Origin of the sequence: Aquirufa avitistagni (assembly GCF_042715545.1) — a bacterium.
In the GTDB taxonomy this organism is placed as follows: Bacteria; Bacteroidota; Bacteroidia; order Cytophagales; family Spirosomataceae; genus Aquirufa; species Aquirufa avitistagni.
On sequence record NZ_JBBKXZ010000003.1, the window covers coordinates 288,358 to 346,028 of the forward strand.

The window sequence follows — 57,671 nt, forward strand, 5'->3', positions numbered from 1 at the left end:
CAATTTCATGAAGCCGCTGGCTATCTGGCAATTGATTTATTTCTTTTTCCAATATTCCAATAAAAAAATGGAAATGGAACGCGAGCAGGACCGCTTAGAACGCACCATTCAAGACACAGAAGGCAAGGTATTACGGGCCCAAATGAACCCCCATTTTGTGTTCAATGCCTTGAACAGTGTGCGCGCATTGATCACAGAAGACCCACAAAAGGCCAAAAAAGGAATCAATCAGTTATCTAAACTACTCCGAAGTTCCTTGTTGACAGAACGCCAAAAAACAATCACTCTTTCGGAGGAGCTAGACACAGTTGCTGATTATTTAGCATTAGAAAAAATCCGTTACGAGGACCGTTTGACTTGGAAAATAGATATAAATCCAGCCTGTGCAAAGGCTCAAATACCGCCGATGATGCTGCAGACATTGGTCGAAAATGCCATTAAACATGGTATTTCACATGCTGTCAAAGGGGGATTGATTACAATCTCCGCACAAATTATCGACAAGCACATTCAGATTTCAGTGATTAATCCAGGGCAAATGAAGTCAGAATCTACACAATCCATCGGTGTCGGGGTAGAGAATTCGAGGAGTCGGCTGAATTTATTGTTTGGAGAAACCGCTCAATTAAGTATTCGTCCATTAGACAAAAATCACGTGGAGGCAATGATGATTTTGCCTTACCTTGAAACCAAATAACTCTAGCCATGAAAGCAATTATAGTAGATGACGAGCGTTTAGCCCGCAATGAACTCAAACGTTTATTGGAAAACTTCCCACATATTGAGGTGATCGGTGAAGCGGCCAATACAGATGAAGTCTCTGAAATGCTTGAAACGCATCAGCCCGATGTGCTATTTTTAGATATTCAAATGCCGGGTAAAACGGGATTTGAATGGCTGGAGACCTGGGAAGGTTTTTTACCCGAAGTGATCTTTACAACCGCTTTTGATGCGTATGCCTTAAAAGCTTTTGAAGTGAATGCGCTAGATTATTTGTTGAAACCCATCGACTTATCCCGCCTAAGTGAAAGCATTCAAAAATTAGAGAAACAGGTACAGGCGCAAACGCGCGCGATCGAAAGCCCAAGTCATAAATTGGGCGCCCAAGACCAAATCTTTGTCAAAGATGGAGAGAAATGTTGGTTCGTTCGCTTAGACCGGGTTCGACTTTGCGAATCGATGGGAAATTACGTGCGATTGTTTTTTGATGACCAAAAGCCATTGGTCTTGAAGTCCCTAAATGCCATGGAAGATCGCTTGGATCCGAAGGTATTTTTTCGGGCGAATCGTAAGCACATCATCAACCTGAATTACATTGACAAAATCGAACCTTGGTTTTCGGGAGGTTTGCAGGTTACGTTAATGGGGAAAGGCGAGAAGATCGAAATTTCACGCCGTCAGTCCATTCGGTTTAAGGAATTACTCTCGCTTTGATCGTTTAGGCGCTTCGCCTAACAAGAATCCATACGCCTCGAGTGCTGGGACATGATCAAAAATAACTTTGAGGATGGCCGTTAATGGCAATGCCAAAATCAAACCGGGTATTCCCCAGATTAATTCCCCTACTAATAAGGCCAACATAGCTATCATGGGATTGATGCTCACCTTAGAGCCAATGACCAACGGGGTGATAAAATTTGCCTCAATAAATTGCACGACTGCGACCCAAGCGACTACGGCCATGGCATACCCTGGACCTAGTGTGACTAATGTTAACAGGATAGGCAAGGCCGCCCCTACCCAAATCCCTACGTAAGGTATAAGTAATAAAATACCCGTCAGGGATCCAAAAAATAGGTAATAATCAACGCCCAGCCACCAAAAGCCGATGCAATTTGAAATGGCCACAATCAACATGACCGCGAGCAGGCCGACTAAATAACTCTGTACCACACCACCTGTCTTGTGCATAATTCCTTGTAACACGGAACGTTCGGTCGTGGGAAAAACCTTGCTTAAAAACTCCGAAAAAAACTGCCGATAATACAAGAAGAAAAACACGAATATGGGCACTAAAATCAACGTGGTGATGGAGTGAACGAGCGTAGTGAATGTAGTAGATAAAATCGATCCTGAATTCTTTAACAGATTCATGGTTTGATTTGTCACCTCACCCATTTGCTTTTTACGTGAGATGTTTAAGTTCTTTGATAAGAAACTTTGCAGGCTGTTTAACCAAGATTCCGCCTTTTTGATAAAGATGGGCCAGTCGCTTACAAATTCGGCCGCTTGCCCGATAAGTAATAAAAGTAATCCACCTAGCACTAAAATAAGTAGCAATAAGCAGATACTAATTGAAATGGCTCGAGGTAAGCCTCGGCGCTCTAGCCAGGCGCAAATGGGTAGCAACAACATGGCTAAAATCATCCCAAAGGATAATAGAATAAGTAAGTCTTGTAGTAAATATAACCCCAAAATAACCAATGCAATGGAAATAAGCACAGCAGCTAGGCGAATAGGATAAGCGGTTTTTTCAGGCATTGAAGAGGAATTATAAAATCAAAGTAAAGAAAAAGTTAACAATTTCGTAATATAGCGCTACCTAACTTTGCACAACTTCACGTGAACTAATTGTCCATATCGAATATGAGCACACAGCTTAATCAATCTAAAATATTATTGGTCGATGACGATCCAGATATTTTAGACCTATTGGAATACAATTTAGCAAAAGAAAATTATGTTTTGGCAAAAGCCTTTGATGGACAAGAGGCCCTAGAGATTGTCAAATCCTTCAAGCCTGCCTTAATTATCATGGATGTGATGATGCCCGTGATGGATGGAATTGAGACAGCACGTAAGATTAAATCCATTCCAGAGTTAAAAAATACACTAATATTATTCCTAACCGCGCGAGGAGAAGAGTTTACTGAAGTTGCTGCTTTTGATGCTGGAGCGCATGATTACATCATCAAACCCATCAAACCACGTGCGCTCGTGAGTCGCATTAATGCTATCCTGAACAGAGATACGGTTGAAGAAAGTCAAGACATCATTGAAATTGGCGGACTGATTATCAATCGAACAAAGTATGCGGCAACTTTTGAAGGAAGAACTCTCGTACTTCCGAAAAAAGAATTTGAACTACTTTCCTATCTGGCAAAAAACCCGAATAAAGTCTTCAATCGGGATGAGTTATTAGAAAAAGTGTGGGGTGCAGATGTGTATGTCGTTGAACGCACGGTGGACGTACACATTCGTAAACTACGTGAAAAAATTCCTGAATATTACATCAAAACTCTAAAAGGAGTCGGTTATTTATTTTCGATCGAAAAGGCCTAATTCGAGCCAATTTTGGTAAATTGCGGCTTCGATGATGAAGCAACTTTTATTATTTCTACTTTTTATTTCTGGTGGCCTGCTGGCACAGCATCCAAAACGCGAGTTGCGAGGCGTTTGGGTAGCGACGGTGCAAAACATTGATTGGCCAAGCCCGCGCAATTACAATGCCATAACCCAGCAAAAAGAATTCACTGAATTATTGGATTCCCATCAAAAAACCGGAATCAATGCCCTTTTCGTCCAAGTGCGGACAGCAGCGGATGCGATGTACGCCAAAAGCGCTGAGCCTTGGTCGGCTTATTTGTCTGGTCTTCAAGGACAAGCGCCCAAGCCATATTATGATCCACTCGCCTTTATGATTTCGGAAAGTCATGCGCGCGGCATGGAATTCCATGCCTGGTTAAATATGAATCGGGCCAGCATGTCCACTAAATCCTTGCTCAGTTCAGAGAGTGTTGTTCGGAAACATCCGGAGTGGATTGTGACCTATAATCATCAGCACCTGTTCAATTTTGGGATTCCTGCTGTGCGGCATTACATCACGAATGTGGTCAAAAACATCGTGCAAAATTACGATGTGGATGGCATCCACTTTGATGATTATTTCTACCCGTATCCAATTAAAAATGAAGTTTTTCAGGATGGGGAAGCGTATCAAACCTATAAATTGCCGAATGAAAGTTTGGCCGACTGGCGACGCAGAAATGTCAATAATCTCATTCAAGAAATAGCTCAAGCTATAAAAGAAATCAATCCGCGTGTAAAGTTTGGCATTAGTCCATTTGGTATCTGGCGACATAAAAGCTCAGATCCTGAATATGGTTCGCCGACACGGAATGGATTGCAATCCTATGACGACCTTTTTGCCGATACAGAGAAGTGGGCAAAAGCCGGTTGGCTTGATTATCTAGCCCCTCAATTGTATTGGGGATCTGCCCATAAAGTGGCACCCTTTGGGCCACTTTCCGCCTGGTGGAATGAGCATGGCTATGGCCGACCGATCTACGTGGGGCATGCGGCGTATCATTTAGCGGATCAGTGGAATGCCAGTGAATTAGCCAAACAATTAAAACATGCACGTAGCCTTGATCAGGTAAAAGGGTCCATTTATTTCAGCTCAAGCCAACTCGCAAAAAATTTAAAGGGTTTTCAAGACACCTTACGCAAATCGTATTTTACGCATGTGGCCTTAGTTCCCACGATGCCTTGGTTGGACAGTATTCCGCCCACAGCTCCTCACCAAGTGAGTTTAAACAAAAAGGGAGGCGCGTGGGTTTTGACTTGGAAACCGGGTGAAATAGGTGTGGATAAAGATCCAGCAGCCTACTATTTGGTGTACAAAATCCACCGCAAGGAGGGGATGAAGGCATTGGAACATGCGGAGAATATTATTTTTAAAGGAAGCAAAACAGAATTGAACATCGAGGCTAGCTCGGTAGAGTCGGGACATGGATTTGTCGTGACAGCCGTAGACCGCTTACATAATGAATCACCTGCCGGCACGGTACAATGGATCGTGCCTAACCCCAATTAATATGAGTTTACGTTTTTTACATTTGACAGTTAAGGACATTACGGAGGAGACCTCGGACACCAAAACCATACATTTTTGGCATCCAATCCATGAGACCTTGTCTTATATTTCGGGTCAATTTTTAACGCTGATTCCGAATATATCCGGGGATAAACCTCGCCGTAGTTATTCGCTTTCTTCTTCGCCAAAAACTGATATGTCGCCGGCGATTACCGTGAAGCGTATTTCTGGGGGACTTGTATCCAACTATTTATGTGACCATATCCAAGTGGGCGATGCGATTGAAGTCATCGCACCCATGGGAAATTTCGTGTTAGAGGCTGATGCGAATCACGCTAAAACCTATGTGTTTATTGGCGCTGGTTCCGGCATCACGCCGCTCATGTCCATGATAAAAACCGTTTTGTATGGAGAACCTAAATCGAAAATTCATGTGATCTATGGCTCGCGCTTTGAAGACCAAATCATCTTCAAAAAGCAGTTGGACGCACTAGAGGCGTCATTCCCAGATCGGATACAGGTGTTGCACGTGATCAGTAAGCCTTCTGCTTCCTGGCCGGGCTTGAAAGGTCGGATCAATCAGGCATCTACGGTATATTATTTGAAACAGGAATTTGGCCTAGACATTGCCAAAGCGCATTATTTTCTATGTGGACCCGTGGGGATGATGGATGATGTGCAGGCGGCATTGGGAATTTTCGATGTCCCTGCTGACCAAATTCATAAGGAATTATTTAACGCAGCTCCTTCGGCAGATACGTCGATCGAGGATAACTCGGTAGCCCGTGAGATTACCTTAATTTATGAGGGTAAATCACATGCCGTGACGGTACAACCACATGAGACTATTTTGGAGGCGGCACTTGAGGCCGACTTAGATATTCCATATTCATGTCAGGCAGGCATGTGCACAGCATGTATGGGCTTGTGCAAGTCTGGATCTGTGGTGATGGATGAGGAAGATGGGTTGACGGCAGGCGAAATTCAGAAGGGATACATTCTTACGTGCGTGGCACATCCAACCAGCGATGGGGTGGTGATTGATCTAGATTAATATCAGTTTTTCGGGCTTAAAAATCCCTTTTTCCACTTACCTTTGGCAATCCTCCAAGGTTTGCCAAAGGTAGGGGGGAATTAGAAATCTCGGGGATCCCAAGCCACCCGCGTATTGTCATACAAAGCAGCTAATCGAGTCAGGTCATCTGCATCCAACGCAAAATCAAACACCGTCGCATTTTCAATCATGCGATCCCGATGAATGGATTTTGGAATCGTCACCGCGCCCATCTCGATATTCCAACGAATCAAAATCTGATAGGTAGTCTTGGACCATTTACGTGCAATTTCGACTAGAACGGGATGCTCTTTTTTCAAACCGCGCACGACCGGCGCATAACCTTCGACTTGAATACCCTGCGCTTGGCAGAACGTTAATTCATCAGGTAAGTAACAAAACGGACTTAACTCAATTTGATTCACTGCCGGACAAATATGCGCATAGTTCAAAAGCTCCGATAAGTTTTTTTGGTAATAATTCGAGACGCCGATGGACTTGCTGACACCTTGTTCATGTAAAGATTCCAACGCCTTCCACGTTTCCTTGCGCTTATCTTCCTTAGGCCAATGAATCAGATACAAATCGATATATTCCAAAGACAAATCTTTCAACGACTTTTCAAACGCGCGCATAGTCGAATCATACCCCATGTCATCCATCCACACCTTACTTGTTATAAATAATTCTTCGCGCGCAACGGAAGTGGACGATATTGCTTGGCCAACTTCCAATTCATTTCCATAAATCGAAGCTGCATCAATTAAGCGAATCCCCAGGTCAAGCGCTTCTCGTACCGATTGCCCAACTTCGTCTTGTTGGCCTGGCGCATACACCCCCAAACCCAGCTGAGGCATTAAATGACCTGAATTCAATCGAACATTTGGAATTTGTAACATGAGATCTAGTTTAATTTCGACTTTAAAGCTAGCTAAAATTGATGTATTTTTACAAAAAAAACAGCCGATGACCCGAGTAGTAAGCCCACAAAAAATCGCACGTAAATTCTTAGCTGCCGACTTCACATTAAGTTCGTGGGAAAGTGTTTTACCTTATTTTGAAAAACTCAGCGAAACGAAAATCAACTCCTTAGAAGACTTAATTGAGTTTTGCCAAAACCGTTCTGAATTGGAAAGCTACCTTTCCGAAAACTTCGCTTGGCGGTATATTAAGATGTCGTGCGATAATCAAAATGAGGCGCACCAACAAAGCTATCAGCAGTTTGTCAATGAAATTATGCCAAACGCCTCGGTCTTCGAGGACGCTTGGAACAATAAAGTGATGCAAAGTCCATTTGCCGCGGAACTCCCACAAGCAGGTTATTCGATTATGTTACGGGGCTTGAAAAAGTCAATCGAAATATTCCGCGAAGAAAACATCCCGCTCTTCACTGAATTACAAAATTTACAAACCCAATATGGGGCGGCCACAGGTGGCTTAATGGTGGAGATTGATGGGGTGGAAAAAACGCTCCAACAAGCAAACGCCTATTTGGAATCGAATGACCGCGAAAAACGAAAAGAGGTTTACGAAAAAGTATCTGGAGCACGATTAGCTATTCAAGAAAAACTCGATGATTTGTTTGATCAATTAGTTGGCAAACGCCATCAAGTTGCCTTAAACGCAGGCTTCGCAAATTACCGCGATTATGCATTTGCGAGCCTAGGGCGCTTTGACTATACCCCAGCAGACTGCTTCGAATTTCATTCCGCAGTTGCCAAAACGGTGGTTCCCATGATTAATCGTCAAGCGGAAAAACGCAAAAATGGACTTGGCGTTACGGCATTGAAACCTTGGGACAAGGCCGTAGATGTTCTCGGACGGGAACCCTTAAAGCCATTTGAAACGGGCGAGGAATTGCTAACTAAAACGATTGATGTATTCGACCAAATGGCCCCATTTTTGGGTAATTGTTTGAAAGAAATGGTCAAATTAGACCGCTTTGATTTAGATTCACGCAAAGGGAAAAACCCGGGTGGATATAATTACCCTTTGGAAGAAAGTGGATTCCCATTCATTTTCATGAATGCAGCCGGCCAAGTACGCGATATGGTTACGCTCCTACACGAAGGCGGGCACGCTGTTCATTCGATTTTAACGAAAGATTTAGCCTTAAACGCCTTCCGAAATTTCCCGTCGGAGGTTGCCGAACTAGCCTCCATGAGCATGGAATTAATCACTATGGATTATTGGGACAACTATTTTACAGATCCTCAAGCAGCTAAAAGAGCAAAAATCAAACATTTGGAGGACATTTTAGACACCTTGCCTTGGGTGGCGACGATTGATGCATTCCAACATTGGATCTATGAAAATCCGAGTCATTCCCCAGCGGAACGTGCGCAAGCTTGGAACCGAATTTATGGACAATTCTCAGATCGAATAACAGATTGGAGTGCGCATGAAGATGTCAAAACCAACCTTTGGCAAAAACAATTGCACCTATTTGAAGTACCATTTTACTACATTGAATATGCCATTGCACAATTAGGAGCGCTAGCCGTTTGGCGTAATTATTGCCAAAATCCAACGCAGGCATTAGATCAATATTTGAATGCATTGAGTTTGGGTTATACCAAACCGATCAAGGAAATTTACGCCACAGCCGGAATTGAGTTCAATTTCAGCCAAGCCTACATTCAGGAATTAATGGATTTCTTGGCGCAAAAAATTCAACAATTAGAAGAAAGCTAATTTTTTTAAACCAATTTTTGGCCTTACTTTTGCATTGTAATTTTGTCAATAAGAACAATGAAATTAAAAAATTTACTTCCGATTTTTGCCCTTGCTGTAACGGCTATCGCATGTGATTATCAAAAAAATAATACAATCAAACAAAAAGACGTTCGCAAAGATGACGAGCACGTGTATGGAGTTCATCCGGATAGCGCGGCTGCACAATCGAAATTAACGTACACTGCGAAACCTGAATTGGAAGTACGTGCCAATGCCATTCGCGAGAAATTATTCCAAGGAAAAGAAATTTCAAAAGGAAATTAATTACCAATATAGCTTAAGAACGAAGCCGGTCGATGACCGGCTTTTTTTATGCCCTAATGAATCAGTAGATCTCGGATAAATGTCAACTGATAAAACAAAACTGTAAAAATCACCGACCAAAATATTCCTGAAATAGCCATAAAAAACAACACACGTGGCGTAGGAACTTTAAAAGATAAGGCGAGCAAACTTCCGCCGATCGGGGTAAACAATAAAGGCGTCATCACTGCAATACCTTTGATTCCGAATCGCTGCCAAATACTTACTGCATAACGCACGCGACCTGAAAATAATTTTGATTTTTGAACACGAATCCGAGCAATTTGTTGGACTAGAAAACGACCAATCGTCAACATGACCGTCACCGTAAACATCATCCCCACCCAGGTGCAAACAATGGTCTCGAGCATGGATAAACCCAACCCAAAACCAGTTAAAGGACCGGCAACAAATTTAATCGACGAAGCGGCCATAACCGCAAAATAGGCTCCCCACTGCATTATTTCGCAGCATTATAAACCGACACCCCTTGATCCAGAAAAGAAACAAAATGGGCAATATTGGCATCAAATGCCACCGGCTTCACCATCGGTGCGGCATCATTTCGCGGATCTAATAACACATAGTGCGGTTGCGCATTTGAGTCAAACCGCTCAATCTGAAAATCAAGATTTTGATCCCCCAAGGTCTTCTTCTCCTGGCCATCAACCTTCGATGTGTACCACTGATCCGAAGGTAATTCTGTTTTATCATCGCAATACAAAGCCACCACGACATACTTTTCTTGCAGGCGTTTTAATACTTGTGGGTCCGACCACACATTCTCCTCCATTTTCCGACAATTCACACAACCATGTCCAGTGAAATCGATAAACAACGGCTTATTCACTTTTAACGCGTAGGCTTTTGCCTCTTCAAAATCAAAGAAACCTTGGAGTCCTAAAGGTAATGTGAGGAAATCAGCATATTTCTTTTGGCCTTGATCCGTTTTTACGGGAGCAGAAACAGTGGCTTCTGATCCTTTAAAGTCCTGCGAACTCAACGGCGGCAACCAGCCCGATAAGCCTTTTAATGGGGCGCCGAACATACCTGGGATCAAATAGATCACAAAAGCTAGTACAGCTGTAGCGAATAAGGTGCGTGGCACCGACAAATTTTTCGCAGGCCCATCATGTGGCAATGAAATTTTGCCAAATAAATACAAGGTCAAGGCTCCGAAAATCGCAATCCAAATCGCCAAGAAAATCTCCCGATCCAATAAATGCCAATGGTACACCTGATCCGCCACACTTAAAAACTTGAACGCCAATGCGATTTCCAAGAAACCTAAAACCACTTTTACCTCATTCATCCAATTACCCGATTTTGGTAGCGATTTCATAAAACCTGGGAAGATCGCAAACATCGTAAACGGAATCGCAAACGCTAAGGAGAAACCCAACATACCAATAATTGGCTTTAAGAAAACACCTTGTGACGCTGCAATCAAAATCGATCCCGCGAGGGGGCCCGTACATGAAAATGATACCAAAACGAGTGTAAAGGCCATAAAAAACACGCCCATCAAACCTCCTTTATCAGATTTGGCATCAACTGAATTGACCAACCCCGAAGGCAAGACAATTTCGAAAGCACCTAAAAAGGAGATTCCAAAGAAGATGAAAATGACAAAAAAGAGCAGATTAGGAATCCAGTGCGTACTCAAAAAGTTCGCAAAACTGGCCCCCGCAAAGAAGGCGAGTATCGTCCCAAAAAACACATAAATCAAAACGATGAATAAACCGTACAAGAATGCAAGACGCTTTCCTCCTTGTTTCTTGGTGAAGAAACTCACGGTCATCGGAATCAGTGGATACACGCAAGGCGTCAAAAGGGCTAGTAATCCTGCACCCAACGCCACGAAAAAGAACTCAATCAAACCACCTCCGGCTACATCAGAGGCTTTTTTTTTTGAGTCCTCCGTAGCCGAAATCTTGAAATTACCTTTGATAGGCACACACAAGCCACTCTCATTCGAGCAGGTTTGCGAATCGTAGACCCCATCAATTACCCAATTTTCCGACGTGATTTTAACTTTCTGACGAAACTCGCCCAGCTCAGTGAAGTACGTATACGTTCCTCCCCAAATTTCTTTATCCTCTTTACTATGTGGATTTATTGCTTTCAAAGGTCCGATCGCCTCAACGCCCAACCCTGGTTTTAACGTAACCGTCGTCACAACTGGACCTAAATCCTTATCAAAATCAGACGAATACAAATACCATCCTTTATCTATGGTCACCTTGAAAATTAACTCTGCCTCCTGCCCTACCGTTGGCTGAGCCGGAGATAAGGTCCATGACCATTTCGCTGGTGTGATTTTTTGACCGAAAAGCTGAACCGAAAAGAATAGGAACAGCGCTAGAAATTTTAATTTCATTTGTTGAAAAATTAATGCGTGCAAAATTACGCTTTTTTGTCGGGATACAAACGTGATATTTGTCCAGATAGTTAGTCCACTTTCGTTTTTCTATTCAGATAAAAAAACGTAATTTTACGCCCTTAAAATACGTAATCAAGAACATCGTTTTTTCATGGCTGCTAGCACATTTCCGACCCAAAGAGACACCGAAATTTTTAAACTTATTGATCAAGAGGCTCACCGACAAGAATTTGGTATTGAGTTAATTGCATCTGAAAACTTTACATCCCCACAGGTGATGGAAGCACAAGGAAGCGTTTTGACCAATAAATATGCCGAAGGACTTCCAGGGAAACGTTATTATGGCGGTTGCGAAGTAGTCGACGAGGTCGAAACCTTAGCTATCGAGCGTGCGAAAAAATTGTTCGGAGCGACATGGGCAAACGTGCAACCACACTCGGGTGCACAAGCCAACGCAGCTGTTTTTCTTTCGTTTTTAAATCCAGGTGATAAAATTTTAGGGTTTGACTTATCACACGGCGGTCACTTGTCTCACGGTTCGCCGGTGAATTTCTCTGGAAAATATTTCCAAGCCTTCTTCTACGGAGTGGAAAAAGAAACAGGGTTGATCGACTGGGATAAAGTAGAAGCAACCGCTTTAAAAGAAAAACCAAGATTGATTATTTGTGGTGCGTCAGCTTATTCTCGTGATTGGGATTATGCGCGTTTACGTGCCATTTCAGATAAAATCGGCGCTATACTTTTAGCCGACATTTCACATCCTTCCGCTTTAATTGCCAAAGGATTGTTGAATAATCCGGTACAACATTGCCACATCATTACAACAACTACGCACAAAACGTTACGTGGACCGCGTGGTGGTTTGATCATGATGGGGAACGATTTTGAAAACCCATTCGGTTTCAAAACATTAAAAGGTGACCTCAAATTAATGTCGGCCTGCCTAGACGGCGCCGTGTTCCCAGGAACGCAAGGTGGCCCATTAGAACACGTGATTGCAGCGAAAGCAATCGCTTTTGGCGAGGCACTAACACCCACTTTTGAAACATACGCGAAGCAAGTTCAGTCAAACGCACAAGCGATGGCGAAGGCTTTCTTAGCAAAAGGATACGATATTATTTCAGGAGGTACCGATAACCACTTGATGCTCATCGACTTACGCCCTAAAGGCTTAAGTGGTAAATTGGCCGAAAACACATTAATTCAAGCCGATATTACGATTAACAAAAACATGGTACCATTCGATGACAAGTCTCCGTTTGTCACTTCGGGTATGCGAGTAGGTACGGCGGCTATGACGACACGTGGTTTGAAAGAAGCTGACATGTCTCAAATTGTTGAGATGGTCGACAAGGCTTTGATGAACCACGACAATGAGGCCGTATTGAAAACAATTAAAGGAGAAGTAAACGAATGGGTAAAGCAATTCCCATTATATCTATAATTTATAAAAATGGCGTTAGATCAAGATTGGGACGATGAAGTAGATGAGGATAAAGACGGGACCGAAATGTCCTTTCTGGATCACCTAGAGGAGTTGCGCTGGCACATTATTCGTTCCATTGCATCGATCTTGATTTTTACCATTGCAGCTTGGATATTCCGAAATGAGATTTTTGGAATTATCATCATGGGCCCCACGAAAGTGGATTTTTGGACAAATCAGGTGCTCTGTCGTTTAGCCGAAATTTCGGGATGGACGAGTCTTTGCATGCAGCAGGCCGACTTTATTTTGCAGTCGCGCGAGGTGTCAGGTCAGTTCATGATGGCCTTAACGCAGTCCATCATCGTAGGGTTAATGTTCGCTTTCCCGTATGCTTTTTATGAGGTTTGGCGATTCATTCGCCCAGGGCTAAAATCAAAAGAAATGAAAGCGGCACGCGGTGCTGTTTTCTGGGTGTCGCTCTTATTTTTTGTGGGTGTATCCTTCGGCTATTTCATTGTGGCGCCTATGGCCATCAACTTCCTAGCTAATTTCAAGTTGGACCCATCCATTCAAAATCAATTCGACATCAACGACTATATCTCGTTATTGTCGATGTTGACATTAGCCTGCGGTCTAACATTCCAATTACCCATGATTGCATTCGTATTGTCGCAAGTAGGCATTTTAACGCCATCTTTCATGCGTGAATACCGCAAGCATGCTTTAATCGTCATCTTGTTAGTGGCTGCTATTATCACGCCATCGCCAGATGTGATTTCCCAATTGTTGGTCGCATTTCCGCTTTTCGGTTTATATGAGATCAGCATCATCGTTTCGGGCCGAGTATTGCGCAGAAAAATGCGTGAAGAGGCTGCAGAAGCAAACGACTAATACCTTATGAATTATCTATCGGCGGAGAACATTTCGCGAAATCTTGGCGAACGCTGGGTATTTAAAAACCTGTTTTTCGGCTTGCAGAAAGGCGAAAAAGTAGCGCTCATCGGAAAAAATGGAACGGGCAAAACCACCTTGATGGAATCCATCATGGGTATGCAATCCCCGGATGAAGGTAAGATTACCATTCGTAAAGGCATCCGTGTAGGATACCTTCCTCAAAACCCCATTTTCGAAGAGAACGAGCGTGTCTTGAATTACTTGTTTTCGGATGATTTACCAAGTGCCGTGGCCATAAAAGCCTATGAAAAAGCCATGCTTTCAGGCGATCCACAGGAACTTGAAGATTCATTTGCCTTAATGGAGGCACATAATGCCTGGGATTACGAGGCCAGAGCCAAACAAATTATTACGCGTTTAGGGATTCCGGATGGGGACCAACAAGTCTCCACGCTTTCAGGCGGTCAAAAGAAGCGCCTTTCTTTGGCCAAGTTATTGATTGAAAGTCCGGATATTATGATTCTGGATGAGCCAACTAACCACTTGGATATTGAGACCATTGAATGGTTAGAGGGTATTTTATCTGGTCCCAATGTGACCGTTTTAGTTGTTTCTCACGATCGATATTTCTTAGATAAGGTTTGTAATAAAATGATGGAATTGGCCCTCGGGTCGATATACACCTACGAAGGAAATTACGGTTATTTCCTGGAGAAAAAAGCCGAACGCGAAGCTTCCGAAGCGAGTACCGTTGCGAAGGCGAAAAACCTATACCGCAAGGAATTAGAATGGATGCGACGCCAACCGAAAGCGCGTGGCACCAAATCACAATCCCGCATCGACGCCTTCTCCGAAACAGAGGAAATGGCGCATCGGAAAGTGGATGACAGTAAGTTGGAATTGAATATTCAAATGTCCCGTTTGGGCAATAAAATCATTGAAATAAACCACCTGAAAAAGGCTTGGGGCGAGAAGAAAATCGTCAATGATTTCACCTATACGTTTAAGAAAAAAGACCGCATTGGTATCGTTGGCAAAAACGGAGCAGGCAAAACGACCTTCTTACAATTACTGACCGGATTAGAGCAACCTGATTCCGGAACGATTGATCCCGGTGAAACTTTGGTGATCGGGTATTACACCCAATTACCTTTCGAATTCAAACCAGAACAACGCGTCATCGATACGATTACGGAAATTGCCGAGGTGATTCCTTATGGGAAGAATGAGTCTTTATCTCCAAGTCAGTTTTTGAGCAAGTTCTTGTTTCCGACGGCCCAACAATACACGCCGGTTTCAAAATTGTCCGGTGGCGAAAAGAAGCGTTTGCAATTGATGCAAGTCTTAGTAAAGAATCCGAATTTCTTGATTCTGGATGAGCCCACAAACGATTTGGACTTAGACACACTTCAGTTATTAGAAGACTTTTTGAGTGAGTTCCAAGGCTGTTTATTGCTCGTTTCGCACGACCGTTATTTCATGGATAATTTGGTGGACCAATTAATCCTAGTGGAAGGCGAAGGAGAGGTGAACTTCTTTAATGGCAATTATACTGACTATCGGATTGCGCTTGAAAATAAGGAAAAGGAACCCGCTCCTGCACCCAAAGCTGCAGTCATTGAGAAAGAGGTACTCTCGGTTCAAAAAGGTGCCAAATTGAGCTTTAAAGAGCAAAAAGAGTTTGAGGATTTGGAAAAAGAGATGGCTAAATTAGAATCTGAAAAAGACGCCTTGATTGAAAAGTTAAATAGCGGCTCAGATGATTTCCAATTGTTGGCTGATTGGGCAAAGGAAATAGAAGTCATTAAAAACACCCTAGAAGAAAAAGAATTACGCTGGTTAGAACTATCCGAAAGAGTATAAACGATGGATCCATTAGAAGGCAAAACGCTTAAATTTATTATCGAATATTTGGTGGACAAATACGGTTGGGAAGGCCTAGCTAGTCGCATTCGAATCAATTGCTTCGCGCATGAACCCAGTGTCAATTCGAGCTTAACCTTTTTGCGAAAAACGGATTGGGCGCGAAAGAAAGTAGAGAACTTATACATCAAGGCCATCCGCATGGATGAGCATCCGCCGAAATAAAAAGAGGCCCCAAATGGGGCCTCTTTTTATTTGTATCAAATCCCTAGGCTAAAGCCTAAGGTTAATAATCATTTGTTTATAACCCCAGGTTTAAACCTGGGGTCATTTAAACGCTAGTTCTCAAAGAAGAACTCCTTCAACGCATATAATGGCTTCTCGCCAGCGCCTGGATTAACAAATACAAAGTACAAATCATTAACCCCTGTTACGGAAACTGGCAACGATACTTGACCCATTTTTTGAATATCCACGCTACTAACAAGTTTACCCGTTGGGCTACCTAAGTGCAACTCAAGTTTTCCTCCAGCTGTTTGGCCAGCCATAACAAATGCGGAAGCTTTGATATTTTTAATCCCAGTCAAGTCGATCTGATTGAAAGATGCGTACCCTTGATCACCAAGAGCCACGACAATTTCACCTACACCATCCACTTTCGTTTTCATCGTTTTCGCATTGCCATCAAATGAGCCAGCCGCAACTTTGGCATCCCGCAATGTGACTACTTTCTGACCCGTTGCTGGTGACATTTTACCATTTCCTTTATCCGTGTAAGATGCAGAGAAGATAAACGTTCCTGGCTTGCCCTTATCTGAAGTCACATACGAACCTTTAACCGGCTGCGTTGCTTTCTTCTTATCCGATAAGCCCAAAATATATATCACCATTTCACGCGCATCTGCTTTGGAAACTTGTGGGTGAGCGGCCATTACTTGCTCGCCCCAAACACCACCACCACCACTAATAATCTTCTTCGAAAGCTCATCGATATTTTGAGAACTTGCGCGGTATTTCTTCGCAATCTCTTTGTACGCTGGTCCGATAGATTTCTTCTCAACCGCGTGACACGTCTTACAATCCGACAAATCAATTAAACGTTTTCCGTTAGAGAAAGTCGTATTGCTTTTGTGACCCTGCTCGATAATTGTACGGTCATATCCCTCCAGGTAGTTGATGTTTAGGATAACATCTTCCTCCGAAATTTTATTTGCTGCCAACGTTCCATCTTCCTTATCTTCCACTGCTACTTGGTAGTTGACCGCTTTATCATTCCAATAGAAGGTTTTGTTCCCCTCAATTTGAACGTCCACTTTAGGAACATCATTCCCTACTTTCACACGTATGGAAGCTGTATTTGAATTGCCTTTATTGTCCTTTACTTTCAAGACAACATTGTAAACTCCCGCTTTGGTAAATGTATGTGTTGGATTAGCCGCTGAACTCGTTTGGCCATTACCAAAATTCCAGCTGTACATAATTGGATCCTTGTCGTAATCCATCGTTCCTTCAGAAGAGAACTTCACTTGCATCGGAGCAGCACCTTCTTTTTTACTAGCTGTCGCAACTACTTTAGGTGTACGATTTCCTGCGTTATATTCTAATTTAAATAAAACAGCTTCCTCGTTTTGCGCAAACCAGTTAGGACCATATTCCAACCCGTAAATAGCTCCTTCTTTCGAAAAGGCAAAATCCATTGGATGTATGAAGCCCATGTTAGGCAAGAACCGCTCCATACTTAAGTAATCCCCATTGGCCTTCATACTAACTGTATAAATTAAATCGCGCGACCAATCATATGCAAACAATTTACCATCGTAATAAGATGGCAATTTTACTTTTGAATCTTTTGGATAATCCCCATAGTGGTAAACGCCACCTGCCATCGCATTACGAGACCCTTTTCCCATCACTGGAAATTCCGGCGAATCGCCATATGGGTAATAGATAAATGCCTTTTGTGCTTTTGGCAAATGCGCAAAACCTGTATTATGTGGCGAATCATTTACAGGGGCATTGGGATTAAACTTTGCCCACGTTGAATCTTTATTGAAATCCCGTTGGTTATACGGACGGTTATCGGCCACAAATAAAGGCCAACCGAAATATCCAGCCTCGCGCGCTTGATTCACTTCATCATGTCCTTTTGAACCGTACTTTGGCGAATCTTCTCCAGCGTCTGGACCTACTTCACCCCAATACAAGAATCCAGTATGCTGGTCTACCGCAATCCGATAAGGATTACGATTACCCATCACATAAATTTCTGGTTTAGCATGGTAAACTCCTTTAGGAAATAAATTCCCCTCTGGAATCGTATATTTTCCATCGTCTGTCGGCTTAATCCGTAAGATCTTTCCGCGCAAATCATTTGTATTTGAAGAGGTTGCGCGTGCATCCCAACCAGAACGCTTGTCGCGATTATCGATTGGTCCGTATCCATTCGAATCAAATGGATTGGTGTCATCACCAGTTGACAAATATAAGTTACCTGATTTATCCCAAGCAATTGAACCGCCCGTGTGGCAGCAACCGTCACGCTTTACAGGAACACGCAAAAGTACTTTTTCGCTATCCATCACTAAGGTATCTTTCACATCATCGTAAACGAATCGCGAAAGGTGCTGAGCTGTGTCAGCCTGACCTGTTTGTGGTGAATAGAATAAATAAATCCAATGATTTTTGTTGTAGTTCGGGTCCACGTTTACACCCATCAAACCGTACTCAAACTTAGAAAATACGTTCAAATCAGCTACCACTTTCACTTTCCCCTTCTTAGGGTCGTACATCTTTAACTTACCTTTTCTTTCTCCGTAGAAAATTTTTCCACCATCTGTTAAAGCCAACTCCGTAGGCTCATCCAAATTTTTATCTAAAATCGTTTTCGTAAAACGGTTATCCTCAGGAAGTGGACCCGTGCGCAATGGCTTATTGAAGTTAATGGCAGGACCTGAAGCAGCCCATTGCAAACCACCCCAAATATGCTGAAGAACTAAAGGCTCATCAAATGTTTCATGCGTATGACCCCAGTTGGTGTAAAATGAACGTCCACCATCAAATTCATGGTACCAGGCCATCGGGTGATAATCGCCCATTTTGCCATCCTTATACGTCTTTTCGTCCAAGGTAATTAATACCTTAACGTCTTTGTTGAAGTTCTTGAAATCGTAGAATTCATCCGTACGATCAAACGTCGTAGGCATATGCTTCGTTGACATATGAGATTGGTCAACCGCTGTAAATGTTCCTTTTTGAACATTTGGACGACCTGGGTGCGAAGCGAACTGGCCACCCGCTAATTTATTATACCAAGGCCAATCGTATTCGGTATCTGTCGCTGCATGTACTCCAAAATAGGCACCTCCTGCTTGAATATAGCGCTCAAATGCATTTTGTTGTTGTTCATTTAATACGTTCCCGGTGGTACTCATAAAAACAACTACTCGGTAGTTTTTCAAGTTTTTCTCCGTAAACATGGCGGGGTTTTCTGTCGTATCGACTGAGAAACCTTTTTCTTTAGCCATTTTAAATAAGGCAATTTGACCCGGCTTAATCGAACTGTGTCTGAAACCTTTAGTGAGTGAGAAGACCAATACTTTTTGTCCTTTCAATGGATTTGCCTCCTGAGCGAAGGCAGTGGTGATTGATAACATGCCAACAAGCGTAGCAAGTACCACTCGGCCTAAGCCGAACAAATTCTTTTTCATAGGTTATAATTTTAACAATAGGTTGCGCAAGTTAGCCTAAATGCGAATTTTATTCATAATTTTCCTGAAATATTTCTACCATGAATAAATTATTTACGGTTTTCGCATGTCTATTCGTTAGCACATTCACCTTCGGCCAATCGTGCTGCTTTGTCACCAAAGACGAAATGCAATTAATGGCGTCCAACAAAGCCTTCATGCGTTCGCACAAATTGCCAAAACCATACCAGCATATCAGTAAAGCTGGGGGAGAGATGATTACCTTCGCGACCCCGGATGGCCAACAGGCCAATGCCTTCTTCATTAAGGCCGCAAAACCAACCAATTATACCTTATTTGTTTTTCAAGAATGGTGGGGATTAAATGACCACATCAAGCGGGAAGCGGAACATTTCTACACGGATTTAGGCAATGTCAATGTGTTAGCGATTGATATGTACGATGGAAAAGTGGCCACCACTCGCGAAGAAGCGGGTAAATATATGGGAGGCGCAAATCCCTTACGCTTAGAAAGTATCATCAAAGGCGCCATCGCCTACGCGGGACCGAAAGCAAAAATTGCCACCGTGGGCTGGTGTTTTGGCGGGGCACTCTCGTTGAAAGCATCTATCCTGGCTGGATCCCAAGCCACCGCTTGCGTCATGTATTATGGCATGCCGGTTAAGGATGTGGAGCAATTAAAAACATTGAATACGGATGTATTGGGCTTATTTGCTGGACGAGAAAAATTCATTTCACCAGCTGTCGTGAAAGAATTTGAGGACAATATGAAATTAGCGGGTAAGGGAATTCAAATTAAATCGTTTGATGCAGAACATGCATTTGCTAATCCCTCAAACCCGGCTTACGATAAGGCCGCAACTGAAGAGGCCTGGAAATTAGCGACCAATTACTTTAAAGCTCGTTTGAACTAATGAAAAAAGTGATCGTCTTGTGGGTAGGTGCACTAGTGCTCGGTTCGTTTGTCGAATCGGAAGCTGCGGTTGTCGTCTCCACGCATTATTCGATAGCGAAACCTAAAGTTTACCAAAAGAAAAAAGGCTTTTTCTCGTTTTTAAAACGCAAGAAAAAGTGCAAATGCCCGCCACTACCTAGTTAATTGATCACAGGATTTAAGGGCGAATCAGCTTTTTGGCCTGGTGCGTAACCGGATAACCAGCGCAAGCGATCTGCTTCCTGGTTGGCATTTTTAGGTTCCATCACATCCGCATCCGCATCCATAAATATAACTGTCATGACTTCGCGCATGGTTTGAGATGCGTTCCCAGGTGCGGCGTGCAAGGTCCAACCCATGTGAAAAGTCGCATCACCAGCTTGCATCGTTTTTTGAGCAGCGATTGGAAATTGCTGATCTTGAACATATTGCGCAATCATGGCTTCGGATTCATCGGAGATAGGCATCGGCGGTAATTCGGCCTTTTGGGAACCTGACGCGAAAGTCAACATCCCCATGTCTGCGTCAATATCGACCAAAGGCATCCACATGGTCACCGTTTTTGGGGTTTGCATGGGCCAGTAATATTGATCTTGATGCCAAGGCGTCAATCCTCCGCCGGGCTCTTTGAAAAGCGCTTGATCATGATATAAACGCACTTGTTTAACACCCAATAAATCGGCAGCAATTTGACCAAACCGTTTAGCCAAGACAAATTCCCGCACAGTCGCATCTTCTTCCCATAAATTCATCATTTGTAAAAAAGCCTTGCCGTAGGTATCGCGTTCAGCGATGGGTTTTTGCTTCGCTTGAAATTCGGCAGCCCAATTGCGAATGGCACTTCGATAGGGCGCAAGCGTTTCCTGGCTGAGTATATTAGGTAAATAAATGTGGCCATGCTGCTGAAATTCAGCGATTTGATTGGCATCGAGTTGGTATGTAGTTGAAAGCATACCCAAAATTTGAGAAATTTTATGGCAAAGACTACCTGAAAATTTGCCAATAATAATGCAATTTTACCTGAAGCTTATGCATTTTAGGGCGAGGCAGGTAATTTGATAAAACAATGAAGGCGAGTTTAGAGCATTTAGGAGAACCTACGGGAAGCTCCATCCAACTGAAAGAGGTTATTCAAGCACGCTTTGATGCACCCTATCACTTTCATCCTGAATTTGAATTAACCCTCATCATTGCTGGTACAGGCAAACGCTTTGTGGGGAATCAAATTACAGACTTTGGGCCTGGCGACTTAGTACTCTTGGGCGAAAACGTACCGCATTGTTGGCAAAACCACCGCAAAGACTGGTTGGCCACCGAAGAAAACCCAATGGCTGCTCAAGCACTCGTGATTCATTTTAGAAAAGAATTTTTGGGGAATGATTTCCTTTCGAAGCCGGAATGTGCGGCGCTCCGACAGCTCTTTGACAAAGCGCGGGGTGGCCTCTCCATTCAAGGACCTACTCAAGATCGCGTGGCGCGGGAGCTCATGCAATTGGGGGATTTGGCACCATTCCCAAGAATGCTCGCGTTTTTAAACATCTTACACCAGTTGAGTCAGGCAGGATCGGATGCTCAGGTGATTGAGGTCAATGACTCCAGTTATGCATTATCAGCGGTGGATCTGGCGCGAATCAATCGCGTATATGCGTATGTCATCGCCAATTATACCCAGGAGGTGCATTTGGATGAAGTTGCGCATTTAGCAAATATGACTGAAACGGCCTTTTGCCGTTATTTTAAGAAGGTGACGAAAAAGACTTTTGTGGAAATGGTGACTGAGTTTCGCATCAAACACGCCTGTGAATTATTGCGCAGTAGCCAATTAAGCATGGCTGAAATCTGCTTTGAAAGCGGTTTCGGAAATCTATCGCATTTCAATAAACAGTTTAAGCATTACATGAGCGAAACACCGCTGCAGTACCGGAAATTAGTTCAGGAATGGCAAGTGGGGTAAACCTGATTATTTTTTCGCCGGGAATAAAAGGCTCAATCCGATGCTCGCAGTTAATATTCCTAAGATTACACCCAAAGACGCGAGGGTTCCAAAACCCCATTGCTCCAAGTAATGATGACCAATCATCTTCAGTCCGACGAAACTGAGTAACACCCCCAAGCCCATCGGTAAAAAGCGAAACAAGCCCATCAAACTTGATAAGAAAAAGAAGAGGGAACGCAGCCCCATGACCGCAAACACATTGCTAAAAAATACGATGTACGGATCTTTTGAAATGGAGAAAATCGCCGGAATAGAGTCCACGGCAAACAAAATATCAGTAAACGCAATGACCACAACCACAACAAAAATTGGCGTAATAAATACTTTTCCTGTTTTCTTAAATCGAACAAAAAAGTGCCCAATCACATTCCGCTTATAGACATTGAAATACTTTGAAAGCAATTTAACTACCGGATGATCTGCCGTATCTATCTCCTCCTCATGTTCCTTCGACACCAAAATTTTGATCCCCGTGTAAACCAAAAATGCCCCAAACAAATAAATGATCCAATCAAATTTCTGTAGCAAAGCCGCTCCCAAAAAGATGAAAATCAGACGCAATATGATCGCTCCCAAAATCCCCCAAACCAATATCTTCTTGTAATACCGCTTCTGAACCCCAAACGAATTGAAAATCAAAATGAAGACAAAGACGTTATCGGCCGACAATGAATACTCGACCAAATAACCGGTGATAAATTCAAGTGATAAGTTATCTTGGAAAATGGCCAACTGGTCATAATATGACCCTGTACCCAAATCGATATGCGACGCATAGGCTTGTTGGACTGCCTGCAACCCAGCCAAATCCTTAATCCCATGTACTAAAGCGCCATTATAGCCCAGAAATATGTAAAAAATCAACGCTAATAATACCCACGCCCCCGACCAAAATCCAGCTTCGCGAAACGTAACTTCCGCTGACCCTGCCTTTTTAAAGATGCCTAAATCAATTAACATGACTAGGATCACGAGCACTGAAAAGACAAGAAAAAATAGAGATTCACTCATAAATAAGTATTTTTACGCTTTCAAAGGGACAAAGGTCGCAAATTTTGACCAATATCATATGTACGAAGGTAAAAAGGTAATCGTCGTGATGCCTGCTTACAAAGCAGCACTCACATTAGAAAAAACGTATAATGAAATTCCACACGATTGGGTGGATGAAGTTATTTTAGTTGACGACTTTAGCCCAGACAATACCGTGGAAGTGGCCCAGCAAATTGGCATCAAATACATCATCCGCCACGATAAAAATAAAGGCTACGGAGGAAATCAAAAGTCGTGCTACACGAAAGCACTTGAACTTGGCGGCGACATTGTGATTATGCTGCACCCCGACTACCAATATACCCCGATGTTGTTGAAAGCCATGATTTCGATCATTGGCAACGGATTATATCCAGTCGTTTTTGCTTCTAGAATCTTAGGCAAAGGAGCGCTCAAAGGAGGAATGCCTATTTACAAATACATAGCGAATCGGCTTTTGACCTTGTTTCAAAATATCTTAATCGACCAAAAATTATCTGAATATCACACAGGCTACCGCGCATTCTCAAAAGAAGTGCTTCAAGCGGTCAACTTCACGAAATGTGACGACGACTTTGTGTTTGACAACCAAATGATTTTACAAGTATTCTGGAAAGGATTCGAGGTAGGCGAAGTAACCTGCCCCACAAAATATTTTGAGGAGGCCTCCTCGATCAACTTCACACGAAGCTCCATTTATGGATTAGGTGTTCTTTGGTACTCCGTCCGCTACCGCCTCGCCAAATGGGGATGGAAATGGGATTTAATGAACTAAAAAAAGCCTCAGAACAGAAATCTGAGGCTTTTTTGTGTGCATTAGAATCGAATACTCGCGCCTAGCAAGAAATTAAATCCAGCTTGCGGATAGTAAAAGTTTTCGGTCGTTGTTGCCCCTCCATACCGATAGGAATAGGTGTACCCATTCGAAGAATACATCTCGTTCAGCACATTATTCAATAACAACGTAAAGGCAGGTCCTTTCTTCATCGTGTACTTTAAGCGAATATCATGCGTGCTGTAAGCCTTCAGCGAACGAGCATCATCCGAGGTGTTGTCCAAATATTGTTTCCCAACAAACTTGCGTAAAAGACTTGCTTCGAAAGCTCCCAACGTATATGTCAACGTACTTCCGTAAATCACCGATGGCGAATAAGCAATATCCGTATTTCCATGATTGATGACCACCTCCTCATTCAAATCATAGTCGAACATTTTTTCTTGAAAATTCTGAATGCGGTTTTGGCTTAACGTAACATTACCACTCCAAATCAAGCGCTTTGAAAATTGGTAATTTAACACAGCCTCTAAACCCAAGCGGTAACTCTTTTCCACATTGGTTCGAATGGCATCGCCGGTCGAATTAACAGCGCCGGTTAAGACAAGCTGGTCCTGGTAATTCATAAAATAACCATTTAACTGCAATCCATATCGAAGGCCAGATCGCTCGTATCCAAACTCATAATCCTGCAAGTATTCCGGACGCGGAACTGCGGTGGCGTTGTCGACAAAATCTTGCCGACTAGGTTCTTTGCTTCCCGCAGAAACGGAACCGTAAACTTTAGATTTTTCTGAAATTTGATGCGTTAGGCCAAATTTGGGATTAAAAAATGAATAGGTATTATCCGAGTCTAATGTTAAAAATTTATCCGCTGTTCCTAGCATGCGATAACCCACGGTACGGAATTGAATATCAAGGTAGGCATTCCAAGCAGTAGCTAGATCCCAATTCGCTTTGGCATATAAATTCAAATCCGTTTTTTGCGATCGACTGCGGTACCACTCATGACCTGCAAAAGCAACTGGTGCAACAAGTAAACCATAATGACGGCCAATGTATCGATTCCAGGCCCCGCCAAAAGTGAACTTGAATTTTTGCGAACCAGCATAATTCAACGCAAATGTCGACCCATAAAAATCATTATCTAGCCATTTTCGACGTACTACATCAACGATAGGTTTTGCGCCAAGCCCATACGATTGCAAATCAGCATTGGGTTTAAACTCTTCAAAATACCCACGTCCATACGTGTAATGCGCGTTCAAATCCAAATTCCACGCCTCAGCCAATCGGTGATTCGTAATCAACTGAAAATGATCCTGCGCGTAATTATCTGTTTGATTATCGTAGATGTAGTAGTTGTATCTACGGCCACTTGTCAACAAATTGTTTGCGTCAGACTCCGACAAATAGTTCCGGTCAATAAAAGCTTTCATCTCAGCTACTGAACCATTAACTCTACTTTCTGGAGTTCCATACCACGATTGGTAGGTCTTTTCATTTCCTGTAAAATAGTTAAAACGAGCGAAGCTTTTCGCACCAAAATAACCCGCAGAAAAATAGGCAGAGATTAAATTAGATGAAGCTCGATCGATAAATCCATCCGATACAATGCGCGACAAACGTCCATCCAAGGTAAATTTCCCGCCTAACAATCCCGATCCAAATTTAAGCGTCGTTTTTAGCGTCCCAAAAGACCCTCCAGAAGCATTCGCTTCTCCATACGCTTTGGGTTCAAAGGTATTTGTTTGCATGTTGACAGACCCTCCAAAAGCCCCCGCACCATTCGTTGACGTTCCTACCCCACGTTGGATTTGAACAGAATTCACGGAACTTGCAAAATCGGGCATATTCACCCAGAAAGTCCCTTGCGATTCCGAGTCGTTCATGGGAATACCGTTGACCGTCACATTCACACGCGTCGCATCGGAGCCCCGAATTCGGATACCGGTATAGCCAACTCCCGCACCTGCGTCTGAGGTAGTTACCACCGATGGGGTAAAATTAAGTAACATTGGCATGTCCTGACCCAGGTTACTTTTCCCTAATTCCGTGGCTGAAACATTGGAATAGGCCATGGCTGAATTTTCATCTGCCCGTGTCGCACGAACAACGACTTCGTCCTGCAAGAAATTAGATTTTTTTAAGCCGATTTGCTTAGACTTTTCCACGGGAACTTCTACGGGTTCATACCCGACAAAACTGACGGAAATAGTCGAATTAGAACTGGCGGCTAGTTGGTACCGCCCTTTTGAATCGGTTACGTTCCCTTTCTGGCTTCCTTTCACGGAAACCGATGCTCCCCATAGAGGCGCATTTGTCTCTTGATCGAAAACGATTCCCTCGACCTTTTGGCCGAACATGACATGCGTACAAAATAAAAATAATAGCGTCGTTAGCTTTTTCATATTGAGTTGAAAAGTTTAACAACAGGTAAAGGAGTCAAATCCTGTATGAATTTAACAAACACCCTTAATTTTGATTTTTTCTGAGTTTTCAGCGCTAAAAACTCGACAAAATCCCTTCGGCAGCATTACCTGCATCAGGTTCATTGGGTATAATCTCAGCCCTTATTCAGAGCACCCCTTTTTGTGGATGCACAAAGATATAAATTTTTCTACCTTTGCAAGCCATTCGCAGGTATAGATCCATATGATTGTTAAAGAGTTTCTTTCCATTTACACGTCTGACGGTATTGTTCAACACATTTCGGAACGGATCCAGCAAGCTACACCCGGGCAATCGTTTCACATCAAAGGCCTTTGTGGCGCATTAGATACGGTTTTGATGGCAGCTACCCTGCCAAATAAAACACCATACCTCATTATTTGCGAAGAAAAGGAAGAGGCGCAATACGTCTTTAATGACTTGCAATCCCTCCTCGGCGAAGCTGCTGTCATTCTTTTTCCCATGTCACACAAAAAACCGTATGTGTGGGAGGAGATTGATAATGCCAATGTGCTCATGCGGGCTGAAGTATTAAATGTACTCAGCAATTATTCCAGCCAAACCTTAGTGATTGTCTCTTATCCCGAGGCCATGACGGAAAAGGTAATCAACCGAAAATCTTTAGTTAAGAATACCTTATCCATTCGTGTGGGTGATAAAATCGACCGAAATTTCGTAGCTGAAACGCTCAACGAATATGACTTTGAACGGACAGATTTTGTTTACGAAGCTGGGCAATATTCCGTTCGCGGTGGTATCCTCGATGTGTTTTCCTATGCGGCTGAATATCCATACCGCATTGATTTTTTCGGAGATGAGGTAGATAGCATTCGAACATTTCATCCAGAAACACAGCTTTCCATTCAATCGGTTTCAGCCATGCACCTCATCCCGGATGTGCAAACCAAATTGGTCCAAGAGACGCGCGAATCATTCTTTACCTTTTTACCAGAAAAGACGAAAATTTGGATCAAAGATCATTCAATTTTGATGGATGTCATTGAGCAGTATTTCGACAAAGGCCAAGCGGCTTACGATGCGAATAGCAGCTCAGATATCAATGTATTGAATAAACCTGAGGAAAGATGGGAGACCGTCAAGACAACAAAAAAACATCTTCAGGCATTTGTCTGTGTTGAATTTGGGAAGCGTTCACACCTGAAACAAAACGAAGTAATTGCCTATCCAGCTAAAAATCCGGGCGCATTTCAGAAAGACTTTGATCGGCTTGCCGCCGCTCTATTAGACAATCAAACAGCCGGAATTCAAAATATCATTTGTTCCGAATCACCTCGTCAGCTCGAACGGCTCGATGTGATTTTCAATGAGATTAATACGAGTATCCAATTTAAACCCTTGCAAATTTCGTTGCGTGAAGGGTATATTGATACCCAGACGCAAGTTGCTTTTTATCCAGATCATCAATTATTTGATCGCTTTAATCGCTTCAAAGAGAAAAATAAATTCTCAAAAAGTAAGGCATTAACGCTCAAAGAATTGCGCTCGCTGCAAGTGGGTGATTTCGTTACACACGTAGATTATGGCATCGGTCGTTTTGCAGGATTGAACCTCATCGACACGTCGAATGGGGAACAAGAAGTCATCCGACTGATCTACCGCGACGACGATGTGTTATCGGTTTCGATTCATTCACTACATAAGATTTCCAAATATTCCGGCAAAGAAGGAGCTCCTCCTTCCATGTCTAAATTAGGCTCGCCGGAATGGGATAACAAAAAATCCCGCGTTAAAAAGCAGGTAAAAGACATCGCGAAGGAGCTAATTTCTTTGTATGCCAAACGTAAAAATGCCCCAGGTTTTGCCTTTTCGCGTGATACCTATTTACAGGCAGAATTAGAGTCCTCCTTTATTTATGAGGACACGCCAGATCAAGCAAAAGCGACGGCCGATGTCAAAGTAGATATGGAAAAACCGCACCCAATGGACCGTTTGGTTTGCGGTGATGTGGGCTTCGGAAAAACAGAAATTGCCATTCGTGCCGCATTCAAAGCAGTTGCCGATTCGAAACAAGTGGCCGTTCTCGTTCCTACCACGGTCCTTGCCATGCAACATTACCGGACGTTTCATGATCGCTTAGCCGCATTTCCATGCAAAGTAGAATATGTGAATCGCTTTAAATCCGCGAAACAAATCAAGGAAACGCTTGAGCGGGTGGCGAATGGTCAAACAGATATATTAATTGGCACGCATCGATTGGTCAACAAGGACGTCGTTTTCAAAAACTTGGGCCTCATGATTATCGATGAGGAACAGAAGTTTGGTGTAAAAGTCAAAGATCGCTTGAAAGAAATGCGCGTGGATGTAGATGTGTTAACGCTGACAGCCACGCCGATTCCACGGACATTACATTTTTCACTCATGGGAGCGCGGGATTTGTCGATCATTGCGACGCCACCTCCGAATCGCCAGCCGGTCGAAACGAAGCTGGTGGTGATGACCGATGAACTATTACGTGATGGAGTAAGAGAAGAATTAGCGCGAGGTGGACAAGTTTTTGTGGTCCACAATCGAATTAATGAATTAGAGAGTACGGCAAACCGGATCTTACGTTTGGTTCCAGATGCCAAGATTGGCGTCGCGCACGGCCAAATGGAAGGAGACCGGTTGGAGAAAATCATGATGGATTTTATCGAAGGAAATTACGACGTACTAGTTGCCACCAATATCATTGAATCGGGACTTGATATCCCGAATGCGAATACGATTTACATCATTAATGCGAACCATTTTGGTTTGTCTGATTTGCACCAAATGCGTGGCCGAGTAGGTCGGTCAAACAAAAAAGCATACTGTTATTTAGTAACCCCATCGCTGGCAAATTTGACAAGTGATGCGCGGAAACGCCTCAGTGCGTTGGAGGAGTTCTCTGATTTAGGCGATGGAATCAAGGTGGCGATGCGGGACTTGGATATTCGTGGGGCAGGTAATTTATTGGGTGCGGAACAAAGCGGATTTATCAATGATTTGGGATACGATATGTACCACAAAATTTTGGATGAGGCGGTTCAGGAGCTCAAAGAAACTGAATTCCGTGCATTATTTGAAACAGACCTCGCCCAAATTGCAGAGGCCTTAACGGTGGATTGTCAGATTGAGACGGATATGCGCGTGCTGATTCCTGAGGAATACGTCCAAAGTATTTCTGAGCGACTGGCCTTGTACACCCGCTTAGATGAGCTAGAGAACGAAACGGAATTGGGAACGTTTGTCTCTGAAATGGAAGACCGATTTGGGCAAATGCCAAACGAAGTCCGTGACATGACGGAATTAGTTCGTTGTCGCTGGAAAGCGCAACTGCTTCGGGTTGAAAAAATATTACTCAAGAACAATATGTTGAAGCTCTATTTCGTTTCAACAGATATTCCACAAGACATCGTTGTTCGCGTTATTCAGTTTGTGAACTCGAAAAAAGGACAATGTCAATTGCGGGAAAAATCGGGTAAAATGATCTTACAACTTGATAAAGTGAGTACGATACCAGAATTAAATACTATTTTAGTGGATATTTTGGGATAGCATTGAGCATTTTGTTTGATTTTCATACCTTTGCTTTTCAAATTCTTACGAAAAAGAATCTAAATGATTGCTAAATTAAAAATTGTACTTAGCCTTTGTGCTAGCGTTCTCCTGCTAACTTCTTGCCCTAATGGCTTGAAGAATGGATTAAAAGGTGGTCTTTCTGGCGGAAAACCGAACAGTATCAATATCGGAAATGCATCTACAGCCACAGGTTTGGCATATAATCAAAAGGGTGGTTTTCAAGTTGACAAAAAATTCACAGGACAATTGACCGGACCGAACTTGGTATTTATCGAGGGCGGTCGTTTTACGATGGGTTCTTTGGAGGAAGATATCATGGGAATCCATGATAATATTGAGCGTACGGTCTCAGTTCAATCATTTTATATGGATGAAACTGAAATTGCCAACGTACATTATTTGGAATATTTAGATGCTGTAAAGCGTGATTCAACGCAAGATTTCTATGAATCAGCCTTGCCAGATACAACCGTTTGGCGTAATGATTTAGCGTTTAATGATCCTTATGTGGAGCAATATTTACGTTTCCCTGGTTTTCGTATGTACCCAGTAGTGGGTGTTTCTTGGAAACAATCGACCGACTATTGTGTGTGGAGAACGGCAGCAGTGAATAATAATTTAGCCACAGTTCCTGTAGCCAAAGAGAAAAAACCTAAGAAAGGGGCAGCAGCGGCAGCAACAACAGCTTCAGCTACGACTCGTGCAGCAGCTCCAGCGCGTTTAACGATCGAATCAGGACGCGTTTTACCTTCTTACCGCCTACCTACGGAGGCAGAATGGGAATATGCAGCGAAAGCGATGATTGGTACGCAGCAACAAGATGAAAATCAGGTGAATCAGCGTATTTACCCTTGGGATGGTCCTTCGTTACGTGAATCTACCGGAAAAGGTCGCGGAAATATGTTGGCCAACTTCAAGCGTGGACGTGGTGACTATGCAGGTATTGCAGGGAAATCAAACGATGGAGCGATTATCACAGCTGAGATTTACAAATATTCTCCGAACGATTTTGGTTTATACCAAATGGCTGGTAACGTAAATGAGTGGGTACAAGATTTGTATCGTCCGTTATCATTTCAAGATTTCAATGACTTGAATCCGGTTCGTCGGACAGATAAAGATGACAAAGCATCTCGTTACGATAGTAAAAATCAAAACTCCTTAATCACGAACAAAGTACGTGTGTACAAAGGTGGATCATGGGCTGACGTAGCGTATTGGTTAGCACCGGGAACACGTCGTTATTTGGATGAAGATTCGTCAACAGCAACTATTGGTTTCCGTTGTGCGATGATTTCTGCAGGTACGAATAAGTAATTTATTTGAGGGCTGCCAGTGCGAAGAAGGAAACTTTTGTCGCTCCGGCAGCCCTTATTTTTTGTGCCGCGGCCAGAAATGTAGCACCAGTCGTCAGCGTATCATCTACAATCAGTACGTGTAATCCTTGTAGTTTAACGGGATCAATTACCTCAAAAACATTTTCAAGTTCTTCGTATCGAGCGGCTCTGTTTAGGCCGATGAGGGAGTGTGACTGCATGGTTCTTGCCAGTACGTCCTCATGTAAGGGAATGTCTAAGGATTGCGCGAGTCCCCTGGCAATGACAGCGGCCTGATTGTACCCGCGTTCTTTCAGGCGTTTGGGGTGTAGAGGAATGGCGACGATGGCATTAACCTCCGAACAATAATGGGACTTTTTCAATGCGTCCCCGGCCCACGTACCGAGAAATACACCTAGTTCAGCGGCTCCTTTATATTTAATTTGGTGCATCATTTGCTGCACGCGACTACCGGGCATGAAATGAAAAAAGGCATGCGCCTCATCGAATTCAATGAGGCCATCAAACTTTGCCCGAACCCAGTTCGGCGTATTTTCGGCTAATTCTACACGGGGGAGTACGATCCGACAAGTTGTGCAGATAAATTCTTCGCTTGGGAATAGAGGCTCCTGGCAGGCAAAACAAAGCTTTGGGTAAAGCAATTGTAAAAAGGCTTTAAACATCTCAGAAAAATTTTTGTATTTAATTAAGTTTCAGTAATTTTGCACCCCTAAACGAGTACCTAGTCAATTCATTGTCCAAGTACTTGATTATTAGCAAACGGATTAAAAAAAACATTTCATAATTAACCTTTTAAAATGGCACGCGATTTAAAATTCACTAGAAACATCGGTATTGCTGCGCATATTGATGCTGGTAAAACCACCACGACGGAACGTATTCTGTATTATGCAGGTGTGTCCCACAAAATTGGTGAGGTACATGATGGTGCGGCAACAATGGACTGGATGGAGCAAGAGCAAGAGCGTGGTATCACGATCACTTCGGCTGCAACAACAGTAGGTTGGAAATACCGCGATCAAGATTACCACATCAACATCATTGATACTCCGGGTCACGTAGACTTTACGGTTGAGGTAAACCGTTCATTACGTGTATTGGATGGTCTAGTATTTTTATTCTCTGCCGTAGACGGTGTTGAGCCTCAATCAGAGACTAACTGGCGTTTAGCAAATAACTACAACGTAGCACGTATCGGTTTCGTTAACAAAATGGACCGTTCAGGTGCTGATTTCTTAAACGTGTGTAAGCAAGTGAAAGAAATGTTAGGTAGCTACGCTGTGCCACTTCAATTGCCAATCGGAGCTGAAGAAGGATTCGAAGGTGTGGTTGACTTAGTTAACTTCCGTGGTATCAAATGGAACGAAGCAGATAAAGGAATGACATTCACTGAGGTACCTATCCCAGATGATATGTTAGAGGAGGCGACTGAATACCGTGAGAAATTATTAGAAGCAGTAGCTGAGTTTGATGAGTCTTTGATGGAGAAATACTTCGAAGATCCAGCATCTATCTCAGAAGATGAAATCTTAGCCGCTTTACGTGCAGCTACGATCTCTATGAAAATCGTTCCAATGCTTTGTGGTTCATCTTTCAAAAACAAAGGTGTTCAAACGATGTTGGATTACGTAATGGCAATCTTACCATCTCCGATGGACAAAGAAGGCGTTAAAGGTATTCACCCAGATACTGGTGCTGAGATCTTGCGTAAGCCAAGTGAGTCTGAGCCTTTCGCGGCTTTGGCATTTAAAATTGCAACGGATCCTTACGTAGGTCGTTTATGTTTCATCCGTGCCTATTCAGGTGGATTGGATTCTGGTTCTTATGTATTGAACAACCGTTCAGGAAATAAGGAGCGTATCTCACGTATCTTCCAAATGCACGCGAACAAGCAAAACGCGATCGAGCGCTTAGGTGCTGGTGATATCGGTGCGGTAGTAGGTTTCAAAGATATCAAAACGGGTGATACCCTTTCTGATGAGAAACACCCAATCATCTTAGAAGCAATGGACTTCCCAGAGCCAGTTATCGGATACGCAATCGAGCCTAAGAAAACGGCTGATGCAGATAACTTCTCAAAAGCGATCACGAAATTGATCGAAGAAGATCCAACGTTACAAGTTGAATCAAACGAAGAGACTGGTCAAACGATCATCAAGGGTATGGGTGAGCTTCACTTAGAGATCATCATCGACCGTATGCGTCGTGAGTTCAAAGTAGAAGTTAACCAAGGTGCTCCTCAAGTAGCTTACAAAGAGTCATTGACTAAGACGACAGAACACCGTGAGGTTTACAAGAAACAATCAGGTGGTCGTGGTAAGTTTGCAGATATCGTATTTGAAATCGGACCAAGAGAAGATGACAAACCAGGTTTAGAATTCGTTAACAATATCGTAGGTGGTGTGATTCCTCGTGAATTCATCCCAGCGGTTCAAAAAGGTTTCGAAGAAGCAATGAAAACAGGTGCTTTGGCTGGATACCCAATGGATTCAATGAAAGTTCGTTTATTCCACGGTTCATACCATGATGTCGATTCAGATTCATTATCATTTGAATTAGCAGCGCGTATGGGTTACAAGGAATCAGCGAAACAAGCAGGTGCTAAGTTGATGGAGCCAATCATGGCCGTTGACGTAGTTACTCCAGACGAATACACTGGACCGATCACAGGTGACTTAAACCGTCGTCGTGGTATCATGAAAGGTATGGATTCACGTCAAGGAGCTGTAATCTTGAAGGCTGATGTGCCTCTTTCTGAATTATTCGGTTACGTAACAGATTTACGTACGATGTCTTCAGGACGTGCAACAGCATCGTTAACGTTCTCACACTATGAATTCGTTCCGCAAAACATCGCTGACGAAGTAGTTAAGAAAGCAAAAGGATTGTAAGATTCTTTGAACATAGTAAAAGCCCGAACTTCACAGTTCGGGCTTTTTTTTATGCCTAATACAAATTTAGTTACGCAACAAAATAGCGCTTGAAGGACTGAATGGGCAATTCGATCAACCGGTAGGAAACATAGGCTACCACAAACAATACGATTAATGAGCTAAGGTTATAAGGCAAGACCGGTACCGAAATCCCCATGCGCGCCGCTAACTTAAAAAACAAATCAGGCACCAGCATGTGATATAAGTAAAGACCATAAGACATTTGGCCAATCAAACGGAGCGGTTGAACCGAAAAAACCTTCGCAACCCATCCGGGCTGCATGGCGTAAAACAACAAAGCTAACGAGGCCAAAGATGTAAACGTCCGAAAAAACAATTGCTTCACTAGGTCGCCATCCGAGTGTTTTAAACATATCATCAGAAAGCAAAATCCAACCGGAATGATCAAACGCTTAATCCATACAGCTAGTGCTGCTGACTGCCCTGCACGGAGGTAATGAGCCAACAGCGCACCCCAAGCAAATGTATCCACACACGAAAACATACTCACGCCCAATCCACCATAAACATGGATAGAGAAATACCGATAAACCACCCCAAAAATGACCGTAAACCACAAGAAATATGCACGAAAGCGCGTGGCCAATAACAGTATGCAAAAAGGCCAAAGCAAATAAAACTGCTCCTCCACGGAAAGTGACCAATAAGGCGATAGCGCATCCGACCAGTTGCCATGCAACTCAATCCAATAATTCACTAAATATGTCCAGTAATACCCAGGATGGGTGTAAAAGTCTGTATTCACTACAACTGAAAAACGTTGTAAAACCAACAGCCCGATCAACACCAGAAAATAAATGGGAAAAATCCGTAGCGCCCGGCGGACCACAAAATTTTTAAACGACCGTGCAAAAGTCCCTAAAGACTGCTGCTCCATTAAGATATTCGAAATCAAATACCCACTTAAAACAAAAAACAAGGTTACACCGATCGGGCCATTTGGCATAAGATTAATCCCTTGACCCTCCGGGAACCAGTGATAAACTAACACCAATAAAATCGCTAAAGCGCGAACTCCGTCCAGCGCAGGGATGTATTTCATAGCAACAAAACTAAGGAAAACCTCTTATCCTTCCTACGACCGTTTCATCCCCACAAAATATCTTTTGTCGAAAAGTTCCAAGATTATCGCAGGAAGCGCGTAATTTTGAGTCGAATTTTTCTGAAACAATGACAAAAATTATAGAGACCAAGCATATTTCCAAACGCTACGTGATGGGAGAAGAGGTAATCGACGCATTAAAAGACGTTAGTATCTCTGTAAATAAAGGGGAATATGTGGCCTTCATGGGTCCATCCGGTTCAGGAAAATCAACACTCATGAACATCGTTGGCTGTTTAGACACCCCCACAACAGGTTCCTATGTCCTGAACGGACAAGATGTTTCGACCATGTCGGAAAATGAATTAGCCGCCGTACGAAACAAAGAAATCGGGTTTGTCTTCCAAACCTTCAACTTATTACCTCGTCAATCCGCCCTTGAAAATGTAGCCCTTCCGCTAATCTATGCCGGATATTCTAAGTCAGAGCGTACACGCATTGCCATGGAAACACTAGCAGGGGTAGGACTCGAAAACCGTGCCCTTCACAAGCCAAATGAGCTTTCGGGTGGTCAAAGACAACGTGTCGCTGTTGCGCGTGCACTTGTAAACGATCCTTCTATTTTATTGGCCGATGAGCCAACAGGTAACTTGGACACCAAAACATCCTATGAGATCATGGATCTCTTTGATCAATTGCACAAAAAAGGCAATACCATCGTCATGGTTACCCACGAAGACGATATTGCCCAATATGCTCACCGAATCATTCGTTTACGTGATGGTGTGGTAGAATCTGACACCATCAATAAAAACGTTCGGAAGGTAGAAAAAATCTAAACCTTCACGCGGTCAGTTCCGTACGGTGCGCGCTGCGTACGTTGCAACCAAGTATTCGCTTCCTTATTATTCACGAAAATCTCTTTCGAAGGATCCCATTGTAACTTACCAGGCACCTTCATAGCCACGTGCGTAATTAAACAAACGGTACATGCGCGGTGTCCAATCTCAATCGGCGAGATCGGCTCTTTACGCGTCTCAATACAATCTAGCCAGTTGCCATGCTGATCATCTGAATGATACAAATGAATTTCATTTGCCCCGATAACAGAGCTCAAGATTTTCGGATCTGACGCGTCCAAAGCCTTTGAACGTACTTTTGAAGTAGGATCTGTAGGCGTCGCTGCGTAATCCCCGCGTGAAACAAAAATCCATCCTTCTGAACCCTCATACCGAATACCGTTTGGAAATCCGCCCGACGTATACATGGTGATTCCGTTTGCGTACTCTGCTTTGGCCATAAAATCTCCGTGCACATTCCACAAACCAGACTTAGGGAATTCAGCTAAAGCCTCAATTGAAACTGGACCCGTGTATTCCGTATCCATTCCCCAAGCTGCTGAATCAAAATGATGCTGCCCCCAACCCGTAATCATACCTGCACCAAACTGCTCCATACGTAACCATCCCGGGCGATCATAACCTTTCTGCGGGTGTACCGCAATTTCAGTATACGGCACATAAGGCGTAGAGCCTAACCACATATCGTAATTAAATCCTTTAGGTACAGGCATCGCTGGCGCCGGCGGGCCAGATGGATCCCCCGGTAAACCTACTTTCACGGTATGTAATTTTCCAATTCGGCCATTGCGAACTAATTCTGCTGCAATACGAAATTGCGAGGTAGAACGCTGCTGAGTACCCACCTGTAAAATACGTCCCGTTTTCTTAATCACATTGGCGAGCTGGCGCCCTTCATGAATTGTCAACGAAGTAGGCTTTTGCAAATAAATATCTTTACCCGCAAGTGCCGCTTCCATGGCAGGCTGCGCATGCCAAAAATCCGGCGTACTAATCATCACCGCATCAATGTCTTTATTCAACAACATCTCCCGGTAATCGTCATACATCTTCACATCGATGTAATTTGACTGACCTGTTTTTTTCGTGTAATACTCCTCAACTAACTGCTTCGTCTCCTCCGTCCGATGACGATCCAAATCACACACCGCCATGATCCGCGCCTTCTCATGTTTCCACGTTCCTGGTAAATCATGGGTACGCGCAATACGACCACAGCCGATTTGACCTATATTAATCTTGTTGCTTGGGGCATCTTTTCCACCCAACACATGTGCTGGAACGATCGTAGGAAATCCAAGGGTACCCACGGCTCCCAAGGCTATGTTATTGATAAATTTTCTCCTTTTCATGCTTTAATAGATATGTTGGTTGCGTTTTTCTGTGCAATTAATGCGAGTTCCGTTGATAAGAAACAATGTGCTTGTGTCATCGCCGTTTCCGTACGATTTAACACATCATCCACGAGCAATTCGCCGTGAGGCAAATTAACATCCTTGCAATCAACATACAAGGTCTCTTTCTTATTCACAATGTATAAATGGCTACCTGTCCCATGCGGCGAGGCAATATCGGTATTCTTACGAACTTCGATATATCCATCCGTTCCTAAAATCGTCAAACGACCATCCCCCCAGGTATTCAAGCCGTCGGGTGTAAACCAATCCACGCGTATGTAGCCCGAACCCTTATTACTGCGTAACATCAAATCACCAAAGTCTTGGAATTTGGGATACTGCGGATGGTGGTGATTCGCAATTTGCGAAGCCACAACTTCCCCTTGTGTCGAACCCGTAAAATGTAAAAATTGATCTACCTGATGTGAGGCAATATCTGTAATAATCCCCCCATAATATTTGGTGTCGAAAAACCAATCAGGACGCGAGTTGACACTCATCCGGTGTGGACCCGTTCCCAGCGTCTGCATCACCTTGCCAATCTTTCCTTGAGCGACTAATTGACTCGCCAATTCCGTCGCCTTATTTTCAAAACGCTCACTAAATGAAATCGAATAAATGCGCTTCGTTTCCTTTTGAACTTTACGCACTTCGGCTAATTGCTCTAGACTTATAATGCCGGGCTTGTCGACCATGTAGTCTTTGCCATGCTGCATCACGCGAATCCCTAAAGGCGCACGTTCATGTGGAGTAATCGAACTCAAGACTAATTTGATCGAAGGATCTTCCAAAACCTCAGCTTCACTCTTAACGAGTTTTGCTTGTGGATATCGCTTAGCGAAATCTTTAATCAAATCGGGCTCTTTGGCATAATAGGAAACAAACTCCCCGCCTCCACGAATGATGGAGTTTGCCATGGAATAAATATGTCCGTGGTTAATGCCCACGACCCCAAAACGTAAACGAGGCGCGATGACCTTCTGCGAAGAAACTTGGACAAAAGAGCTGGTGGCATCTTTAATTGAAGGCATAAATGCCAATCCGCTCAATAGACTCGCGTCGTGAAGGAACTTCCGACGATTCGAGGAACTTGATTTCATGATTGAATAGGTTTAAACTATGTTTAAAAGTTAAATGATTGAGATATCTACTTGTGTATGCCCACAAAAAAAGCTGCTCATTTCTGAACAGCTTTCTTTTATATAAAAAAATCTCAAACCTATTTTTTCTTCTCTTTAACACGAGCAGCTTTTCCTTGCTTACCACGCATGTAGTATAAACGTGCACGACGCACTTTACCACGACGCATAACTTCGATTTTATCGATGTTTGGTGATAAGATTGGGAAGATACGCTCTACACCAATACCATTAGAAATTTTACGTACCGTGAATGACTCACCAGCACCTGAATTTTTACGTTGGATTACCAATCCTTGGAAAACCTGGATACGCTCCTTGTTACCTTCACGGATCTTAACGTGTACATTTACTGTGTCTCCAGCAGCAAATTCTGGATGCTCTGCACGACGCGTTGCATTCTCAGCTTCTACAAATTTAATTAAATCACTCATCTGACTTTTTATTTTGTGTAATATCAGCACTTAGCGGTCACTTTGTACATAAAATTGCTGATTGGGTTGCAAAGATAGAAAAAATATTTCTTTCTAAAAACAATCAATTACTTTTTCCCTTTAATCGATTGAACAAACGCAACAATCTCACCACGAAGATCTTGGGCCTGCCCCAATAACTTAACAAATGCACTTCCAATAATCGCACCAGCCGCTGACTCAGAAGCCTTCAAGAAACTCGCACGATCCGAAATACCAAAGCCAATCAAACGTGGATTTTTCAAGTTCATCCCATTAATTCGCTTAAAATACGTTTCCTGAATATCTGAAATCCCCGTCTTAGCACCCGTTGTACTCGCCGAAGAAACCATGTAAATAAACCCTTTGCTAATCGCATCCACTTGGGCAATGCGCGCATCTGTCGTCTGTGGCGTAATCAAAAAGATGTTATACAATCCATATTGCTCAAAGATCGCTTGGTATTCCGACTCATATTCGGCCATCGGTAAATCGGGTAAAATCACCCCATCAATACCCACTTCCGCACATTTTTTGCAAAATGCCTCCACGCCATATTGCAACACCGGATTGATGTAACCCATCAATAATACGGGAACGGTGATGGTTTGACGCATCGCTTGTAATTGCTCAAACAAATGCGCTACGGTCATACCTTGATCTAAAGAAACTTGATTCGATTGCTGAATCGTCTCCCCATCCGCAACCGGATCAGAATACGGCATCCCAATCTCAATAATGTCAACCCCGCCTTCTTGCAAGGCTTGTAACACCGTCATCGTATCCCCCAAATTAGGATAACCCGCCGTCGCATATACGTTCAATATGGGCTCAGTTGCCTCCGCAAATAATTTTGTAATCCGATTCATCTTAGTCATTCAATTTTAAGTGCTGCTGATACGTGGACAAATCTTTATCCCCTCTGCCCGACAAATTCACCACAATCACCTCATCCGGTTTCGCGTGTAATTTTTCAAACACCGCCAGCGCATGTGCCGTCTCCAATGCCGGAATAATTCCCTCCAAAACAGAACATTCAACCGCTGCATCCAATGCCTCCGCATCTGTTATGCCAAAAAACCGAGCACGCCCCGTATACGATAAATTAGCATGCATCGGTCCAATGCCCGGATAATCCAAACCTGCCGAAATCGAATATGGTTCAATGACCTGACCGTCAGCTGTTTGCATCAATAAACTTTTACTACCATGTAAAACCCCCGGTTTTCCTAAGAAGGTTGTTGCTGCCGAATGACCGGAATTAACACCTTTTCCTGCTGCCTCCGCCGCAATCAACTGGGTACGTGGCTCATCCAAGAAATGGTAAAACGCACCCGCCGCATTCGAACCCCCACCCACACATGCAATCACATAATCTGGATAATCACGCCCCTCTTTCTCTTGTAACTGGATACGCATTTCTTCGGAAATCACCGACTGGAATCGAGCTACCATGTCGGGATACGGATGTGGCCCTACGACCGAGCCGATAATGTAATGCGTGTCAACCGGATTATTAATCCAGTGACGCATCGCCTCATTTGTCGCATCTTTCAAGGTTTTAGACCCGGATTGCGCTGCGACTACTTGAGCGCCCAACATACGCATCCGCGCCACATTAGGAGCCTGACGTTCAATATCAATGGCACCCATGTATACGATACACTCCATGCCCATCAGTGCACAAACCGTCGCCGTCGCAACGCCATGTTGGCCCGCACCCGTCTCCGCCACAATCTTATTTTTACCTAAACGCTTTGCCACTAAAATCTGGCCAATCGTATTGTTTACCTTGTGTGCCCCGGTATGGCATAAATCCTCCCGCTTAAGGTAGATGTTCGTTTTGTATTTGGCCGATAATCGCTCCGCCTTAAACAAAGGGGTCGGTCGGCCTACAAAGTCCTTCAACAAATCCTGAAATTCTTTTTGAAAAGCAGGTTCCGCCATAATATCCAAATACCGGCTTCGTAACTCCTCCACATTCGGATACAACATTTCTGGAATAAAGGCTCCGCCAAAATCCCCGTAATATCCGCGCTCGTCAACTTGAAATGACTGTTTCATATGTTTTTCATTATATCCTTCACCTTTGCTAAGTCCTTTAACCCAGGGCTCAGCTCCAATTTACTATTAAAATCTAGGGCATATAAGCCCGGTAATTGCTTCGCTTCTTTGATACTCGCCTCGTCCAAACCGCCTGCTAAAAAATACGGAATATCGAGTTTATATGCTGCTAGTATAGACCAATCAAACTGCTCTCCCGTTCCGCCCACTTGCGATCCTTTTTTAGTATCAAACAAATAAAAATCAGGGCTCAAGTCTAAGCCTTTCATATCTTCGTCAGTGGCCACGCTAATTGCCTTGATGACAAGCAACCCTGCCGCTTGCAATTCATCAATAACCTCTTGGCCTTCATCCCCATGCAATTGCACGACTTGAAATCCCGCCTTTTTTGATAAGGCAAGTATGTTAGCGGTGGACTCATTCACAAATACACCAACCGCCTTTGTCTTCACAGGCAGCGCAGGAATCACAAAATCCTCCCCCACATAGCGTGGAGATTTAGACACCCAAATGAACCCCATGAAATCCGGTTCGCATGCAGCCACTGCCTCGATATTATTCAAATCCCGCATGCCACAAACCTTCCACTTCATGGTTATTGCTTTAAGAAATCAGTTAAAGCTTGACCCGGATTACTTGTTTTCATAAAACTTTCTCCGATCAAAAATCCACGATATCCATAACCTTTCAATTCGGCAATGATCTCAGGGCCTGAAATACAACTCTCTGAAACTTTGACAAATTGTGCCGGAATCTTATCCGCAAGGACTTTGGATGCCTCCACATTTTGCTCGGAAAAATTCTTTAGGTTCCGATTGTTTACACCCACCACTGAAATAAAATCACACAAGGAACGATCCAATTCGGCTTGGTCGTGCACCTCGAGTAAGGTTTCCATACCTAATGAACGCGCTAGCGAACCTAATGTTTTGATTTCCAGCGGGCTTAATGCAGCAGCGATCAACAAAACTACATCCGCACCCATCGATTTCGCTTCAATGATTTGGTATTCGTCGATCATGAAGTCCTTACGCAAAATAGGCGTGTTCGGGTTTGTCCGACGTGCCAGATCAAAGTCGGCATACGTCCCTCCAAAATACTGCGTATCTGTAAGCACCGACAAGCATGCTGCCCCGGCTTTGACATATCCGCTAGTCACTTCGTCTACTCCCATGGAATCATTGATGATGCCTTTGGAAGGAGACTTGCGTTTGAATTCCGCAATGATACCCGTGGAAGCAGGTTGGACCAAAGACATGGCCAACGAGTGACAAGCACGGGCAAAATAGCCTTGCTTTTCTAATGCGGCGATCGAAACGCGCGCTTTGGCAGCGGCGACTTCCTCTCGTTTGGTGGCAATGATTTGATCTAAAATACTCATAACTATCTATGCGATTAATCCATAATAAACTTCTTGAATACCTGAAAAGCTTTACCACTTTCCAAGGATTCTTTCGCCATGGCAAAACCATCCGTTAATGACGGCGCTTTCTCCGCAACCCATAACGCTGCACCTGCATTCACAAGCACGGCGTTCGTTTGTGCGGGTGTACCTTCCCGCTGTAAAATCTTATATAGCATATTGGCCGACTCCTCTACGTTCGCCCCACCGAACAACTCGGATTGTTGGACATATTCACAACCTAAATCTGAAGGCGCATAAACCTGTCGGCCCGCATTTGTTTCCAACCGAAAATTGGAAGTCAATGAGATCTCATCATAGCCATCCTCCGCAAAAACAATCCCATATTTCTTACTCGAATCCTTAAAGAATCCCGCATACAAATCGAACACTTCGGGCGAATACACCCCTGTTAATTGCTTACTGACATTTGCCGGATTCAACAGAGGCCCCAACAAATTAAAGAAGGTTTTCATACCCAATTCTTTCCGAATCGGGCCTACGAAACGCATCGCTGGATGGAATAAAGGTGCGTGTAAAAAACACATCCCTGATGTCTCCATTTTACGCTTTAATACTTTCGGGTCGTTGTTAAATTTTAATCCCAAAAATTCCAAAACTGTCGAAGATCCCACAGAGGACGACACCCCGTGATTGCCGTGTTTGGCAATTTTTTGACCTGCACCTACAATGATAAATGAAGAAGTCGTGCTGATGTTAAACGTATCCTTTCCATCTCCACCTGTTCCACACACATCCATGGCATCAAACTCCGACAAATCAATCGTAACGGCAAGCTCAAGCATGGCAGAAACAAATCCTTTTAATTCTTGTACTTGAATGGGGTGATACCAATAGGATGACAAGAATGCGGCAATTTGGCTTGGATTAACTCCGCCATTACCAATTTCCAGCATTACTTCACGCGCCTCTTGTTCTGACAACGCCTCTCCACTAACTCTTCTTTCTAGAACCTTTTTCATATTTATTTCAACCAATTTTTAATCATTTGTAAACCATGTTGCGTCAAATACGCCTCGGGATGAAATTGCACCCCACGCACATCGTATCGCTGGTGCGCCTCCGCTAGCACATACCCTTTGTCATCCTGCGCTGTCATCTTTAAATCACTTGGCATCGAATCCGGAATTACGGTCCAGGAATGGTACCGGCAGACCTCAAAACGGGCTGGAATATCCAAAAACATGCGTTCTGCAGGGTCGAGTACCTGACACTCCGTCGTTACTCCGTGTAGTACTTCTCCCATGTTTTGCAGTTCCGAACCAAAGGCCTCTGCAATGGCCTGATGACCTAAGCAAACCCCTAAAATCTTTTTTGTCGACTTATACTCCTTCAATAAATCCATCATAATCCCAGCCTCAGAGGGAATCCCTGGACCAGGAGATAATAGGATTTGATCGTAGTTGCCAACCTCCTCTAAGGTTATCTTATCATTGCGAAACACATCTACGTGCGCGCCTAATTCCTTTAGTAAGTAAACTAAATTATATACAAAGGAATCATAATTGTCTAGTACCAAAACGTTCTTCATATCGACTTAGCTTAAAGTGGAGGCAACTTCCAATGCGCGACGCAAAGCTGCTAATTTATTGTGTATCTCTTGCATTTCACTGGCTACGACGGATTTGGCAACGACCCCCATCCCCGCTTGGAAATAAAGCGTGTCGCCTTTACTCAAGAACGTACGAATCGCAATCGCATGATTGAAGTTTCCTTGAAAATCCATAAACCCGATCGCTCCGCCATAAATGGCACGGTTGGTTGGCTCCAAGCGATTTATAATCGTCATGGCATTATGCTTAGGCGCACCACTTAATGTTCCCGCAGGAAACGTATCTGCCACCAATTGCAAGGGATTAACACCTTTTTGCAATCGGCCGGTCACTTTAGAAACCAGGTGAATGACATGAGAGAAAAATTGAACTTCCTTGAAGGTTTCCACTTTGACCTGATCCGCACTACGGCTCAAATCATTGCGCGCTAGGTCGACTAGCATCACATGTTCGGCGGTTTCTTTAGGATCTGCCAATAATTCTTGGGCTAATTCCGCATCTCGTGCATCATCACCTGAACGACGGAATGTTCCCGCAATTGGATGAATCTCTGCGATATCCCCCTCGATTTTGATTTGCTTTTCGGGCGACGCGCCTAAAATACGGTATTGCTCATAATCAAAATAAAACAAATAGGGAGAAGGGTTCACGGAGCGTAAAGCTCTGTACACCTGGAAATCATCCCCTTTAAATCCTTGTGCAAAACGACGCGATGGGACAATTTGGAAAACATCCCCGCGTAAACAATGTTTGATACAGGTTTCCACAATCTCTTTTACTTGTGGATCTGTCAAATTACTTGTTTCCTCCCCGACTAATTCAAAGCGCTCCGAATCGTAATGCGGCATGTTCAGCAAATACGTAATCGTATCAAACGAAGGCTCAGACCCGTCATAACTGTGCGCATAGAGCGACATTTGATTATTGAAATGGTTGACCGCAACCACATAACGGTACACAAAATAGCGAATGGATGGAATCTCCGTTTCAGGATTCTTAGCTTGGATTTCGATATCCTCAAAGTAGGTTACCGCATCGTATGAAATATGGCCAAACAAGCCATTCGCCATGGGCGAATCCCCTTTTTCTTTTTGAAAACCAAATCGATCCGCAAAAGCTTTGAGCGCTTGAATGGCGTCCCGGCGGTTTTCCAATGAAAATTTTTCTGTGGACCCGTCGGGAAATGTTTGCGTTACCTTGGAATCCGTTAATTCAAATGAAGCAATGGGGTCAAAGGCAATATGGGAAAATCCGTGTTCCCGGCCGTGGTAATCCGCGGATTCAAGGATAACGGAATTCTTGAAGTTTTTACGAATCTTCATGAAAATGCCGATTGGCGTGAGGGTGTCAGCCAACAGGGTTTTTCTAGCAGTTCGAATTTGTATTATAGACATGTTTTCTAGGGACAAAATTAAAAAAGGCTTACTGAGAACAGCAAGCCTTTGGTAAACATATCATGTACACACAGCAAAACTGTTCAAGGAATTATTAGCCTTGCCACCAGTTTTTGTTGTATGCTGCTTTTGTCATTTTGGTATTTATTTGATGCAAATGTAAACTGAAATCTCTTAATTCAAAATTTTAGCCAATTAAATCCCACAAATTTCCATATAAATCCTCGAATACGAGCACTTTACCATATTCTTCGACCACCGGACCGCGGACAATTTTAATGTTGTGCTTCATCAAATTTTGATGGTCTTTTTCGAAGTCATCTGTATGTAAAAACAAGAAAACACGACCGCCAGTTTGATTCCCTACGCGAGAACGCTGTTCGTCAGTAGCTGCTTTAGCTAATAACAATTGGCATGACCCCTCCCCCGATGGCTGCACTAAAACCCAACGTTTCACATCGCTCAAACGCGTATCCTCAATCAAGGTAAAACCAAGTTTTTCGGTATACCAAGCGATCGCTTCGTCGTAATCGGCGACCACAAGGGCGATATGCATGAGGCGGTGGTTCATCATTCAGTAGTCAGTGGACAGTTATCAGTTATCAGTTTAATTTTCGTCGCGGCCTACGAAGTTAAATGGGCTAATTAATTTCAATTCGGCTTTAATGGCATCAGTCACAGCTAATCCATCAATGAATGCGTGGAAAACAGCTTGGTCAATTTTGCCGTGGTGACGTGTCAAATCCTTCAATGCCTCGTATGGTTTCGGGAATGCCTCGCGACGCAAGACCGTTTGAATCGCCTCCGCAATGACTACCCAGTTATCCTCTAAGTCTTGTTGGATTTTGCTATTATTCAACTCCAATTTCCCTAAGCCGCGTTGCAATGAATTCAAAGAAATCACGACATGCGCCAAAGGTGTTCCCACATTACGAAGCACTGTCGAATCTGTCAAATCGCGTTGCAAACGTGAGATCGGCAATTTAGCTGCTAAGAATTCAAAGAAGGCATTTGCCATAGCTAAGTTTCCTTCAGCATTTTCAAAATCGATGGGGTTAACTTTATGTGGCATCGCAGATGAACCGATTTCCCCAGCTTTGATTTTTTGCTTGAAATAACCCATCGATATGTACTGCCAAATATCACGTGACAAGTCAATCAAAATGGTATCCAAACGCTTTAAGCCATCAAAATAGGCGGCTAAATTATCGTAATGCTCAATTTGTGTCGTGTACTTCGAACGGGTGATTCCTAGATTTGCATGCAATTTTGCTGCAAATTCCGGCCAATTTATCTCCGGAAATGAAACCTGATGCGCATTGAAATTTCCTGTAGCACCACCAAATTTCCCTGTGAATGGGACTTGCGCCAACAAGTCCAATTGGCGATTTAAACGTTCAACAAAAACCTTGATTTCCTTACCTAAACGGGTTGGGGAAGCCGGTTGGCCATGGGTATGGGCCAACAATGGAATCTCTTTCCACTCCGTAGCATACGCATCTAAAATCGCAACGACTGCTTGGTATGCAGGTAGAATCACTTGTTGGTGAGCCTCCGCAATAGAAAGCGGAATCGCTGTGTTATTAATATCTTGTGAGGTTAGACCAAAGTGAATAAACTCCACATAAGGAGTTAAATCACCTGGAAGGGCTAACATGCGATCTTTAATGAAATACTCAACGGCCTTTACGTCGTGGTTCGTTACTTTTTCAGTCTCCTTAATCCATTGCGCATCTGCTTCCGAGAAATTAGTATACATCGCACGTAAAGCGGCAAAATGTTCCTTAGGGAAGCTCGCTAATGGAGCTAATGGAATTTCACACAATGCGATGAAATATTCAATTTCGACACGAACGCGGTATTGGATTAACCCAAACTCAGAAAAATAAGGTGCGAGTGATTGCGTTTGGCGACGGTAACGACCATCAACAGGTGAGATTGCCGTAAGCAGATTTAAGTCCATAAGATCTATTCAAAGCGCAAAGGTACAACATTTTAAAATTTAATCTGTAAATTCGAACATGTTACAGCCCAGATATCTTTCAGTCGTTTTATCCTTTTTTATTTCAGGTGTAACGACCGCATTTATATCCTTTTTGCCTTCGAGCGACTTAACGATTTTAGTCATTAGCTTCATTAGTTGCTTTATTTTCGGCTCAATCTTAATCTATTTTGCACTGGACTATTTAGTGTTTCAGGAAGTCAATCAATTATATGACCGGATTAAGCAAATCAAAAAGAAGGATTTTTCGATCACCCCGCGCAAGCAATTAGTCGAAAAGACTAACCCCATCGAGCTCTTAAAAAAGGAGTTAAATACCTATGTAACCTCGAAAGAGGATGAGGTATTCGAACTTAAAAAAGCGGCAAAATACCGCCAGGAGTTCTTAGCGGATGTATCACATGAGCTCAAAACCCCCATTTTTGCAGCACAAGGATTTGTACACACCTTATTGGACAACCCAGACGAAGACGTTGAAATCCGTTCTAAATTTTTAGAAAAAGCTGCCAAGAGTTTGGATGGTTTGGACAATTTAGTGCAAGATTTATTAACCGTTTCACAGATTGAAACAGGGGCGATCAAGATTGAGAAAAAGAAGATGAACTTGCGCGCGCTGGTGGAGGAAATCTTCGAACAGGTAGAGGCAAAAGCGAGAAAGCGGGGGGTTACCCTAACGCTTGAAGCACCCGCAATTCCCGTCTATGTAAAAGCGGATATGTTACGGATTTCTCAAGTAATTCTAAATTTGGTGGTAAATGGCATCAAATATGGCAAGGAAAATGGATCGGTAACCGTGTTGTTAACCGAGAAAAAGAAGGTGGTTCAAATCTCTGTGATTGATAACGGACCAGGTATTGCCAGTGAACATTTACATCGCATTTTTGAGCGATTCTACCGCATCGATAAAAGTCGGGCAAAAAATTCAGGTGGAACCGGATTAGGGCTTTCCATCGTGAAGCACATCGTTCAGGCGCACAACGGAAAAATCACCGTTCATTCAGCTGAAAATAAAGGGACAACCTTTGAGTTTAAGTTGGAGAAGGCTTAGCAGAATCGGCGTCCATGACGCCTCAAACTTTGGCAATGCTTAAAGCTTTGCCAAAGAGACATATCTAAACCGCTCCCTCCGTCAAACGCTCCGCGTTCTCCGCGATACGCAATTGCTCGATAAACTCGGCAATTTCACCGTCCATGACAGTTGGCAAATTGTAAACCGTCAATCCAATGCGGTGATCCGTCACACGCCCTTGTGGGTAATTATAAGTTCGGATTTTATCTGATCGATCACCGGTTCCTACCATAGATTTCCGATTACCTGCAATCTCCGCGTTGCGTTTAGCTAATTCGATTTCATATAGACGAGACCGTAATACCGTCATCGCTTTGTCAAAGTTCTTGATTTGCGAACGCTCATCTTGACATTGAACGACTAATCCGGAAGGAATGTGCGTCACACGCACGGCTGAATACGTTGTATTTACGGACTGCCCACCTGCACCTGAAGAACAGAATGTGTCTTTACGAATGTCATTCATATTGATTTGCACATCGACCTCATCGGCTTCTGGCATCACAGCCACGGTAGCAGCTGAGGTATGAATGCGTCCTGCAGACTCCGTTGCCGGAACACGTTGCACGCGGTGAACACCTGATTCAAATTTCAATTTGGCATATACATCTTCTCCTTGAACGGAGATAATGATTTCTTTATAACCTCCCGCTGTACCGTCGGTGAAATCCATGATTTGGAACGTCCAACCTTGTTTTTCAGCAAAGCGCTGATACATTCGAAATAAATCTCCAGCAAAAATAGATGCTTCGTCTCCACCTGTACCACCACGAATTTCCAAAATACAATCTTTAGAATCGTTCGGGTCACGCGGAATTAATAATTCCTTCAACACCTCTTGCATCTCTTTCTCCTGAGGAACTAACTCCTCCAATTCTGCTTTCGCCATATCGCGAAAATCCTCATCCTTTTCGGTGGCAATCACCGACTTCGCCTCGTCGATTGACTTCAACAAATTTTGGTAGGTGATGTATTGATCAACTATTTTTTGCAGGTCTTTGTACTCCTTACTTAACGTTTTGAATTTCTTTAAATCGGAAACGATTTCCGGCATCGCAATCTGTTGTTCTACTTCAAGGAATCTCTCTCGGATGGCTTCTAGCTGCTCCAGCATGTCTTCTGTGGGGTTAAAAATCTGCGCAAAGATAACCAATTAATGAATACCTTTGTGCTTTACATTTTTCAACATGAAAAACAGCTACCTAATTGGTATTCTATTTTTGTTCGTACAATGCGATTTCTCAACCCGTATTGATACCACTGCAGCCGCTAAAGAACTAAAAGCGAGGCAAGTCAAACGCGTTCTGCCACAAGAAATTGTTAATCAAGTAGATGAGTGGGGCCAACAAATGCAAACAAAGCCATTGGATACTGCGCTACGTTCCCAATATGCGGTGAGGTATCTAGAGGGCGATGCACAATCATTGCGTGGACAAGTAAAAGATGTTAAAATCCAACAGGTGTTAGATGCGCTCGAATATAGCCAATCTATGAATCAAGAAGTCCCACCTAGTATTCAAAAAAATGTGGCAGGAGACAGTTTGTATTACATCTACCCAACAGCAAAAAATCAGCTGGTTATGATTGGATTTAGTAAAGTCCAAGTCATCCAAAAAATGGATCGCAAGCTGATTAAATAGTTTTTTGTCGAATCAATTCCACCATGTTGCGGTAAATCTCCCGCATTTCAGGTTTCTCAAGTAAGGATTGGTGATCTAAACTGATTCGTGTATCTTGAAGCTTCGCTGATTCCTGATTCGAAGCCAATACTTGATTGGCAAAAAATGCCTGCATGTAATTTTGCAATAAGCCTTGAATCAATTGCTTATCCAATTCAATGGATTCCAGTAACGCCTGCGCTTGCAACCACAATTGTTGGGTAAAAACTCCTGCCATCAACATCGCTAAGTGAATACGTTTCCGCTCTTCTTCATTCACTAAGTAAAGGGAATCTGAGATGTCTTTGGCTAAATGCACTAACAGCGCCTCTGTTTCCTCCACCAAAACTTCAATACAAATGGGGGTGTGACTTAAATTAATTTTACGTTCTGCTTGTAGATGTTGGACCGGGAAAAACACGCCCAACTGATTGGTACTCTCGCGAAGCGGGTCATATTGAATCATCGCCTCTGGAAGCGAAGTTGTTCCGGCAACTAATATCAGGGTGGCATATTTGGGGAGGAGTAGCTCAGGCAATACTAACGCATAGGCCGACTCCGGGATACAAAGAAAAAAAACAGTGGAGGTAGATTCCGAAAAGTCTAGATGTTCTTGTACTTGGGCATTATATAAGTAAGAAACGACATCCTTTGCTTTGGCAGGGTTCCGACTAAATACTTCTTGAACACTATGCCCGGCATTTTCAAGAGCCTGCGAAAGATGCCAGGCCACGTGGCCTGCACCAATAAACGAGATTTTTAACATTAATAAATGGGTTCAGTCTTAGATCCTACAAAGGGGAGCCATTGTTGATTCAAAATTCCGGAAAAATTTCGCAAAAACATAACAAATGATGGCTTGAATGGCTGGCGTAATAAACGCATGCCTGCTTCTTCAGGAGTCATGTGTCCTTTTTTGGAGTTACAATATTTACATGCTGTAATTAAATTATCCCATGAGGTACGCCCTTGACGTGATTTAGGAATAACATGATCTAATGTCAAATGGTCTCCCGAACCACAATACTGGCATTGATTTCCGTCACGCTTGAAGATGTTTTGTCGGCTTAACACCACCCCTTTATACGGAAAATACACATATCGATTCAGTCGAATGACCGATGGATAAGGAAATGTTTGGTGAATGGAGTGGAGTTTTTCAGAAGTTGATTCTGCAATCAATTCAGCTTTATTGAGATAGACAAGCAAAAAAGCCTTGGGCATTGAGCAAATGGTCAAGGCACTATAATCTTGATTAAGGACTAATACTTTTTGACTCATTGGGAGAAAAATTATTGCGTTCAGTAGCACATGCTTTAAAGTTAAAAAAAATAATAACCTGATTGACAAGGGCTTGCCACAAAATAATTAAGGGAGCTCTCATTTCGATTTAGGGCTATTTAAGCCACATTTTGTACTTTTGTCAAAATAAATATTTTCTGATGCCTTCAATAATCGAAAAGATCAAATCCTTAGCAGCTGCGCACACGACTGAAACAGTTGCGTATAGGCACCACATTCACCAACATCCCGAATTGTCTTTTCAAGAATTTGAAACACAAGCATATGTCCAAAAGCAATTAGCTAACATGGGCATTGCGAGTACGCCATTAGCAAATACGGGATTGGTGGCTTTGATTGAAGGAAAAAACCCAAGTAGTCGGGTAGTTGCGTTGCGAGCCGATATGGATGCACTTCCCATTTTAGAAACAAATGATGTGCCCTACAAGTCTCAAAATCCAGGCGTCATGCATGCTTGTGGACATGATGTGCACACATCATCTTTGTTGGGCACAGCACTTATTTTGCAATCCATTAAAGACGAATTTGAAGGAACGGTCAAGTTGATTTTTCAACCAGCGGAAGAAAAAGCACCAGGTGGAGCGAGCATTATGATTAAGGAAGGTGTGTTAGAAAATCCGAAGCCGGCGAGTATTTTTGGCCAACATGTAGCTACCAACGTTCCGGTAGGAAAAATTGGGTTTCGGGAAGGGATGTACATGGCAAGTACCGATGAATTATACATTAAAGTGATTGGAAAAGGTGGCCATGGAGCCATGCCGGATGCTTGCATAGATCCCATTGTCATTGCATCGCATATCATTGTGGCGATGCAACAAATTATTTCACGCAATAAAAACCCCAAATTACCCTCGGTATTAACCTTTGGGAAAATCGAAGGCTTAGGGGCAACGAATGTCATTCCGGATGAAGTGAATATCGCGGGGACATTCCGGGCAATGGATGAAACTTGGCGGGTGGAAGGTTTGGAGAAGATGAAAAAGTTAGCCGAAGGAATCGCGGACGCCATGGGTGGATCAGCCGTTTTTGACGTATTAAAAGGTTACCCGTTTTTACAAAACAATCCTGAGTTAACGAGGAAAGCGAAACGTGCAGCGATCGAGTATATGGGTGCTGAAAATGTGGTGGATTTGGACCTATGGATGGCAGGAGAAGATTTTGCTTTCTATACGCACCATGTGGATGCTTGTTTTTATCGACTTGGTATACGGAATGAAGCGCGCGGAATTACGAGTGGCGTGCATACGCCTACGTTTGACATAGATGAAAAAGCGTTGGCCATTGGGCCGGGGTTAATGGCGTGGCTGGCGGTGAGTGAATTGAGAGGTGAGAGGTAAGAGGTAAGAGGTGAGAAGTAAGAGGTGAGAGATGAGAGACCGTGATGAAAAATTTAAAATTCCATTGGGTCAGGCCACTTGAATTCGTAACTCAGTTGCTCAACGATTTTATCTCCTGATACAATTTTTCCCCCTAAACACGGTTGGCTTGAATCCCAATACCCTGGATTCATTCCGCGTTTTTCGCAATCATTCATCCCCACATCTTGCTTGGTTGGGTGTTCTGGAGCAACAATGTTGTAAACCCCGGATTGAATTTTCTCTGTTGTTAACGCAATCAGATTGACTACGTCGTCTTTATGTACATAATTGACAGGGCAATTAGCCCCATCATTTCGTTTGTTGGCGAAATATTTAGCCACAAAACGATCACCACCCATTAATCCACCTAAACGTAGGATAATTGATTTAATTGGAGATGCTGAAACGATTGCTTCGGCTTGGGCCATTAATGTTGTGGAATTGATTTCGGCAGTTTCATCTACGATTGCTGATACGTTTGCATAGACGGAGGTGGAAGATAAAAAGATGATTTTCTCCACCTTTTTGGGATCCAGCACGCTAACCCAATCATGTAGGATTCGCAAATATTGTTCCTCCGAATTCTTCTTACGTCGTGGGGGAATGGCCCAAATTTGAATCGCTGATTGATTCATTTGCGCCCAATCACTTTCGGTTGTTTCTTCGTTTGCACGAAAATCCACGACATGTACGTTGGGGTGTTTGGCCTGCGCATGGACTTGAGACGCAGAAACGCTTACATCAAAATCCGCTAAAGCTAGTTTAAATGCCAATGGTGCGCCTACCCAACCGCCTCCGTAAATACTTATCTTCTTTTTCATATAATTTTGCACCTTTGGAACAATTGAATCGCAAAGATAGTTTAGAACCCATGAATAAAATGTTTTTTGTGCCTTTTATCACGTTAGTGCTTATTTCGTTGGATTATTATGTGTGGATGGCGGTAAAAACTGCCTTCAAAAAAACGAGTACGCGCACGCAACAAACGGCTAAGTTTGTCTTCTGGGGATTTACAGTCTTTATTATTCTAGGGATTATTTCCTACAACATGTTGCCTTTACATGCTTGGAAAAATGAAATTCGCCTCATATTCATGTCGATCGTCATGATATCGGTCTTTACTAAATTATCTATCATCATCTTTTTATTATTGGAAGACATCACCCGCTTTTTCCGCTGGGGCACGAATAAAATTCGCAAAAAAGATCCCAGCGCGATTAGTCGGCATGAATTCCTTTCCCAAGCAGCATTAGCCGTAGGAGCCGTACCGGCAGCCACATTTGCCTTTGGTATATTATCTGGTGCGCATGATTACCGCATTGAAAAAATCAGTTTAAAGATCCCAAAACTCTCCAAAGAATTCAGGGGCATGCGCATTGCTCAGGTTTCAGACATCCATTCGGGAAGCTTTTTTAATAAGACGGCCGTCCAAGGTGGAGTGGATATGTTGATGCGCGAAAAACCCGACCTAGCATTTTTTACAGGCGATTTGGTCAATAATGAAGCGAAGGAAGTGACGGATTATTTCGCCATGTTTTCGAAAATCAAAGCGCCTTATGGCGTTTTCAGTACTCTGGGGAATCACGATTATGGTGATTATGTCAAATGGAAAAATCCAGAGGCTAAAAAGAAAAACCTACATGACTTAATGAAAGCACACGAATTGATGGGTTGGAATCTTCTGATGGATGAAAATCACATCATCACAGAGTCAGGTGAGCAGTTGGCAATCATAGGCGTTCAAAACATAGGTATCGGCCGGTTCCCTTGGTATGGTAATTTATCCAAAGCATTTACGGGAACAGAGGAGGCTGTGACTAAATTATTATTATCGCACGATCCGACGCATTGGAATGCTGAGGTAACAAAAAATGCCAAATTTAAATCCATCGATGTGGCTTTTGCTGGACATACCCATGGGGCTCAGTTTGGTGTACAAATACCTGGGTTTGAAAAATGGTCACCAGCTAAATACATATATAAACAATGGGCTGGATTGTATGAGGAGGATGGCCAACAACTTTATGTGAATCGGGGCTTTGGCTATTTGGGATATCCGGGACGCGTAGGGATGCCGCCGGAGATAACCATCTTTACATTAAGTTAGAGATGAGAGGTGAGAGGTGAGAGGTTAGAGGTAGACTAGCTACAGTCTACTATTTTTTGACTTTCCCCTTGCTCCTAACTGAAAAAAAGCTATTTTTGCATCCCAATTCATTGGTTTCGTGGCCGAGTGGCTAGGCAGAGGTCTGCAAAACCTTCTACAGCGGTTCGAATCCGCTCGAAACCTCAAAAAACCTTCCACCTCGGAAGGTTTTTTTGTTCAACTCTGTTTTGTACAAACTACTCTAGAAAAATTACATTTTCTTCCTAGGCTTATTTTGAAAAATTCTAAATAAGGCTAAAAACCTTAAAAAAAACCTGAAATTGCTCTATGAATAAATTGTTTCCTAAAAATTCGGATTGTAGTTTTGCGGACTGAATTAAAATGAGAAAAATCAATATTTATGTTTTCCAAAAAAATCACTCTCGTTAAGTTTCTATTATCCTTCACACTGTTAATCGCTACATTTGGCACAACATTTGCACAAGACGCTGCAGAAGGGGAAACATTGTTTAAAAACAACTGTGCGGCATGTCACGCATCCACAGATGAGGTTCTAGTAGGACCAGGACTGAAGGGAATTAGTGAGCGTCGCCCAATTGAGTGGATCGTTAAGTGGGTACATAACCCACAAGCTGTTATCGCTTCAGGCGACAAGTATGCAAACGATTTATACAATAAATTCAATAAGGCTGCCATGACACCTTATCCGAATTTCTCTGAAGATCAAATCAAAGGTATTATCGCCTACATCGATGCATCGAATGCTGCACCTGCAGCACCAGCAGCTGGAGCAGCTCCGGCAGCAGATGGAGCCGCAGCACCCGCAGCTCAAAGTTCAGGTGGTATGATGGAAGTTTTGTTATTAGGACTTTTAATCATCATGGTTTTAGTATTAATCGCGCTACTTTCTATCGTAAATACGCTAGGTAAAATTACACAAGACCCAGCTGCTGCAGCCGAGACGCCGTTAATGCAACGTATTTCAGCTAACTTAAAAGAATTAGCAGCTAATTCAGCAGTAAAAACGGGTATTCTAGTGTTAGCCTTATTATTAGGCGGCAAAGCAACGATTGATGCTGCTTATGGTGTAGGTATCCACCAAGGATATGCTCCTGAGCAACCAATTAAATTTTCACACAAATTACACGCAGGTCAATATCAAATCAACTGTAACTACTGCCATACAGGTGTGTATTCAGGAAAAGGCGGTAACGTACCATCGGCTAACATTTGTATGAACTGCCACAACGCGATCAAGCGTGAATCACCAGAAATTCAAAAAATTTACACGGCATTGGAAAATGATGAGCCTATCCAATGGGTTCGTGTACACAACTTGCCGGATTTGGCGTACTTCAATCACTCGCAACATACAAACGTAGGTGGATTAGAGTGTAAAAACTGCCACGGAGAAATTGAGAAAATGGAAGTTGTTGAGCAACGTTCTTCGTTGACAATGGGATGGTGTATCGATTGCCACCGTCAAACAGACGTAAACGCGAAGGGGAATGCTTACTATGATAAGTTAGTTGAAATTCATAATAAGGATAGCAAGACTCCATTAAAAGTTCAAAACATTGGTGGTTTAGAGTGTTCTAAGTGCCATTATTAATAGGTATACAATAGATTCAAAATTAGTCTGAATAAGAAAGATTATATGGAAAATTCGAACAAGAGGTATTGGAAAGGGATTGAGGAGTTAACCAATGAACCATCGTTTGTCAAAAATGTCCACAATGAGTTTGGCAATATGCCATCCGAAAATGATTCAAAAGGCGATGCCTTAGTAGATGGATCAGGGACTCATCGTCGTGATTTTCTTAAAATGCTAGGATTCGGTGTTGCAGCCGTTTCATTAGCTGCTTGCGAAGCACCCGTTAAGAAAACGATTCCTTACTTGAACAAACCTGAAGATGTAGAGCCAACGATTGCCAACTGGTACGCGTCGACTTACACGGACGGAGGCGATTACGCTTCTATCTTGGTGAAGACACGTGAAGGTCGGCCTATCAAAATCGAGGGTAACAAATTATCATCGGTTTCTAAAGGAACGCTTTCAGGTCGCGCACATGCTTCGGTTTTGAGTCTGTATGACAATGAGAAATTAAAGGGACCACAAATCGGAGGAAAAGCCGCTGATTGGACTCAATTAGATAAAGAGTTTACAGCAAAATTAGCTGCTGTAGCTGCCAAAGGAGGTCAAATCAGAATCATTTCAAACACGATTCTTTCTCCTACAACTAAAAAGGTGATCGCAGAATTTGCTGCGAAATACCCAACAACCCAACACATTTCATACGATGCTAATCCAGCTTACGGTTTAACGCAAGCACACGGAGGTATCTTGCCAAGCATTGATTTCAGCAAAGCGAAAACAATCGTTTCGTTAGGAGCTGACTTCTTAGGTTCTTGGATTGCACCAACTGAATTTGCAGCTCAATGGGCGTTAACGCGTCGTGTTAGTTCGGAAAAAGGTGGTAAAAAAGACATGTCTCGTCACTACCAATTTGAAACAATTCTTTCAAATACGGGTGCGAATGCAGATTACCGTGCTACCTACAAGCCATCACAAGAAGGTTTAGTAGCTGTTGCACTTTACAATGCGGTTGCTAAATTAACTGGCGCAGCA

At 43.1% G+C, this 57,671-nt stretch carries 51 protein-coding genes, 1 tRNA gene and 1 riboswitch (2 of these 53 only partly in view); of the genes, 26 read left to right on the top strand and 26 right to left on the bottom strand.

Annotated elements, in window-relative coordinates; all coding sequences use genetic code 11:
* Together U0R10_RS09725 and U0R10_RS09730 are read left to right on the top strand one after the other, a co-directional pair.
* Positions 1 to 697 carry the 3' portion of a sensor histidine kinase gene (locus U0R10_RS09725; RefSeq protein ID WP_377983777.1) on the top strand. The gene continues 347 nt to the left of window position 1, outside the view, so the window shows 697 of its 1,044 coding nt (coding positions 348-1,044); its start codon lies off the left edge, out of view; its stop codon occupies positions 695 to 697.
* Positions 698 to 705: 8 nt separating this feature from the next.
* Entirely contained in the window at positions 706 to 1,434 is a 729-nt protein-coding gene (locus U0R10_RS09730) for a LytR/AlgR family response regulator transcription factor (protein ID WP_377983778.1), read from the top strand.
* On the opposite strand, the gene U0R10_RS09735 is transcribed toward U0R10_RS09730, so the two are convergent.
* Positions 1,420 to 2,481, bottom strand: a complete 1,062-nt coding sequence (locus U0R10_RS09735) for an AI-2E family transporter (protein ID WP_377983779.1) — start codon at positions 2,479 to 2,481, stop codon at positions 1,420 to 1,422. The two genes, U0R10_RS09730 and U0R10_RS09735, sit on opposite strands and share 15 nt — an antisense overlap.
* 105 nt (positions 2,482 to 2,586) lie before the next feature.
* Here U0R10_RS09735 and U0R10_RS09740 point away from each other — a divergent pair, with 105 nt between their 5' ends.
* From U0R10_RS09740 to U0R10_RS09750, 3 genes are read left to right on the top strand one after another with little or no spacing between them, the layout of a single operon-like run.
* Positions 2,587 to 3,282, top strand: a complete 696-nt coding sequence (locus U0R10_RS09740; RefSeq protein ID WP_377983780.1) for a response regulator transcription factor — start codon at positions 2,587 to 2,589, stop codon at positions 3,280 to 3,282.
* Between the two features lie 31 nt (positions 3,283 to 3,313).
* Positions 3,314 to 4,816: a glycoside hydrolase family 10-like protein gene (locus U0R10_RS09745; RefSeq protein WP_377983781.1), complete on the top strand. Its 1,503-nt coding sequence runs from the start codon at positions 3,314 to 3,316 to the stop codon at positions 4,814 to 4,816.
* Between the two features lies 1 nt (position 4,817).
* Positions 4,818 to 5,870 carry a 2Fe-2S iron-sulfur cluster-binding protein gene (locus U0R10_RS09750; RefSeq protein ID WP_377983782.1) on the top strand — a complete coding sequence of 351 codons (1,053 nt, stop codon included), beginning with the start codon at positions 4,818 to 4,820 and terminating at the stop codon, positions 5,868 to 5,870.
* A gap of 80 nt (positions 5,871 to 5,950) precedes the next feature.
* Here the strand turns inward: U0R10_RS09750 and U0R10_RS09755 are convergent, their stop codons facing one another.
* Complete coding sequence (locus tag U0R10_RS09755; protein WP_377983783.1) at positions 5,951 to 6,769, bottom strand: aldo/keto reductase; 819 nt, start codon at positions 6,767 to 6,769, stop codon at positions 5,951 to 5,953.
* On the opposite strand from U0R10_RS09755, the gene U0R10_RS09760 reads away from it, so the two are divergent.
* Together U0R10_RS09760 and U0R10_RS09765 are read left to right on the top strand one after the other, a co-directional pair.
* Complete coding sequence (locus U0R10_RS09760) at positions 6,768 to 8,564, top strand: M3 family oligoendopeptidase (protein WP_377983784.1); 1,797 nt, start codon at positions 6,768 to 6,770, stop codon at positions 8,562 to 8,564. The genes U0R10_RS09755 and U0R10_RS09760 overlap by 2 nt on opposite strands.
* A 57-nt stretch (positions 8,565 to 8,621) precedes the next feature.
* Positions 8,622 to 8,870, top strand: a complete 249-nt coding sequence (locus U0R10_RS09765; RefSeq protein WP_377983785.1) for a hypothetical protein — start codon at positions 8,622 to 8,624, stop codon at positions 8,868 to 8,870.
* Positions 8,871 to 8,923: 53 nt separating this feature from the next.
* Here the strand turns inward: U0R10_RS09765 and U0R10_RS09770 are convergent, their stop codons facing one another.
* Together U0R10_RS09770 and U0R10_RS09775 are read right to left on the bottom strand one after the other, a co-directional pair.
* Positions 8,924 to 9,370 (bottom strand): hypothetical protein, encoded by a 447-nt coding sequence (locus U0R10_RS09770; RefSeq protein ID WP_377983786.1) that lies wholly within the window; start codon positions 9,368 to 9,370, stop codon positions 8,924 to 8,926.
* Positions 9,370 to 11,289 (bottom strand): protein-disulfide reductase DsbD family protein, encoded by a 1,920-nt coding sequence (locus U0R10_RS09775; RefSeq protein ID WP_377983787.1) that lies wholly within the window; start codon positions 11,287 to 11,289, stop codon positions 9,370 to 9,372. The genes U0R10_RS09770 and U0R10_RS09775 overlap by 1 nt, the downstream gene beginning before the upstream one ends.
* 154 nt (positions 11,290 to 11,443) lie before the next feature.
* Here U0R10_RS09775 and glyA point away from each other — a divergent pair, with 154 nt between their 5' ends.
* Genes glyA through U0R10_RS09795 form a run of 4 tightly spaced genes read left to right on the top strand, consistent with a single transcriptional unit; the run spans position 11,444 to position 15,700 of the window.
* On the top strand, positions 11,444 to 12,736 hold the full coding sequence (gene glyA, locus U0R10_RS09780) for a serine hydroxymethyltransferase (protein WP_377983788.1): 1,293 nt from the start codon (positions 11,444 to 11,446) through the stop codon (positions 12,734 to 12,736).
* Between the two features lie 9 nt (positions 12,737 to 12,745).
* Entirely contained in the window at positions 12,746 to 13,609 is an 864-nt protein-coding gene (tatC, locus tag U0R10_RS09785; protein ID WP_377983789.1) for a twin-arginine translocase subunit TatC, read from the top strand.
* Between the two features lie 6 nt (positions 13,610 to 13,615).
* Complete coding sequence (locus U0R10_RS09790) at positions 13,616 to 15,475, top strand: ABC-F family ATP-binding cassette domain-containing protein (protein ID WP_377983790.1); 1,860 nt, start codon at positions 13,616 to 13,618, stop codon at positions 15,473 to 15,475.
* A 3-nt stretch (positions 15,476 to 15,478) separates the two neighbouring features.
* On the top strand, positions 15,479 to 15,700 hold the full coding sequence (locus tag U0R10_RS09795; RefSeq protein ID WP_377976670.1) for a VF530 family protein: 222 nt from the start codon (positions 15,479 to 15,481) through the stop codon (positions 15,698 to 15,700).
* 113 nt (positions 15,701 to 15,813) lie between these two features.
* On the opposite strand, the gene U0R10_RS09800 is transcribed toward U0R10_RS09795, so the two are convergent.
* Positions 15,814 to 19,182: a ThuA domain-containing protein gene (locus tag U0R10_RS09800; RefSeq protein WP_377983791.1), complete on the bottom strand. Its 3,369-nt coding sequence runs from the start codon at positions 19,180 to 19,182 to the stop codon at positions 15,814 to 15,816.
* 80 nt (positions 19,183 to 19,262) lie between these two features.
* On the opposite strand from U0R10_RS09800, the gene U0R10_RS09805 reads away from it, so the two are divergent.
* Complete coding sequence (locus U0R10_RS09805) at positions 19,263 to 20,096, top strand: dienelactone hydrolase family protein (RefSeq protein ID WP_377983792.1); 834 nt, start codon at positions 19,263 to 19,265, stop codon at positions 20,094 to 20,096.
* Positions 20,096 to 20,281 (top strand): hypothetical protein, encoded by a 186-nt coding sequence (locus U0R10_RS09810; protein WP_377983793.1) that lies wholly within the window; start codon positions 20,096 to 20,098, stop codon positions 20,279 to 20,281. The genes U0R10_RS09805 and U0R10_RS09810 overlap by 1 nt, the downstream gene beginning before the upstream one ends.
* On the opposite strand, the gene U0R10_RS09815 is transcribed toward U0R10_RS09810, so the two are convergent.
* Entirely contained in the window at positions 20,278 to 21,069 is a 792-nt protein-coding gene (locus U0R10_RS09815; RefSeq protein WP_377983794.1) for a phytanoyl-CoA dioxygenase family protein, read from the bottom strand. The two genes, U0R10_RS09810 and U0R10_RS09815, sit on opposite strands and share 4 nt — an antisense overlap.
* A gap of 113 nt (positions 21,070 to 21,182) precedes the next feature.
* On the opposite strand from U0R10_RS09815, the gene U0R10_RS09820 reads away from it, so the two are divergent.
* Positions 21,183 to 22,070 carry an AraC family transcriptional regulator gene (locus U0R10_RS09820; RefSeq protein WP_377983795.1) on the top strand — a complete coding sequence of 296 codons (888 nt, stop codon included), beginning with the start codon at positions 21,183 to 21,185 and terminating at the stop codon, positions 22,068 to 22,070.
* Between the two features lie 6 nt (positions 22,071 to 22,076).
* On the opposite strand, the gene U0R10_RS09825 is transcribed toward U0R10_RS09820, so the two are convergent.
* Positions 22,077 to 23,123, bottom strand: a complete 1,047-nt coding sequence (locus U0R10_RS09825) for a TerC/Alx family metal homeostasis membrane protein (protein ID WP_377983796.1) — start codon at positions 23,121 to 23,123, stop codon at positions 22,077 to 22,079.
* A gap of 58 nt (positions 23,124 to 23,181) precedes the next feature.
* Between U0R10_RS09825 and U0R10_RS09830 the strand changes: the two genes are divergently transcribed.
* On the top strand, positions 23,182 to 23,919 hold the full coding sequence (locus tag U0R10_RS09830; protein ID WP_377983797.1) for a glycosyltransferase family 2 protein: 738 nt from the start codon (positions 23,182 to 23,184) through the stop codon (positions 23,917 to 23,919).
* Between the two features lie 41 nt (positions 23,920 to 23,960).
* On the opposite strand, the gene U0R10_RS09835 is transcribed toward U0R10_RS09830, so the two are convergent.
* On the bottom strand, positions 23,961 to 26,330 hold the full coding sequence (locus U0R10_RS09835) for a TonB-dependent receptor (protein ID WP_377983798.1): 2,370 nt from the start codon (positions 26,328 to 26,330) through the stop codon (positions 23,961 to 23,963).
* A 94-nt stretch (positions 26,331 to 26,424) separates the two neighbouring features.
* Positions 26,425 to 26,519, bottom strand: a riboswitch (TPP riboswitch).
* A 55-nt stretch (positions 26,520 to 26,574) separates the two neighbouring features.
* On the opposite strand from U0R10_RS09835, the gene mfd reads away from it, so the two are divergent.
* Together mfd and gldJ are read left to right on the top strand one after the other, a co-directional pair.
* Positions 26,575 to 29,907 carry a transcription-repair coupling factor gene (mfd, locus tag U0R10_RS09840; protein WP_377983799.1) on the top strand — a complete coding sequence of 1,111 codons (3,333 nt, stop codon included), beginning with the start codon at positions 26,575 to 26,577 and terminating at the stop codon, positions 29,905 to 29,907.
* 63 nt (positions 29,908 to 29,970) lie between these two features.
* Positions 29,971 to 31,248: a gliding motility lipoprotein GldJ gene (gldJ, locus tag U0R10_RS09845; protein WP_377983800.1), complete on the top strand. Its 1,278-nt coding sequence runs from the start codon at positions 29,971 to 29,973 to the stop codon at positions 31,246 to 31,248.
* 1 nt (position 31,249) lies between these two features.
* On the opposite strand, the gene U0R10_RS09850 is transcribed toward gldJ, so the two are convergent.
* The gene (locus U0R10_RS09850) at positions 31,250 to 31,930 is read right to left on the bottom strand and encodes a ComF family protein (protein WP_377983801.1); all 681 of its coding nucleotides are present in this window, start codon (positions 31,928 to 31,930) and stop codon (positions 31,250 to 31,252) included.
* A 135-nt stretch (positions 31,931 to 32,065) separates the two neighbouring features.
* On the opposite strand from U0R10_RS09850, the gene fusA reads away from it, so the two are divergent.
* Positions 32,066 to 34,159 (top strand): elongation factor G, encoded by a 2,094-nt coding sequence (fusA, locus tag U0R10_RS09855; RefSeq protein WP_377983802.1) that lies wholly within the window; start codon positions 32,066 to 32,068, stop codon positions 34,157 to 34,159.
* Between the two features lie 70 nt (positions 34,160 to 34,229).
* Here the strand turns inward: fusA and U0R10_RS09860 are convergent, their stop codons facing one another.
* Positions 34,230 to 35,264, bottom strand: coding sequence for an acyltransferase family protein (locus U0R10_RS09860; protein ID WP_377983803.1), 1,035 nt, complete (start codon positions 35,262 to 35,264; stop codon positions 34,230 to 34,232).
* 128 nt (positions 35,265 to 35,392) lie between these two features.
* Here U0R10_RS09860 and U0R10_RS09865 point away from each other — a divergent pair, with 128 nt between their 5' ends.
* On the top strand, positions 35,393 to 36,103 hold the full coding sequence (locus U0R10_RS09865) for an ABC transporter ATP-binding protein (RefSeq protein WP_377983804.1): 711 nt from the start codon (positions 35,393 to 35,395) through the stop codon (positions 36,101 to 36,103).
* Here the strand turns inward: U0R10_RS09865 and U0R10_RS09870 are convergent.
* From U0R10_RS09870 to purB, 12 genes are all read right to left on the bottom strand, one after another.
* Positions 36,100 to 37,476, bottom strand: a complete 1,377-nt coding sequence (locus U0R10_RS09870) for a Gfo/Idh/MocA family protein (protein WP_377983805.1) — start codon at positions 37,474 to 37,476, stop codon at positions 36,100 to 36,102. The two genes, U0R10_RS09865 and U0R10_RS09870, sit on opposite strands and share 4 nt — an antisense overlap.
* Positions 37,473 to 38,621: a Gfo/Idh/MocA family protein gene (locus tag U0R10_RS09875; protein ID WP_377983806.1), complete on the bottom strand. Its 1,149-nt coding sequence runs from the start codon at positions 38,619 to 38,621 to the stop codon at positions 37,473 to 37,475. Before U0R10_RS09875 ends, U0R10_RS09870 begins: the two co-directional genes overlap by 4 nt.
* A gap of 119 nt (positions 38,622 to 38,740) precedes the next feature.
* Positions 38,741 to 39,094 carry a 50S ribosomal protein L19 gene (gene rplS / locus U0R10_RS09880; RefSeq protein ID WP_377983807.1) on the bottom strand — a complete coding sequence of 118 codons (354 nt, stop codon included), beginning with the start codon at positions 39,092 to 39,094 and terminating at the stop codon, positions 38,741 to 38,743.
* A 107-nt stretch (positions 39,095 to 39,201) separates the two neighbouring features.
* Positions 39,202 to 39,981 carry a tryptophan synthase subunit alpha gene (gene trpA / locus U0R10_RS09885; RefSeq protein ID WP_377983808.1) on the bottom strand — a complete coding sequence of 260 codons (780 nt, stop codon included), beginning with the start codon at positions 39,979 to 39,981 and terminating at the stop codon, positions 39,202 to 39,204.
* Position 39,982: 1 nt separating this feature from the next.
* Positions 39,983 to 41,176 (bottom strand): tryptophan synthase subunit beta, encoded by a 1,194-nt coding sequence (gene trpB, locus U0R10_RS09890; RefSeq protein ID WP_377983809.1) that lies wholly within the window; start codon positions 41,174 to 41,176, stop codon positions 39,983 to 39,985.
* A complete protein-coding gene (locus U0R10_RS09895) occupies positions 41,173 to 41,769 on the bottom strand; it encodes a phosphoribosylanthranilate isomerase (RefSeq protein WP_377983810.1) in 597 nt (198 codons plus the stop codon). The genes trpB and U0R10_RS09895 overlap by 4 nt, the downstream gene beginning before the upstream one ends.
* 2 nt (positions 41,770 to 41,771) lie before the next feature.
* Positions 41,772 to 42,557, bottom strand: a complete 786-nt coding sequence (trpC, locus tag U0R10_RS09900; protein ID WP_377983811.1) for an indole-3-glycerol phosphate synthase TrpC — start codon at positions 42,555 to 42,557, stop codon at positions 41,772 to 41,774.
* A 14-nt stretch (positions 42,558 to 42,571) separates the two neighbouring features.
* The gene (gene trpD, locus U0R10_RS09905; RefSeq protein ID WP_377983812.1) at positions 42,572 to 43,561 is read right to left on the bottom strand and encodes an anthranilate phosphoribosyltransferase; all 990 of its coding nucleotides are present in this window, start codon (positions 43,559 to 43,561) and stop codon (positions 42,572 to 42,574) included.
* 2 nt (positions 43,562 to 43,563) lie between these two features.
* Positions 43,564 to 44,130 carry an anthranilate synthase component II gene (locus U0R10_RS09910; RefSeq protein WP_377983813.1) on the bottom strand — a complete coding sequence of 189 codons (567 nt, stop codon included), beginning with the start codon at positions 44,128 to 44,130 and terminating at the stop codon, positions 43,564 to 43,566.
* 6 nt (positions 44,131 to 44,136) lie between these two features.
* A complete protein-coding gene (locus U0R10_RS09915; protein ID WP_377983814.1) occupies positions 44,137 to 45,546 on the bottom strand; it encodes an anthranilate synthase component I family protein in 1,410 nt (469 codons plus the stop codon).
* Positions 45,547 to 45,733: 187 nt separating this feature from the next.
* Positions 45,734 to 46,102 carry a VOC family protein gene (locus tag U0R10_RS09920; protein WP_377983815.1) on the bottom strand — a complete coding sequence of 123 codons (369 nt, stop codon included), beginning with the start codon at positions 46,100 to 46,102 and terminating at the stop codon, positions 45,734 to 45,736.
* 51 nt (positions 46,103 to 46,153) lie between these two features.
* Positions 46,154 to 47,509: an adenylosuccinate lyase gene (gene purB, locus U0R10_RS09925; RefSeq protein WP_377983816.1), complete on the bottom strand. Its 1,356-nt coding sequence runs from the start codon at positions 47,507 to 47,509 to the stop codon at positions 46,154 to 46,156.
* A gap of 58 nt (positions 47,510 to 47,567) precedes the next feature.
* On the opposite strand from purB, the gene U0R10_RS09930 reads away from it, so the two are divergent.
* The gene (locus U0R10_RS09930; protein WP_377983817.1) at positions 47,568 to 48,596 is read left to right on the top strand and encodes a sensor histidine kinase; all 1,029 of its coding nucleotides are present in this window, start codon (positions 47,568 to 47,570) and stop codon (positions 48,594 to 48,596) included.
* 64 nt (positions 48,597 to 48,660) lie between these two features.
* On the opposite strand, the gene prfA is transcribed toward U0R10_RS09930, so the two are convergent.
* Entirely contained in the window at positions 48,661 to 49,731 is a 1,071-nt protein-coding gene (prfA, locus tag U0R10_RS09935; protein WP_377983818.1) for a peptide chain release factor 1, read from the bottom strand.
* Between the two features lie 73 nt (positions 49,732 to 49,804).
* On the opposite strand from prfA, the gene U0R10_RS09940 reads away from it, so the two are divergent.
* Positions 49,805 to 50,257 (top strand): hypothetical protein, encoded by a 453-nt coding sequence (locus tag U0R10_RS09940; RefSeq protein ID WP_377983819.1) that lies wholly within the window; start codon positions 49,805 to 49,807, stop codon positions 50,255 to 50,257.
* Here U0R10_RS09940 and U0R10_RS09945 read toward each other — a convergent pair.
* Both U0R10_RS09945 and U0R10_RS09950 read right to left on the bottom strand, forming a co-directional pair.
* Positions 50,250 to 51,041: a DUF2520 domain-containing protein gene (locus U0R10_RS09945; protein WP_377983820.1), complete on the bottom strand. Its 792-nt coding sequence runs from the start codon at positions 51,039 to 51,041 to the stop codon at positions 50,250 to 50,252. The genes U0R10_RS09940 and U0R10_RS09945 overlap by 8 nt on opposite strands.
* Complete coding sequence (locus tag U0R10_RS09950; RefSeq protein WP_377983821.1) at positions 51,041 to 51,556, bottom strand: HNH endonuclease; 516 nt, start codon at positions 51,554 to 51,556, stop codon at positions 51,041 to 51,043. Before U0R10_RS09950 ends, U0R10_RS09945 begins: the two co-directional genes overlap by 1 nt.
* A 161-nt stretch (positions 51,557 to 51,717) precedes the next feature.
* Between U0R10_RS09950 and U0R10_RS09955 the strand changes: the two genes are divergently transcribed.
* Complete coding sequence (locus U0R10_RS09955; protein ID WP_377983822.1) at positions 51,718 to 52,914, top strand: M20 metallopeptidase family protein; 1,197 nt, start codon at positions 51,718 to 51,720, stop codon at positions 52,912 to 52,914.
* A 53-nt stretch (positions 52,915 to 52,967) separates the two neighbouring features.
* Here the strand turns inward: U0R10_RS09955 and U0R10_RS09960 are convergent, their stop codons facing one another.
* Positions 52,968 to 53,756, bottom strand: coding sequence for a Rossmann-fold NAD(P)-binding domain-containing protein (locus U0R10_RS09960; protein WP_377983823.1), 789 nt, complete (start codon positions 53,754 to 53,756; stop codon positions 52,968 to 52,970).
* A 14-nt stretch (positions 53,757 to 53,770) separates the two neighbouring features.
* Between U0R10_RS09960 and U0R10_RS09965 the strand changes: the two genes are divergently transcribed.
* The 4 genes from U0R10_RS09965 to U0R10_RS09980 form a co-directional block, all read left to right on the top strand.
* Positions 53,771 to 55,042, top strand: a complete 1,272-nt coding sequence (locus U0R10_RS09965) for a metallophosphoesterase (protein ID WP_377983824.1) — start codon at positions 53,771 to 53,773, stop codon at positions 55,040 to 55,042.
* 112 nt (positions 55,043 to 55,154) lie between these two features.
* Positions 55,155 to 55,225: transfer RNA gene (locus U0R10_RS09970), tRNA-Cys, on the top strand.
* A 217-nt stretch (positions 55,226 to 55,442) separates the two neighbouring features.
* The gene (locus tag U0R10_RS09975) at positions 55,443 to 56,654 is read left to right on the top strand and encodes a c-type cytochrome (protein WP_377983825.1); all 1,212 of its coding nucleotides are present in this window, start codon (positions 55,443 to 55,445) and stop codon (positions 56,652 to 56,654) included.
* Positions 56,655 to 56,699: 45 nt separating this feature from the next.
* Positions 56,700 to 57,671 carry the 5' end (the start) of a TAT-variant-translocated molybdopterin oxidoreductase gene (locus U0R10_RS09980; RefSeq protein WP_377983826.1) on the top strand. Its footprint extends 2,073 nt past the window's final position, so only the first 972 of its 3,045 coding nucleotides appear in the window; the start codon lies at positions 56,700 to 56,702; its stop codon lies off the right edge, out of view.

Excerpts from the sequence above, each read along its gene's own strand:
- U0R10_RS09730 (WP_377983778.1), top strand. The coding sequence starts at position 706 with ATGAAAGCAATTATAGTAGATGACGAGCGTTTAGCCCGCAATGAACTC.
- U0R10_RS09735 (WP_377983779.1), bottom strand. The coding sequence starts at position 2,481 with ATGCCTGAAAAAACCGCTTATCCTATTCGCCTAGCTGCTGTGCTTATT.
- U0R10_RS09740 (WP_377983780.1), top strand. The coding sequence starts at position 2,587 with ATGAGCACACAGCTTAATCAATCTAAAATATTATTGGTCGATGACGAT.
- U0R10_RS09745 (WP_377983781.1), top strand. The coding sequence starts at position 3,314 with ATGATGAAGCAACTTTTATTATTTCTACTTTTTATTTCTGGTGGCCTG.
- U0R10_RS09750 (WP_377983782.1), top strand. The coding sequence starts at position 4,818 with ATGAGTTTACGTTTTTTACATTTGACAGTTAAGGACATTACGGAGGAG.
- U0R10_RS09760 (WP_377983784.1), top strand. The coding sequence starts at position 6,768 with ATGAGATCTAGTTTAATTTCGACTTTAAAGCTAGCTAAAATTGATGTA.
- U0R10_RS09755 (WP_377983783.1), bottom strand. The coding sequence starts at position 6,769 with ATGTTACAAATTCCAAATGTTCGATTGAATTCAGGTCATTTAATGCCT.
- U0R10_RS09765 (WP_377983785.1), top strand. The coding sequence starts at position 8,622 with ATGAAATTAAAAAATTTACTTCCGATTTTTGCCCTTGCTGTAACGGCT.
- U0R10_RS09770 (WP_377983786.1), bottom strand. The coding sequence starts at position 9,370 with ATGCAGTGGGGAGCCTATTTTGCGGTTATGGCCGCTTCGTCGATTAAA.
- U0R10_RS09775 (WP_377983787.1), bottom strand. The coding sequence starts at position 11,289 with ATGAAATTAAAATTTCTAGCGCTGTTCCTATTCTTTTCGGTTCAGCTT.
- glyA (WP_377983788.1), top strand. The coding sequence starts at position 11,444 with ATGGCTGCTAGCACATTTCCGACCCAAAGAGACACCGAAATTTTTAAA.
- tatC (WP_377983789.1), top strand. The coding sequence starts at position 12,746 with ATGGCGTTAGATCAAGATTGGGACGATGAAGTAGATGAGGATAAAGAC.
- U0R10_RS09790 (WP_377983790.1), top strand. The coding sequence starts at position 13,616 with ATGAATTATCTATCGGCGGAGAACATTTCGCGAAATCTTGGCGAACGC.
- U0R10_RS09795 (WP_377976670.1), top strand. The coding sequence starts at position 15,479 with ATGGATCCATTAGAAGGCAAAACGCTTAAATTTATTATCGAATATTTG.
- U0R10_RS09800 (WP_377983791.1), bottom strand. The coding sequence starts at position 19,182 with ATGAAAAAGAATTTGTTCGGCTTAGGCCGAGTGGTACTTGCTACGCTT.
- U0R10_RS09805 (WP_377983792.1), top strand. The coding sequence starts at position 19,263 with ATGAATAAATTATTTACGGTTTTCGCATGTCTATTCGTTAGCACATTC.
- U0R10_RS09810 (WP_377983793.1), top strand. The coding sequence starts at position 20,096 with ATGAAAAAAGTGATCGTCTTGTGGGTAGGTGCACTAGTGCTCGGTTCG.
- U0R10_RS09815 (WP_377983794.1), bottom strand. The coding sequence starts at position 21,069 with ATGCTTTCAACTACATACCAACTCGATGCCAATCAAATCGCTGAATTT.
- U0R10_RS09820 (WP_377983795.1), top strand. The coding sequence starts at position 21,183 with ATGAAGGCGAGTTTAGAGCATTTAGGAGAACCTACGGGAAGCTCCATC.
- U0R10_RS09825 (WP_377983796.1), bottom strand. The coding sequence starts at position 23,123 with ATGAGTGAATCTCTATTTTTTCTTGTCTTTTCAGTGCTCGTGATCCTA.
- U0R10_RS09830 (WP_377983797.1), top strand. The coding sequence starts at position 23,182 with ATGTACGAAGGTAAAAAGGTAATCGTCGTGATGCCTGCTTACAAAGCA.
- U0R10_RS09835 (WP_377983798.1), bottom strand. The coding sequence starts at position 26,330 with ATGAAAAAGCTAACGACGCTATTATTTTTATTTTGTACGCATGTCATG.
- mfd (WP_377983799.1), top strand. The coding sequence starts at position 26,575 with ATGATTGTTAAAGAGTTTCTTTCCATTTACACGTCTGACGGTATTGTT.
- gldJ (WP_377983800.1), top strand. The coding sequence starts at position 29,971 with ATGATTGCTAAATTAAAAATTGTACTTAGCCTTTGTGCTAGCGTTCTC.
- U0R10_RS09850 (WP_377983801.1), bottom strand. The coding sequence starts at position 31,930 with ATGTTTAAAGCCTTTTTACAATTGCTTTACCCAAAGCTTTGTTTTGCC.
- fusA (WP_377983802.1), top strand. The coding sequence starts at position 32,066 with ATGGCACGCGATTTAAAATTCACTAGAAACATCGGTATTGCTGCGCAT.
- U0R10_RS09860 (WP_377983803.1), bottom strand. The coding sequence starts at position 35,264 with ATGAAATACATCCCTGCGCTGGACGGAGTTCGCGCTTTAGCGATTTTA.
- U0R10_RS09865 (WP_377983804.1), top strand. The coding sequence starts at position 35,393 with ATGACAAAAATTATAGAGACCAAGCATATTTCCAAACGCTACGTGATG.
- U0R10_RS09870 (WP_377983805.1), bottom strand. The coding sequence starts at position 37,476 with ATGAAAAGGAGAAAATTTATCAATAACATAGCCTTGGGAGCCGTGGGT.
- U0R10_RS09875 (WP_377983806.1), bottom strand. The coding sequence starts at position 38,621 with ATGAAATCAAGTTCCTCGAATCGTCGGAAGTTCCTTCACGACGCGAGT.
- rplS (WP_377983807.1), bottom strand. The coding sequence starts at position 39,094 with ATGAGTGATTTAATTAAATTTGTAGAAGCTGAGAATGCAACGCGTCGT.
- trpA (WP_377983808.1), bottom strand. The coding sequence starts at position 39,981 with ATGAATCGGATTACAAAATTATTTGCGGAGGCAACTGAGCCCATATTG.
- trpB (WP_377983809.1), bottom strand. The coding sequence starts at position 41,176 with ATGAAACAGTCATTTCAAGTTGACGAGCGCGGATATTACGGGGATTTT.
- U0R10_RS09895 (WP_377983810.1), bottom strand. The coding sequence starts at position 41,769 with ATGAAGTGGAAGGTTTGTGGCATGCGGGATTTGAATAATATCGAGGCA.
- trpC (WP_377983811.1), bottom strand. The coding sequence starts at position 42,557 with ATGAGTATTTTAGATCAAATCATTGCCACCAAACGAGAGGAAGTCGCC.
- trpD (WP_377983812.1), bottom strand. The coding sequence starts at position 43,561 with ATGAAAAAGGTTCTAGAAAGAAGAGTTAGTGGAGAGGCGTTGTCAGAA.
- U0R10_RS09910 (WP_377983813.1), bottom strand. The coding sequence starts at position 44,130 with ATGAAGAACGTTTTGGTACTAGACAATTATGATTCCTTTGTATATAAT.
- U0R10_RS09915 (WP_377983814.1), bottom strand. The coding sequence starts at position 45,546 with ATGTCTATAATACAAATTCGAACTGCTAGAAAAACCCTGTTGGCTGAC.
- U0R10_RS09920 (WP_377983815.1), bottom strand. The coding sequence starts at position 46,102 with ATGCATATCGCCCTTGTGGTCGCCGATTACGACGAAGCGATCGCTTGG.
- purB (WP_377983816.1), bottom strand. The coding sequence starts at position 47,509 with ATGGACTTAAATCTGCTTACGGCAATCTCACCTGTTGATGGTCGTTAC.
- U0R10_RS09930 (WP_377983817.1), top strand. The coding sequence starts at position 47,568 with ATGTTACAGCCCAGATATCTTTCAGTCGTTTTATCCTTTTTTATTTCA.
- prfA (WP_377983818.1), bottom strand. The coding sequence starts at position 49,731 with ATGCTGGAGCAGCTAGAAGCCATCCGAGAGAGATTCCTTGAAGTAGAA.
- U0R10_RS09940 (WP_377983819.1), top strand. The coding sequence starts at position 49,805 with ATGAAAAACAGCTACCTAATTGGTATTCTATTTTTGTTCGTACAATGC.
- U0R10_RS09945 (WP_377983820.1), bottom strand. The coding sequence starts at position 51,041 with ATGTTAAAAATCTCGTTTATTGGTGCAGGCCACGTGGCCTGGCATCTT.
- U0R10_RS09950 (WP_377983821.1), bottom strand. The coding sequence starts at position 51,556 with ATGAGTCAAAAAGTATTAGTCCTTAATCAAGATTATAGTGCCTTGACC.
- U0R10_RS09955 (WP_377983822.1), top strand. The coding sequence starts at position 51,718 with ATGCCTTCAATAATCGAAAAGATCAAATCCTTAGCAGCTGCGCACACG.
- U0R10_RS09960 (WP_377983823.1), bottom strand. The coding sequence starts at position 53,756 with ATGAAAAAGAAGATAAGTATTTACGGAGGCGGTTGGGTAGGCGCACCA.
- U0R10_RS09975 (WP_377983825.1), top strand. The coding sequence starts at position 55,443 with ATGTTTTCCAAAAAAATCACTCTCGTTAAGTTTCTATTATCCTTCACA.